This is a genomic window from Methylobacterium sp. WL120 (assembly GCF_008039465.1).
Taxonomy (GTDB): Bacteria; Pseudomonadota; Alphaproteobacteria; order Rhizobiales; family Beijerinckiaceae; genus Methylobacterium; species Methylobacterium cerastii.
This window is the reverse complement of the sequence record NZ_VRUT01000019.1, coordinates 1-45,938: the sequence shown is the minus strand read 5'-3', so window position 1 is coordinate 45,938 and position 45,938 is coordinate 1. Positions and strand designations below refer to the sequence as shown.

The 45,938-nt window shown below is 68.8% G+C and carries 44 protein-coding genes, 1 tRNA gene and 1 pseudogene; 19 read left to right on the top strand and 27 right to left on the bottom strand.

Features of this window, described 5'->3' with window-relative positions:
• Both FV229_RS06240 and FV229_RS06235 read right to left on the bottom strand, forming a co-directional pair.
• Positions 1-437: pseudogene (locus FV229_RS06240) on the bottom strand (hypothetical protein); the annotation flags it as partial.
• Between the two features lie 225 nt (positions 438-662).
• The gene (locus FV229_RS06235) at positions 663-1,430 is read right to left on the bottom strand and encodes a lytic transglycosylase domain-containing protein (RefSeq protein ID WP_238271984.1); all 768 of its coding nucleotides are present in this window, start codon (positions 1,428-1,430) and stop codon (positions 663-665) included.
• 177 nt (positions 1,431-1,607) lie between these two features.
• On the opposite strand from FV229_RS06235, the gene FV229_RS06230 reads away from it, so the two are divergent.
• The gene (locus FV229_RS06230) at positions 1,608-1,895 is read left to right on the top strand and encodes an MTH1187 family thiamine-binding protein (RefSeq protein ID WP_147751128.1); all 288 of its coding nucleotides are present in this window, start codon (positions 1,608-1,610) and stop codon (positions 1,893-1,895) included.
• A gap of 20 nt (positions 1,896-1,915) precedes the next feature.
• Here the strand turns inward: FV229_RS06230 and FV229_RS06225 are convergent, their stop codons facing one another.
• Positions 1,916-2,119, bottom strand: a complete 204-nt coding sequence (locus FV229_RS06225) for a hypothetical protein (RefSeq protein ID WP_147751127.1) — start codon at positions 2,117-2,119, stop codon at positions 1,916-1,918.
• A gap of 171 nt (positions 2,120-2,290) precedes the next feature.
• Positions 2,291-2,743, bottom strand: a complete 453-nt coding sequence (locus tag FV229_RS06220) for a hypothetical protein (protein ID WP_238271959.1) — start codon at positions 2,741-2,743, stop codon at positions 2,291-2,293.
• Between the two features lie 331 nt (positions 2,744-3,074).
• Here FV229_RS06220 and FV229_RS06215 point away from each other — a divergent pair, with 331 nt between their 5' ends.
• A complete protein-coding gene (locus tag FV229_RS06215) occupies positions 3,075-4,451 on the top strand; it encodes a hypothetical protein (RefSeq protein WP_147751126.1) in 1,377 nt (458 codons plus the stop codon).
• Between the two features lie 206 nt (positions 4,452-4,657).
• Complete coding sequence (locus FV229_RS06210; protein ID WP_147751125.1) at positions 4,658-4,867, top strand: hypothetical protein; 210 nt, start codon at positions 4,658-4,660, stop codon at positions 4,865-4,867.
• 559 nt (positions 4,868-5,426) lie between these two features.
• Here FV229_RS06210 and FV229_RS06205 read toward each other — a convergent pair.
• Entirely contained in the window at positions 5,427-6,404 is a 978-nt protein-coding gene (locus FV229_RS06205; protein WP_210246588.1) for a restriction endonuclease, read from the bottom strand.
• 241 nt (positions 6,405-6,645) lie between these two features.
• On the bottom strand, positions 6,646-7,125 hold the full coding sequence (locus FV229_RS06200) for a hypothetical protein (RefSeq protein ID WP_147751124.1): 480 nt from the start codon (positions 7,123-7,125) through the stop codon (positions 6,646-6,648).
• Between the two features lie 132 nt (positions 7,126-7,257).
• Between FV229_RS06200 and FV229_RS06195 the strand changes: the two genes are divergently transcribed.
• The 6 genes from FV229_RS06195 (at position 7,258) to rnhA (ending at position 12,026) form a co-directional block, all read left to right on the top strand.
• On the top strand, positions 7,258-7,944 hold the full coding sequence (locus FV229_RS06195; RefSeq protein ID WP_147751123.1) for a recombinase family protein: 687 nt from the start codon (positions 7,258-7,260) through the stop codon (positions 7,942-7,944).
• A complete protein-coding gene (locus FV229_RS06190; protein WP_147751122.1) occupies positions 7,941-8,438 on the top strand; it encodes a hypothetical protein in 498 nt (165 codons plus the stop codon). The genes FV229_RS06195 and FV229_RS06190 overlap by 4 nt, the downstream gene beginning before the upstream one ends.
• A gap of 37 nt (positions 8,439-8,475) precedes the next feature.
• Positions 8,476-8,895 carry a Rha family transcriptional regulator gene (locus tag FV229_RS28550; protein ID WP_147751121.1) on the top strand — a complete coding sequence of 140 codons (420 nt, stop codon included), beginning with the start codon at positions 8,476-8,478 and terminating at the stop codon, positions 8,893-8,895.
• A 551-nt stretch (positions 8,896-9,446) separates the two neighbouring features.
• On the top strand, positions 9,447-9,950 hold the full coding sequence (locus FV229_RS06180; protein WP_246688072.1) for a hypothetical protein: 504 nt from the start codon (positions 9,447-9,449) through the stop codon (positions 9,948-9,950).
• Between the two features lie 73 nt (positions 9,951-10,023).
• Positions 10,024-10,728, top strand: coding sequence for a hypothetical protein (locus tag FV229_RS06175; protein WP_147751119.1), 705 nt, complete (start codon positions 10,024-10,026; stop codon positions 10,726-10,728).
• Between the two features lie 830 nt (positions 10,729-11,558).
• Complete coding sequence (rnhA, locus tag FV229_RS06170) at positions 11,559-12,026, top strand: ribonuclease HI (protein ID WP_147751118.1); 468 nt, start codon at positions 11,559-11,561, stop codon at positions 12,024-12,026.
• 1,183 nt (positions 12,027-13,209) lie between these two features.
• Here rnhA and FV229_RS06165 read toward each other — a convergent pair.
• From FV229_RS06165 to FV229_RS06125, 9 genes are all read right to left on the bottom strand, one after another.
• Positions 13,210-13,299, bottom strand: a tRNA-Ser gene (locus tag FV229_RS06165).
• Positions 13,300-13,409: 110 nt separating this feature from the next.
• On the bottom strand, positions 13,410-13,754 hold the full coding sequence (locus tag FV229_RS06160) for a hypothetical protein (protein ID WP_147751117.1): 345 nt from the start codon (positions 13,752-13,754) through the stop codon (positions 13,410-13,412).
• 84 nt (positions 13,755-13,838) lie between these two features.
• The gene (locus tag FV229_RS06155) at positions 13,839-14,717 is read right to left on the bottom strand and encodes a MipA/OmpV family protein (protein WP_147751116.1); all 879 of its coding nucleotides are present in this window, start codon (positions 14,715-14,717) and stop codon (positions 13,839-13,841) included.
• Positions 14,718-14,864: 147 nt separating this feature from the next.
• On the bottom strand, positions 14,865-16,319 hold the full coding sequence (locus tag FV229_RS06150) for an amidase (RefSeq protein WP_147751115.1): 1,455 nt from the start codon (positions 16,317-16,319) through the stop codon (positions 14,865-14,867).
• Positions 16,320-16,368: 49 nt separating this feature from the next.
• Complete coding sequence (locus FV229_RS06145; RefSeq protein WP_147751114.1) at positions 16,369-17,361, bottom strand: oligopeptide/dipeptide ABC transporter ATP-binding protein; 993 nt, start codon at positions 17,359-17,361, stop codon at positions 16,369-16,371.
• Positions 17,358-18,338: an ABC transporter ATP-binding protein gene (locus FV229_RS06140; RefSeq protein WP_147751113.1), complete on the bottom strand. Its 981-nt coding sequence runs from the start codon at positions 18,336-18,338 to the stop codon at positions 17,358-17,360. Before FV229_RS06140 ends, FV229_RS06145 begins: the two co-directional genes overlap by 4 nt.
• A complete protein-coding gene (locus tag FV229_RS06135; RefSeq protein ID WP_147751112.1) occupies positions 18,335-19,270 on the bottom strand; it encodes an ABC transporter permease in 936 nt (311 codons plus the stop codon). Before FV229_RS06135 ends, FV229_RS06140 begins: the two co-directional genes overlap by 4 nt.
• Positions 19,267-20,244: an ABC transporter permease gene (locus FV229_RS06130; protein ID WP_147751111.1), complete on the bottom strand. Its 978-nt coding sequence runs from the start codon at positions 20,242-20,244 to the stop codon at positions 19,267-19,269. Before FV229_RS06130 ends, FV229_RS06135 begins: the two co-directional genes overlap by 4 nt.
• A 24-nt stretch (positions 20,245-20,268) precedes the next feature.
• Complete coding sequence (locus FV229_RS06125) at positions 20,269-21,807, bottom strand: ABC transporter substrate-binding protein (protein WP_147751131.1); 1,539 nt, start codon at positions 21,805-21,807, stop codon at positions 20,269-20,271.
• A gap of 360 nt (positions 21,808-22,167) precedes the next feature.
• On the opposite strand from FV229_RS06125, the gene FV229_RS06120 reads away from it, so the two are divergent.
• The gene (locus FV229_RS06120; protein WP_147751110.1) at positions 22,168-22,674 is read left to right on the top strand and encodes a hypothetical protein; all 507 of its coding nucleotides are present in this window, start codon (positions 22,168-22,170) and stop codon (positions 22,672-22,674) included.
• A gap of 42 nt (positions 22,675-22,716) precedes the next feature.
• Here FV229_RS06120 and FV229_RS06115 read toward each other — a convergent pair whose 3' ends face one another.
• From FV229_RS06115 to FV229_RS06100, 4 genes are all read right to left on the bottom strand, one after another.
• Complete coding sequence (locus FV229_RS06115) at positions 22,717-23,130, bottom strand: hypothetical protein (RefSeq protein WP_147751109.1); 414 nt, start codon at positions 23,128-23,130, stop codon at positions 22,717-22,719.
• Positions 23,131-23,185: 55 nt separating this feature from the next.
• Positions 23,186-23,779 (bottom strand): MarR family winged helix-turn-helix transcriptional regulator, encoded by a 594-nt coding sequence (locus tag FV229_RS06110; protein ID WP_246688074.1) that lies wholly within the window; start codon positions 23,777-23,779, stop codon positions 23,186-23,188.
• A 272-nt stretch (positions 23,780-24,051) separates the two neighbouring features.
• Entirely contained in the window at positions 24,052-24,450 is a 399-nt protein-coding gene (locus FV229_RS06105) for a response regulator (RefSeq protein ID WP_147751108.1), read from the bottom strand.
• 121 nt (positions 24,451-24,571) lie between these two features.
• Complete coding sequence (locus tag FV229_RS06100; protein ID WP_147751107.1) at positions 24,572-25,840, bottom strand: adenosylmethionine--8-amino-7-oxononanoate transaminase; 1,269 nt, start codon at positions 25,838-25,840, stop codon at positions 24,572-24,574.
• Between the two features lie 86 nt (positions 25,841-25,926).
• Between FV229_RS06100 and FV229_RS06095 the strand changes: the two genes are divergently transcribed.
• Positions 25,927-27,048, top strand: coding sequence for an aminotransferase class I/II-fold pyridoxal phosphate-dependent enzyme (locus FV229_RS06095; protein WP_147751106.1), 1,122 nt, complete (start codon positions 25,927-25,929; stop codon positions 27,046-27,048).
• Between the two features lie 56 nt (positions 27,049-27,104).
• Here the strand turns inward: FV229_RS06095 and FV229_RS06090 are convergent, their stop codons facing one another.
• From FV229_RS06090 to FV229_RS06070, 5 genes are all read right to left on the bottom strand, one after another.
• Positions 27,105-27,551, bottom strand: a complete 447-nt coding sequence (locus FV229_RS06090; protein ID WP_147751105.1) for a hypothetical protein — start codon at positions 27,549-27,551, stop codon at positions 27,105-27,107.
• A gap of 174 nt (positions 27,552-27,725) precedes the next feature.
• Positions 27,726-28,595 (bottom strand): tetratricopeptide repeat protein, encoded by an 870-nt coding sequence (locus FV229_RS06085; RefSeq protein ID WP_147751104.1) that lies wholly within the window; start codon positions 28,593-28,595, stop codon positions 27,726-27,728.
• Between the two features lie 275 nt (positions 28,596-28,870).
• On the bottom strand, positions 28,871-29,971 hold the full coding sequence (locus tag FV229_RS06080) for a 5-(carboxyamino)imidazole ribonucleotide synthase (RefSeq protein WP_147751103.1): 1,101 nt from the start codon (positions 29,969-29,971) through the stop codon (positions 28,871-28,873).
• Positions 29,968-30,465 (bottom strand): 5-(carboxyamino)imidazole ribonucleotide mutase, encoded by a 498-nt coding sequence (gene purE, locus FV229_RS06075; RefSeq protein WP_147751102.1) that lies wholly within the window; start codon positions 30,463-30,465, stop codon positions 29,968-29,970. Before purE ends, FV229_RS06080 begins: the two co-directional genes overlap by 4 nt.
• Before the next feature lie 122 nt (positions 30,466-30,587).
• The gene (locus FV229_RS06070; RefSeq protein WP_147751101.1) at positions 30,588-30,806 is read right to left on the bottom strand and encodes a DUF465 domain-containing protein; all 219 of its coding nucleotides are present in this window, start codon (positions 30,804-30,806) and stop codon (positions 30,588-30,590) included.
• A 157-nt stretch (positions 30,807-30,963) separates the two neighbouring features.
• On the opposite strand from FV229_RS06070, the gene FV229_RS06065 reads away from it, so the two are divergent.
• The 7 genes from FV229_RS06065 to FV229_RS06035 all read left to right on the top strand — a co-directional run bounded on the left by FV229_RS06065 (position 30,964) and on the right by FV229_RS06035 (position 38,710).
• Positions 30,964-31,146 carry a DUF465 domain-containing protein gene (locus tag FV229_RS06065; protein WP_147751100.1) on the top strand — a complete coding sequence of 61 codons (183 nt, stop codon included), beginning with the start codon at positions 30,964-30,966 and terminating at the stop codon, positions 31,144-31,146.
• Between the two features lie 156 nt (positions 31,147-31,302).
• Complete coding sequence (locus tag FV229_RS06060; RefSeq protein WP_147751099.1) at positions 31,303-33,234, top strand: propionyl-CoA synthetase; 1,932 nt, start codon at positions 31,303-31,305, stop codon at positions 33,232-33,234.
• Positions 33,235-33,364: 130 nt separating this feature from the next.
• Entirely contained in the window at positions 33,365-34,483 is a 1,119-nt protein-coding gene (locus tag FV229_RS06055; protein WP_147751098.1) for an NADH:flavin oxidoreductase/NADH oxidase, read from the top strand.
• Between the two features lie 133 nt (positions 34,484-34,616).
• The gene (locus FV229_RS06050) at positions 34,617-35,492 is read left to right on the top strand and encodes a glycosyltransferase family 2 protein (RefSeq protein ID WP_246688071.1); all 876 of its coding nucleotides are present in this window, start codon (positions 34,617-34,619) and stop codon (positions 35,490-35,492) included.
• Entirely contained in the window at positions 35,489-36,448 is a 960-nt protein-coding gene (locus FV229_RS06045; protein WP_147751096.1) for a glycosyltransferase family 2 protein, read from the top strand. Before FV229_RS06050 ends, FV229_RS06045 begins: the two co-directional genes overlap by 4 nt.
• 46 nt (positions 36,449-36,494) lie before the next feature.
• Positions 36,495-37,280, top strand: a complete 786-nt coding sequence (locus FV229_RS06040) for a glycosyltransferase family 2 protein (RefSeq protein WP_147751095.1) — start codon at positions 36,495-36,497, stop codon at positions 37,278-37,280.
• The gene (locus tag FV229_RS06035) at positions 37,277-38,710 is read left to right on the top strand and encodes a DUF2142 domain-containing protein (RefSeq protein WP_147751094.1); all 1,434 of its coding nucleotides are present in this window, start codon (positions 37,277-37,279) and stop codon (positions 38,708-38,710) included. Before FV229_RS06040 ends, FV229_RS06035 begins: the two co-directional genes overlap by 4 nt.
• 33 nt (positions 38,711-38,743) lie before the next feature.
• Here FV229_RS06035 and glgA read toward each other — a convergent pair whose 3' ends face one another.
• Together glgA and FV229_RS06025 are read right to left on the bottom strand one after the other, a co-directional pair.
• Positions 38,744-40,279, bottom strand: coding sequence for a glycogen synthase GlgA (gene glgA, locus FV229_RS06030; RefSeq protein WP_147751093.1), 1,536 nt, complete (start codon positions 40,277-40,279; stop codon positions 38,744-38,746).
• 175 nt (positions 40,280-40,454) lie between these two features.
• Positions 40,455-42,041, bottom strand: a complete 1,587-nt coding sequence (locus FV229_RS06025; protein ID WP_147751092.1) for an alpha-amylase family glycosyl hydrolase — start codon at positions 42,039-42,041, stop codon at positions 40,455-40,457.
• A 322-nt stretch (positions 42,042-42,363) separates the two neighbouring features.
• On the opposite strand from FV229_RS06025, the gene FV229_RS06020 reads away from it, so the two are divergent.
• Positions 42,364-44,910, top strand: coding sequence for a glycogen/starch/alpha-glucan phosphorylase (locus tag FV229_RS06020; protein ID WP_147751091.1), 2,547 nt, complete (start codon positions 42,364-42,366; stop codon positions 44,908-44,910).
• Between the two features lie 265 nt (positions 44,911-45,175).
• On the opposite strand, the gene FV229_RS27290 is transcribed toward FV229_RS06020, so the two are convergent.
• Positions 45,176-45,938 (bottom strand): ferredoxin--NAD(+) reductase (locus FV229_RS27290; protein WP_187275072.1); only part of this gene is annotated, 763 nt, incomplete at its 5' end.

The following is a 45,938-nucleotide window of genomic DNA, read 5'->3' as shown; positions in this document are numbered from 1 at the left end:
GGCACCATCTGAGCCGGAAGGCCGGGCGTCGCTGGGGACGGGTCCTGCTGGGCCGGCTCCTGCTGCGCGAACGGGGTGGGGGACGCCTGCTCGGGCGATGTTTGCTCGGACGGGGCCTGCGGCTGCCCGGCGGACCAGTCGGGGAAGGCTTCGAGCAGCGCTTCGCGCCAGCGCTGCCGGGCCTCCGCGCCGAGCGTCGGAGCCGGCTCCCCCGCCGCTTCGCTCGTTACCGGATCCGTCGAGGCGACCAGCGCCTCGGTGATTGTCGGCCCGCGCGGCAGGCCGCCGAGGACGACGCTCCCGGAGACCAGGGCGGCGATCGCCGCGACCGATGCCGCCCTCAGGGCGAGGCGCCGAAGGCCGGCGTTCGAACGATGGCGTTGCGCCGGGAACAGCTCTTGGGCGGAAGGGGCTTCTGCGAGGGGGTCTCGAACCATGAGGACGGCGCCCGTTTCGATACGGATGCCGTCGATCCCGAGCCGCTGTCGCCGGACGCGTCCGTGCGTGCGGTCGGACCGGCACCCTCCCGGCCCGATCGGCCGAAAGGGCAAAAGGCCCAGCCTGCCCGGCTTTTCCGGGGCGGGATTATGGTTGACCGAGGATGAATCGTGGCGGTTCTCGGCCCTGATTCATCGCCGCGGCGGTGCGAACAGGCGCTGGTGCTATTCGCCGTCGATCTGCCGGCCCATCTGGGCGATGGCGCGCTGGTACACCGTGGCGGCGTTCCAGCCCTGGAGCGCGGCGAAGTTCGGCTCGCCGGGCTGGTAGCCGGCGCCGGCCTGCCAGCCGTGGCCCTTCAGGAAGTTCGCGGTGGAGCTGAGCGCCGCGCCGACGTTGTTGAGGTCGCCGGTGCCGTAGGTCAGGACGTTCTTCGGCAGGAACTGGGTGTGCCCGACCTCGCCATGCGCCGCGCCGCGGGTGCTGGACGAGAGCATGCCGCGATCGACGAGGGTAAGCGCCGCATAGAGCTGGTCGGTGAAGTAGGCGGACCGACGGCAATCGTAGGCCAGCGTCGCCACCGCCGACAGCGTGTTGACGTTGCCACGCACGGCGCCGAACCCGGTCTCCATGCCCCAGATCGCCAGGAGCGGCCCCGGGGGGACGCCGTAGCGCTGCTCGATCTGCGCGAACAGGGCCGCGTTCTGGCGCTTCAGCGCCCGCCCGCGGGAGACGATCGTGGTCGCGCCGCGCTTCGCCAGGAACTGGTCGAGCGAGAGCTTGAAGCTCTTCTGGCCGCGATCGGCCGAGATGGTGGCCGTGGAATAGTTGGTCTCGCGGAGCGCCGCGAGGCTCGCGGCGCTGGCGCGGCCCTGGGCCTCCTGGGCGAACTGAGACTTCCAGGCCTCGAAGCCGGCGGCCGAGTTGCCGCATTGGGCTGCCTCGGCGCCTCCGGCGAGACAGGCGAGCGCCACCGCGGCGACGGCCGCCAGTGTGCTGCGGCGCTTGGTGTCGGTCACGGAGATCTCCATCGCAAAGGCGGGGTCGGGCTGGGAAACGCGGCACGGTTCGGCCAGAACGGCACCGGGCCGGCTTCCCGGATTGTGGCTCGCTATGTAGCGGGCGACGCCGCCGGACATAACCCCAGGTTCGCCACCGAGGACAAGTTCATGAAGGTTGTTGCAGATCTGTGCATCGTGCCGATGGGCGTCGGCCCCTCGGTGTCGTCCTACGTCCGCGAGATCAAGGCGATCCTGGAGACGAGCGGGCTGAACGCCGAGATGCACGCCAACGGCACCAACATCGAGGGCGAGCTCGCCGACATCTGCCGCCTGATCGAGATGTGCGAGGCGCGCCTGACCGAGCTCGGCGTGCAGCGCGTGTTCTTCACGATGGCGTTCTCGTCGCGCCGGGACAAGGCGCAGACGATGGCCGACAAGCTCACCGCGGTGTCGTAGCCCGGCCCAGAGTTCCTCGCTCAGAGGTAGTGGCGGAACACCGTCTGGCCCACCGTGGTCTCGTGCTCCGCCGACATCAGGTCGGCGAGGCAGCGATAGGCCAGGAGCAGCCCGGCGGCGAAGGCGGCGAGCGCCAGGAGGAGAGGGCTCGCCAGGGGCGTCGCGGCGAAGGCGAGGGCCACGAGGACGACGGGAAGGTGCAGGAGCCGGGTTGCGGTCGTCATGTGTGCTGCCTCGCCGTCGTCAGGTCACCGATCGCACCGACGGTTAAGCACCGCGGATTGCACGAATGTTTCCTGCGCCCGACACGGCCGCGGCGTGGTGCTCCAGCGCACCTGGCCCTCCGCGATCGGCACTTTCCTGCCGATCGCGGAACGCCGACGGCGTTGCGATCCCTACTCGTCGTCGTCCGGCTCGCCGCGATAGCGCCGGCGCGGCGCGTCGTATTCCTCCGATCGACGCGTCGGACGGTCGTAGTCGCGGTCGCGCCCGCGGTAGCCCGAGCGGTCGTCCGCGCCATAGCCGCCGTATCCCCCGGAATTGCCGCGGCGGTTGTCCACGAGCTTCGGCGCATACCAGCAGCTCTTGCGCTGGCCGGGCGCCGGATCGCCGAAGGTCTGGGTGTTGCAGGCGATGACGCCGCCCTGCGGGAACGGGCGGCCGTTGGTCTTGCCCGGCACGCCGTAATACACGTTCGTCGGATGCGGCATCCGGCAGACGCCGCCCTCCTGCGCACAGGGAATCGTGTTCACGGTATCCAGCTGCGCCTGCGCCGGGGAGACGCCGGCCGCGAGGAGCCACACGGCTCCCACTACGATGCCCGCCGGAGCGGTGTTTGCCTTGCGCACGCTATGTCCTCCCTCTTCGGTCGACGGACCTGCCGGTGCCGAGTCGGCGGCCTGCCTACCACACCGCGCTGCCGACGCGCACAGGCCGACGAGAGGCGTGCGCCGACGGAAGCGGACGGCGGATCCGACGCGATCGATGGAAGCTGGGTTGAAAGTCGAGTGCCGAGCGAACGCGAGACGATCAGCGGTTCGTGGCGGAGGGAGCGGGACCATCCGCCTGAGGCGACCTAAGTCCTTGAACCACGGAGATCGTTGGGCTTTTCAGGCTTGATTTGGGGGACACATTGGGGGATTTGCTGGGGGACACCTTCCTCGTAACCCCCTTCCGGTCATGGCCTCGAACAAGCTCGGGATGCACCTCGAACGTCACGGCAACCGCATACGAGTCGTGATCCGCGTGCCACCTTCAATGGTCGCGAAAGTCGGCCGAACGAAGCTCAAGGAGGTGCTGAACACCACTGACCCGTTAGAGGCGGAGCGGGAGAAGGTGGACGTGATCCGGCGCCTTCGAGCGTCCCTTACGGGGAACAAGGCAAGCATCGTTAAGGCGGACCTTGTCGCTGAGGCGATGGAGGTGAAGCGCCTTCGCGACACGGGTGCGCTCCGAATGGACACCACCGGCCCTGAGGATGACGGATACGATCCTGAGGAAGATGCCTTCACCGAGACGGTGGACGCTATCGAGCGCCAACACGGTTACGAAGCAGCGCAGACCTTCGCCGCTGTCGCGCTTGGGGAGCACACTCCGCTTACCTCGCTGCTCGACCGCTGGTTTACGGAGAAGGCTTTATCGATCGGCTACAAGGACGACATCCGCCGGGCGCTCAATCGCCTTGAGGCATGGTGCGACCGGACGCGGACCAGCAAGGCGGTGGAGGCAATCACCCAACGGGTGGCGGGTCGGTACATCCACGACCAGTTCATCAGCCAAGGCGTGGACGTAACGACCGCGAACAAAGACCTCTCATGCCTCCGGTCCTATTGGCGGTGGCTGAGAAAGCGCCACGGCACCACCGAGAACCCATGGCTTGAGCAGTCCCTGGAGAAGCCGAAGCGGCGGCACGAAGGCGGGAACGGGAAGAAGCGACCATTCACAGACGCGGAGGTGTCTCGCCTCCTTGCGGGCATCCGAACGCAACGGGAGCGAGACTTTTCCCTGATGAGCGCCTTGAGCGGCTTCCGCCTTGAGGAGGTTGCGGGCCTAAGGGTTCGGGATTGCGCAGATGGATGCCTTCGGGTGACTGACGCGAAGACGGAGGCGGGCCTGCGGACCATCCCCGCCCATCCTGGCCTCACCGACCTGATCAACGCCCGGTGCCACGGAAAGGCGCCCGATGCCTTCCTGTTCGACGACCTCTCAGAGCAGCGTGAGGGATCGAAGCGCGACCGTTCAGCGCCTGTCAGCCAAGCCTTCACGCGCGAGAGAAGGCGCCTCAAAGTGGACGAACGCGCGTCTGAGGCCCAGCGGCAATCCAACGTGGATTTTCACTCATGGCGCCGCTGGTTCGTGCGGAAGGCTGTTGAAGGCATCGAGCGCGGCGTGAAGGGCTACACGCCTTGGACGATCGCGAACGTCGTCGGGCACAAGGCCGAGGATGGGACGCTCGACGGCGTTGCACTTCCCCTCGGCATGACGATGGGGCGTTACGCGGGCGCCACGTCCACCGAAGCGATGCGCGCCTGTGTCGAGGCCGTGAAGCTGCCTTAGCGACGTGGCGTTGCAAATTAGTTGCTTCTCACGGGTGCATAGATCGGAGCCAATCGAAGCAATGACTTAGCGCGCCACCACGTGTGGTGATCAGCGGCGACGCAGTAGACTTCTAGTCGCCCGCAGGAATACGCCCTTGATCAGCATGGGACCTCCCACGACAAGCACAACCGCTCGCGCAACGAAGCGAGCTTGGGGACTGCAACGTGATCAAGCTGTTCGGACTTGAAATCGAGTGTGATGGGCGGTTCTTCTTCGCGAGCCTAAGCGGCGTGGGGGAGGTGTGGTTCGAAAGACGGTCACGTCGCCGGGGCCGGCAATGGGCTGACTACGAGCGCGACCCTGGCACGCTGAGTGTCTACCTCGGCAGCACGTACCTCGTGTTTTGCTCCCCGTCAGCGGGCGCCATGGCCTGAGAACTACCTGACTGCCCGAAAGGCGCTCGCGGGCTTCCACGGCGATACCGTCGTAGCGGAAACGCTATCCACGTTATGAACAAGGCGCCGAAGTCGAAGGAAACATCCAAGTTGATTGGATTGGTCCGACTCGGGCAGAGTGAACGTAGAGGGGAGACGGGTTTGGAAGCCGCCTCCGGGCCGGTTTGGACCCGACCTTATCCTCTCGCTCGCGTCTACGCTGTGGATTGGACCCGCGACGTACACACGGTTGGGCGGGGAGGCGGTTGCCTTAGCGGGACCGGCCGCTTCCCCCTCGCGTGTTTAGACAACCTACTCCTTAGACCCGAACCGGTTAACCGACGTTAACCCTTGGTCCCCATGATCCACATCATTCGTGGCTTCCAGTTCTGTTCCACGTTCGTTCCGGCCACGCGCACCGTCAGATCACCGGAGCCCGCCTAGCGGCGCTAGAGGAGCAGCTCAAGGCGTTCCAACGGCGAGAAGCTCTCATCACCAAGCTCATTGACCACTCCAAGGAGGAGCTGGTCGAGATGTTCGCTGATGCTATGTAGACGAGTTAGGCCGCCCAACCCTCGAAGAAGTCCTCATCGAGCTTCTTGATGACCACCGTCCGGTCCTCCTGAACACTCACGTTGAAGCGCACCATTAACTCAGCGAGCTTCTCACCATCAATTAGGGCAATCTGCTTTTGGCTCGCCCTACCTGATCGTTGAGCCGCTTCGCTGAACCTTGCCGTGGTGATGAACACGCCACGCGTTGCACCCTTATCGTCCAGGGCGCCTTTGAAGGCTTGGATTTTCTCTGGGCCGATCCCGCTATCGCGGTCGTAGCATTTGGCCTGGACGTAGACTGGGTCTAGGCCAAGGGCATCCTGATGGATCACCCCATCAACACCGCCATCACCCCGGCCACCTGTATGGAAGGCTGCTTCGTCCCGCCCCCCGCCGTAGCCCATTGCCACAAGTAGACGGATGACAAGCTGCTCGAAGAAGCGCGCTCTGGTGGCTATGGGCTCAATGGCGAAGATACGGTCAAGGAGGTCGCCACGAAGTTCGGCCTCCAGTTCCTTAGCGGCACCGGTAATCCGCTCGTCTGGTGGAGCAATAGCTACTGCGCTGTCGAGCTTGAGCACCTCCGCTACGGGCATCGTGATTGAAGCCGTAGGTGCATCACCTGACGCGCGGAGCTTGGTCTTTGCGAATGAACGAAACTCCTCGAAGTCAGCCAACACGGCGTTATCGATCCGCTTCAACCCGCGCTTCAGCACCTCAAGGCCGCGTCCGCTCGCACGAAAGACGCCCCTTCGTGGCTGGTCCAACAGCCCCGCCTTCGCGAGGTAAGTCTTGGCCCAGTGCGCCCGGTTGTTGATGAGACGGATGCCGCGCCCGCTCGGCAACAACTCGGCCATCTGATCAGGGGAAAGGGAGAACTCGATTGCGATGCGTTCGACAACCTTCGGAATGGTCGTCTCGCCTTCGGCTGCGATCTTCAAGACCGGCAACATGAGGGTTTGATAGTCTGGGAGCGCGGGCAAGGCGATGTCCGGTCTGGCGCGAACTGGAAGGCTGGCAACAGCCCACAATCTGATGACGTATCAGGATACGGCCGGCACGAAATGACTCACCGTAAAAATGTGAAACGGCATCGACAGTTTGCTGCGTGGCAAAGTCCCCCTCGGCGCCTCGCGAAACGCCCGTGGTATCGCGCGCTGTATCACGCCCAGGCGCACGAGAGGGGCACGCGCGAGCGCCCGGAGGATGCAGCCCAGCGCCCGCCTACCCGACCCGATCAGCAACCCGGTAGAGCCCGTCCAGCACACCGAACGCTAGCGGTATGGAAGGCACGACACCGGCCGCGTCCAGCCGTCCCGTCATGTCATTCACGAAACAGGCGTAGGTGGCTCGCTGTCGCCCGAAGAAGCCTTTGCCAGCATCGGTCTTCACTATGAGTAGGCTGGCCTCCAAGTCCCATGCCGTGACGAAGGTCAGACCCTGAGGGGCCATGCCTTGCACGAAGCCAAGGTAGTCCTCGCGGGTAGCGTGCTCGAACTGCGGGTCGAGCGGCATCGGAGTGATCCGCCTTCCGAGCTTCACCCTCGCGATGAAGCTGTCGCGCAGAGCACGGTGGTCGTCATCGTCCAGCGGCAATCGAGCATACGCCCTCAGCACCTCGTCCAGTGTCGTGGAAGGCTCCTGCAATCGACGTTGCGCAGCACTGGGGCAGATCGCGTCTAACTCATCCTGTGCGTAGCTCACGACATGCTCCGGGCTCTCTGCGACCAAGCTCGGCTGTCTCGGGCCGTGAGGCAAGGCCAGACACCTACTTGACGACCGTTCGATCAAGCCATAACAATCTGGTCAACGTTCGTTGACTGGAATGTGACGGTCATGGCTCAGGGTGCTTTTGTCGCCTACTACCGCGTTAGCACGGCTCGTCAGGGTGCATCGGGGCTTGGCCTCGAAGCTCAGAAGGATGCGGTCACACGTTACCTCAACGGCGGGGACTGGAGCATCCGGGCCGAGTTCGTCGAGGTGGAGAGCGGACGCAAGAGCGACCGGCCGGAGCTGGAGCGCGCCTTGGCGACCGCTCGCCTTCACCGCATCCCGCTCATCGTAGCGAACGTCTCGCGCCTCACGCGCTCGTCTGCGTTCCTCCACCGGCTCCTAGAGGCGGGCGTCGAGGTGCGCTTCTGTGACCTCCCGGAGATTGAAGGGCCGACCGGGCGGTTCCTGCTTCAACAGATGGCATCAGTTGCCGAGCTTGAAGCGGGCATGATCGCGAGCCGCACGAAGGCGGCGCTCCAGATGGCGAAGGCGCGCGGCAAGAAGCTCGGGGGTGACCGGGGCGTGGTCATGTCCGATGCCACTCGCAAGGCCGGTAGAGCCACTAGGACGGCCAAGGCGGGTGCCCGTGCTACCGACCTAGCCCCTCACATCGCTCGCCTACAGGCAGCGGGTGCGACCTCTCTTGGAGCCCTGGCAAGGGCGCTAAATGAGGAGGGCATCCCGACCGCACGGGGCGGTGAGTGGTCGCCCATGCAGGTGTCACGGGTGCTGGCGAAACTGGCAGCATGATTGAGGCCACCTTGCAGAACCTTGGTGTGCCCGATAGCTCTCACTGGCCTATCGAGCCGAGCATTGGAGATCGTTTGACCAACGAGCCCAACACACAACGCAGCCTCGCGGTTGTGATTGCAAGCAATTCTAGCCCAACCGAGCGCACCGCTCTCACGGCTTGGGCCGAAGGTTTGCTCGCGATACGGGCCGAAGACATCCCCGCAATTCAGAAGGCCAAGCGGGCACTCGCTCTCACTCTCTCCAGCAAGACCGTCTGGCCAGTCGTCAAGGTCATTGGTCGGCAGACGAAACGCCTCGCGTGGGATGACCGGAGCACCTCAGCCCGCCTTGGACTTGGCGGTGCCTTGACGGGTGCCGTTCTATTTGGCGGACAAAGCGCCGGCATCGCGGCCCTCGGGACGGCAGTGGGCGTGCCCTTATGGGTAGTGCTTGGCGCGGGTGCCACTTTCATGAACGTCCTGCGAGAGGAGCTTTTGCGGAGGAGGGATTGAGGATCGGCTCACCACTCTGCCGCAGGGCGCGCAGACGATGAGCAGCCTGGAAATCGCGGAGCGCACTGGGAAGGAACACGCCCACGTCATGCGCGACATCCGCTCCACGTTGCGGGCGCTCAAGCTGCTCAACAAGGCTTCGGAGGTAGCAAGCAGTTTTGCTGGCTACTACGTGGCCTCGAACGGGAAGCGGAACCCCTGCTTCAACCTCCCCAAGCGCGAGTGCCTTATCCTCGTCTCGGGCTACTCTGTCGAGCTGCGGGCCGCGATCATCGACCGTTGGGCCGAGCTGGAGGCGCAACAGGCTCCCCGCATCCCTACGCACGTCGAGGCACTCCGGTTGGCCGCTGAAGCCATCGAGCGGGCGCAACAGGAGGAAGGCCAGAAGCTGATCGCCCAGGCGCGTGTGGCCGAGCTGGAGCCGGTGGCTGCGGTGGCCCTTCCGAACTTCCGGTGAGCCAATTAGGGCCACCACTCGGTAGAGCCGACAGCACTACCTATCGCACCCTCCCACATCTTGTGTCCGACGCAGCGACGGGCGTGACGCGAACGCCCCACCATTGTGACGCCCTGGAGCACGTGCGGGCCGAGGGAACGAAAACCACGTAGGGTCGGAGGGTTTGCCTGCCGCGCCCTCTCGTGGGCCGTCTGAGGCCCGGCAAACGGCCATGCAATTAGCCCGACCAGTAGGGAAGGCATGTAACTTCGGCGGCGGAGTTGTGCCGCCGGGCGTCCGACCCACTACATCTAGTAGACCGTCTGTCTCGCGGGGGACGGATGCTGCATGTCACCCGCATCCCAGCGCGCCGCTCCGCGCCACCTCACTCCCACAGGATCATCACCATGGCAGTACGAACTTGCCGTGCGTCCGGCTGCGACGCGCGAACGACCCGTTACGGACACTTCTGTCCGACCCATAAGTCCCGCCTCCGCAGGCACGGGCATCCTGATCAGAACGCGATCACCAAGGCAGGCTTGCAACCCTTCGTGAAGCTCGTGCGAGCGCGCATGGCGAAGAACGAAGCGAACCCGCTGTGGCACCAGTGCGAGGCCCGGTGGGCGGCCATCATCGATCACGCACGCCATGTCATTGCAGCTTCGTCTGGAGGGAGGGCCGGCTACCGATGCGAGCGAGTGGCGGCACAGGAGGTGGTCAAGCTCGCTGATCATGTTGCCCCCTCCGATGTGGTGGTGACGACCCTCGCGGCCTTCGTCCTGATCGACCACCAACCTCGACTGTTCCGGTCTGATGCCTCGTTCAAGACGCAGCTCGTACGTCGGGTCCGTGGATTGACGGAGGTGAACGCCGGTTCGTGGTTCAACGCGCACACCGGGAAGACCAAGCGGGCCTATCGAGAGCTGACGCCTCGCGCCGTGATGGTGCTGGCAGGTTGGCTCTCCGATGCTCTCGGGGCTGTGGGTCTCACCCTCGCGGACATGGAACGCCGTGAGCACGACCACCGACAACGAGAACGGCAGGCGATGGCCGAAGCTCTCGGATCGCTCACCTAACGGACACCGCCTCCTCCGGGGGGGGGGAGGGAACGAGATACATTACCGAAGCTCACAACACGCTCAGAAACGCATGGAATACATCGAACAGGTTCTAGACCGATCAACGGGGGACATGATCACCCGCAGCAAAGGAGATTGGATCACCATCACGGAACTCGGCGCGCTCCACCATGTCGGTCAACGCACCGTGAGGACCATCCTGAGGAAGATGGACTTCCTCTACGTCCCAGGATGCAGGCCACACAGCCGTCATCGCCTTGCCGAGTGGGTCGTTGCACGCGGCTACGGCAAACACATCCCCGGCAATCCTGCCAGACACCAACGCCCCTTCGATGTCGTCAGCCCCGATGGTCAAGCCTGGATCAAGGAGCGGTGGTCGAACGCTGTCGAGGCGCTTGCCGCTGATGCAGCCACGGGCACGATCAAACAAGCAGGGGAGGCTCTACAGGCGTTCAAGGATGTCCGTGGTCGTCATGGCCTCACAGTGCAGGAAAGCGTTTCATGGCTCTGTGACCACTTCCCCGACCTGTCACATACGGAAGTCGGTCGCATCCTCGACGTGACCCAACAGATCGTCACCCGCTACATCAACACCCGCTACATCAACACCCGCGCACAACAAGCTGACGCAGCAAGGTGGAGGCGGGACAAGCTGCTAGACGACACCACGAAGGTTCGCCTGTCGATGGCACCTTACGAGGACGTGATAGCCTCCGGCGGCACAAGATACATTACCGAAGCCCACAACACATCGGAAAACGTACTGCCGGCCTAGTTGGTCGATGGCAACGCCGACCTGATCACCGTCCGTCCAATCACCCGCAGCCCTGGCAACCGCCGGGGCTTTTGTCATTCAATCCTAAGGCACACCATGAACGATCGCGTCCCTTACCAGGGCGAGAGCGAAGGCACGTCCGTGTACGCTCCTCAGCCCACGTCCACGAACACCGTCACGCGGCTCCGTAGCGAGCCACCTACGCCCGTTGAGGCCGTGGTGGCACATCGCAGCCTGCTTCAGCCGCCGCCCCTCTAGCGCCTCCCCTGACGCCACAAACCGCCCCCGTTACGCCGGCTCATAAGCCCACCTCTCCGCTCACCGAACCGCCCATGCCTCAGCCACGTCTCGCGGTCGATACGATGCCCCCGATGGTGCGCCCAGTCGCGGTGCCTGTCACCGGCACCGCATGGGGGGTGACATCTAAGCCTCGTCCCCCTCGACGGGCGTCTCCGCTGCCCTGATGCGCAAAATCGCGGTCCAGAAGCCGGGGAGCTACAGTCCATCAGCGACACGGCGGAGAGGCTTCGCAAGAGGCTTCTCCGCCTCGCTCTTGGCGCCCTCGTCGCGATCACGAATGACGTAGATCACGCCGGCACAGGCGAGAGCCGCCACGCTACCTATGACGGGTATGCCGAGCAGTACGGCCCAGCCCCCGAAGGGTGCCAGAACGAGGGTCGAGAAGCCCGCGCCAAGCAGGGCCGCCACCATAATTGCAACCATGAAATCACCAACGCAACCGAGAGTAGCGTTGGATCAGGCTGTGCGGGGCTGAACAGTTCCGCCTTATCGTGCCCGCACAGGCACTTCACACAGAAACGAGGTTACCAATGTCTGACGAGACCACTACCGAAGAGCCTCGACACATCACAATCGCCTTCGACGGCGCGTGCCTCGGCAACCCTGGCCCAGGTGGCTACGGCGCCATACTCATCAACGACCGGACGGGCTCGGAGAAAATCGTGAAGGGGCGTGACGCCGCGACCACGAACAACAAGATGGAGCTTTCCGCCGCCATCGCTGGGCTTAACGCCCTACGCCCCGGCGCCTTCGTCAACATGCTCGGGGACAGTCAGTATGTGATCAAGGGCTTCACGGAGTGGCTGCCGAACTGGAAGCTCCGGGGGTGGAAGGCAGCGGGCGGGAAGCCCGTGGCGAACGTCGAGTTCTGGCGTCTGCTGGAGATGGCTGTGGCACGGCACGAGAGCGTGATGTGGACGTGGGTCAAGGGCCACGCTGGTCATGAGCTGAACGAGCGCGTGGACGGAATCGCGAGCGGGGAGGCGGCACGGGCGTGATGCAGCGGAAGCGCAAGGATCACGACACCATCACCGAGGGGGACGCTATCCGCGTCCTTCTCTCGAACCATCCCGCCAGCGTTTGGGTCCACCGAGAGGACTACGCGCGGATCGTTGCCGAGCACGGACAGCGGGCTTGGACGTGGATCGCACGGGACCGCTACGCCATGCTGATGCAGGCGTGCCGGAAGCCGGTGGCGATTGCCCGGTTGGTCCTACAGAGCGACGGAACGGGGATCGTTAGGTACCCGGACGGTGATTGGTTGAATCTGCGGAGGAGGAACGTGCGGGTCGACGCTTCGACGCCGAGGCGAAGGGAGAAAAAACTCGCCGCCCCTGTGGATGCAAAAATTTTCCGAGCAAAATCTAGTAAAGCAAATCAGCACTTATGCCCGCACGCGAGTTGTCCACAGGATTGCCCGCAAGACCACAACATCTAGCGTGGGACCGGCGAACAGAACACCACTTGTTGACCTGAGGGCGGGCCGGCACCACAATGCATTTGCCTGTCCGAATCACTCGGTGGGTCGAGCTGCAAGCAGAGCTCGCTAATCGTGGAAAGGTGTTACCCGCACCGATACTGGCAGGCATTGGATCGACGGAGAGAACCCTCGTAATCTCTTGGAAGGCGCCCGGTATCGACCGGCAATCACGAGAGCTTCGGCACGGTGCCGGAGCGGGCAAAGCCCGTAGTCTCGGAGTTGAACGATGCGCGTTTTCTGTACGTACCCGGTGCCTGTTAGCGTCATCAATTACTGGCGCTACCGGTTCGGAAAGTGGGAGCATGTTTGCTCGCACTGCCGCAGCCTGCCCAGGGGGTAACCCAGGCAGGACTGCCAGCCAGTCCGTGAGGTGAAGGTTTAGCGGCCGATCCTCACTGACGAGAACTAAGGGGGTGGCTTCGTGCTGCCCCCTTTTTTATGTCGCTGACGACACCCGAGGCGGAAGCGCATCTCTCGGGGCGCCTGTCAAGCCGAAGCTGACCAGTATCCTGATCATCGAAAGTGAGTCTGACAAGCGCAATCGAGCGGAATTTCGTGGTCCACCCGACTTATCGTTAACGGATTGGAATGTTTGTCCCGATGCTCTTGGGGGACACTTGAAGGGCCAATCTGGGGGACAACTTAGTTGCGATCGCTCGTAACTCGCTGCGAACAAAGGTTATTTTGCTATCAGAAGAAGCTGGCGGAGGGAGCGGGATTCGAACCCGCGATACCGTTTCCGGTATACACACTTTCCAGGCGTGCGCCTTCAACCACTCGGCCACCCCTCCGGACCCGGTGGAGGGCCGCGCCCCGCTTTAGGCGGGCGGCGGACGGTTCGACCGGGTGGCGTGCTGTACCCGCCGCGTCGCCCGCGTGCAAGCGGCTTGACCGTTCGGGCTCACGAGCGCGTGCGGCGGGCGGCGATCGAGGTCGCGGCGAGAGCGAGGACGGTGCCGAGCATCGCCGCGCCGCCCTTCACCAGGAAGTCGGAAAGGCGGCCGTGGCGGGTCAGGGTCAGGCCCTGCCCGAGTTCGAGGATCGCGGCGAGGGCGACGACGCCGGCGAGGATCACCGGCCAGCGGCGCGGGTAGGCGAGGACGAACAGCATCCCGAGCGCGCCGTAGGCCAGCGCCCGCTCGACGTTGGCGGGTGCCACGGAGGGCCGCAGACCGATCGGCGACAGGGTGACGAAGACGAGCGCGGCCACCACGAGCCAAGCCGTGACGCGAAAGAACGGTTGCATCGGTCCCTGTCGCCCGAGACCGGCACACTGGTCAATCATGCCGGTCGATGCAGGCGCGGAACCTTCAGCCGGTCGCCTCCGGCGTCAGAACCAGGATCGCGTGGTGAAGGAGTAGTCGACCTTCAGGCCGAACAGGAACTGGTTCGGGTCGCCGAACGGGCGCCGCACCAGGGGGCTGTCGCCTGAGGAGCCGAGGATGCGGGTGTAGCCGGCGTAGCCGGTATAGGCCCACGTCGCGTCCTGGGTGTAGGTGACGGCGCCGAGCACGCCCGCCGAGAAGAAGCTGCCGGGATCGTAGGCGGTGACCCGGCCGTTCGCGATGGCTTCGTCGGCGGTGACGCCGAAGTATTTGCGCGCGTATGACGCGTCGCCGATGTTCAGGCGCGGCCCGATCGAGAACTGGAACTGGTCGACCGGCAGGATGTAGTCCGCCCCGACCGAGCCGACGGTGCCGTGGTGCCCGTACACGCCCTGCCGCACTTCGACCCGGGTGCGGATCGACGGAATCGGAAAGAACTCGATGAACAGGCCGGGCTCGACGGCGAAGCGCGCGTCGCGGAAGCCGAAGAGGTGGCGGCGGTCGTCGCCGTAGTAGCGGCCGGGGACGAAGCGCGCGGTCGGGCCGATGCGGAACACGGCGTTGTCGTAGAGCGAGAAGCTGAATCCGTCGTCCGGCGCGGCGAAGCGGCGGGGCTCGCCGGCCCGGCGCACGTCGATCGCCGGGTAGCCGATGACCGTGTAGTCCTCGGAGCCGGGATAGCGCGGCGTGAACTGCAGGTTGCCCGTCAGCGTGACGACCCAGGTGTCCGGGTCGACCTGCGAGAAGCTCGGCACCGCTCGCGGCATGATCGCCCCGAGGTCGGCGGCGAGCGCCGTCCCACCGAGCAGCACGGCCAACAGGCCGGCAGAAATGCCGAGGGAGGCCGCATGCGGCGTCGAGGAAGGGCGAACCGCATTGCTCATGACCGATCTTATAGACATGCCGGCCCCTGCTTCGCCCGCGTTTCATCCTCTCGCGACCGCAAAAAAACGGATTGTGTCCGCGCCGCAACGAACCGGCCCAGCTTGCGTGAAAAGCGTCCGCAGCGTCCCGGTCCCGGGCCGTTGCGATCAGGCCGCGAGCAAGGGCGGCGGCCGTCGCGAGACCCAGTTGGTGGCCGCGTCGTAGGCCGCGCCGAGACGCAGGCAGTCCAATTCGCCGTGGTTGCGGCCGACGACCTGGATGCCGGTCGGCAGGCCGCCGGGGCCGAAGCCGGCCGGGACGTTGAGGGCCGGCAGGCCGCTCATGGTCGCCGGGATCACCACCTGCATCCAGCGGTGGTAGGTGTCCATCGCGCGCCCGCCGACCTGCTTCGGCCAGTCGGCTTCGATCGCGAAGGGGAAGACCTGCGCGCTCGGCATCACCAGAAAGTCGAAGCGCTCCATGAAGAGGCGCAAGGTCTCGTACCAGGCGGTGCGGGTCTCCTGCGCCATCCGTACCGCGTCGGCGGTAAGCGCCATGCCCTGCTCCACCTCCCAGACGGCCTCCGGCTTGAGCAGGGCCCGGTGCGCCGGGTCCTCGTAGAGCGGATGCAGGGTCGCCGCGTTGGCGCAGGCGCGCAGCAGCACGTAGGCGCGCCACAGCCGCTCCATGTCGAAGGCCGGGACGGCGTGTTCGACGCGGCAGCCGACCGCCTCGAAGGCGGACAGCGCGGCGACGCCGAGGTCGAGCACGCCGGGCTCGAAGGGAATCTGGCCGCCGAAATCGCCGAGCCACGCGATCCGGGTGCCGGAGACGTCGCGCTTCAGGTCCTCGGCGAAGATGCCTGGGTCCTGGGGAATCGAGTACGGCACGCGCGGGTCGGCGCCGGCCTGCACCGACAGCATCAGGCCGATGTCGGCCGGCGAGCGGCCGATCGCGCCGGAGACGCCGAAGCCCGGCGCGAACACGTCCGGCGTCGCGATCGGGATGCGGCCGTAGCAGGTGCGCAGGCCGAACAGGTTGTTGAAGGCCGGCGGGTTGCGCAGGCTGCCGGCGTCGTCGCTGCCGTCGGCCACCGGTTGCATCCGCAGCGCCACCGACACCGCGGCGCCCCCGCTCGAACCGCCGGCGGACTTGCGTTGATCGTAGGCGTTCGCGGTGGCGCCGTGGACCGGGTTGTAGGTGTGCGAGCCGAGGCCGAATTCCGGGATGTTGGTCTTGCCGGTGAAGACCGCGCCGCCGCGGCGAAGCCGTCCGGCCATGATCGAGTCGGCTGGCGCGATCCGGTCGCGGAAGATCGGCGACCCTTGCGAGAACGGCAGGCCGCGGACCGGATCGAAGTCCTTCACCGCCAGCGGAAATCCGTGGAGCGGGCCGGCGCTCTCGCCGCGGGCGAGGCGCGCGTCGCGCTCGGCGGCTTCCGCGAGGAGCTGGCCCGGGTCCTGAAGCGCGACGATCGCGTTCACCGCCGGGTTGTACCGCGCGATCTGCGCGAGGGTGGCGCGCATGACCTCGACGCAGGACACCGTCCTGGCATGGATCGCGGCCGAGAGCGCAACGGCGCTCATCTCCAGGATGTCGGAGGGGAGGGCTGACGCGGTCATGCGGTCTCCAGCAGGCGGGACGGCAAGAGGCAGCACGGCATGCGCGCGATCAGGTCAGCCGGCCTTCCTGGTAGGCGTGGCAGGCGACGCCGTCCATCAGCGCCGGCACCTCGGCGCGGCAACGGTCGTTGGCGAAGGGGCAGCGCGGGTTGAAGCTGCAACCCGGCGGCGGGTCGATCGGGTTGGGGATCTCGCCGGAGACCGGTGTGCGCTGCCGCCCGGTGAGGCCGATATCGGGCACCGCGTCGAGCAGCATCCGCGTGTAGGGGTGCTTGGGGTGCGTGAACAGCTCGCGCCCGCCGCCGATCTCGACCACGCGGCCGAGATACATCACGCCGATGCGCGTCGCCATGTGGCGCACCACGGCGAGGTTGTGGCTGATGAACAGGTAGGTCAGCCCGAGCCGGTCCTGCAGGTCGCGCATCAGGTTCAGGATCTGCGCCTGCACCGAGACGTCGAGGGCCGAGGTCGGCTCGTCGCCGACGAGGAACTCGGCCTCCGAGGCGAGCGCGCGGGCGATGGCGACGCGCTGGCGTTGGCCGCCGGAGAATTCGTGCGGGTACTTCACCCGGTCGTCGGGATGCAGGCCGACGAGGGTGAGCAATTCGCCGACGCGGGCGGCGATGGCCGCATCGCCTTGGATCAGGTCGAAGGCGCGGATCGGCTCGGCGACGATCTTGCCCACCCGCCAGCGCGGGTTCATCGAGGCGTAGGGGTCCTGGAACACCATCTGGATGCGCCGTCGCAGCTGGCGGCGGGCCGCGCCTTGCGCCGGATCGGTCATCGAGACGCCGGTGATGCGCACGTCGCCCGCGCTCGGCGGCAGCAGCCCGACCACCATCCGCGCCACGGTCGACTTGCCGGAGCCGGATTCGCCGACGAGGGCGAAGGTCTCGCCGCGTTGGATCGTGAAGCCGACGCCGTCGACCGCCTTCAGCCACTGCTTCGGCTTCCGTTCGATCATCCGGTTGAGCCACGGCTTCGACACGTCGAACAGCCGCCGCAGGCCCTCGACCTCGACGTAAGGGGTGGGCCCGCTCATGCCGCCACCTCGGCGCGGTCGTAGAGATGGCAGGCGACGCGGTGCTCGCCGACCGGGATCGGGTTGGGCCGCTCCACGCGGCAGCGGTCGAAGACCTTCGGGCAGCGCGGGTTAAAGGCGCAGCCGGGGGGAATCGCCGTCAGGCGCGGCATCGCGCCCGGGATCTGGGTGAGGCGCCCGGTGTCCTGGGTCAGCGTCGGGATCGCGCCCATCAGGCCCTTGGCATAGGGGTGGAGCGGGTCGCCGACGACGGCGCGGACCGGGCCGATCTCGGCGACGCGACCCGAATACATCACCGCGACGCGGTCGGCAGCCTCCGCGATCACGCCCATGTCGTGGGTCACCAGCATCACCGCGGTGCCGTGGTCGCGGCCGAGGCGCTTGAGCAGGGTGATGATCTGCGCCTGCACCGAGACGTCGAGCGCCGTCGTGGGCTCGTCGGCGATGATCAGTTCGGGCTCGGCCGCGAGCGCGAGCGCGATCACCACGCGCTGGCGCATGCCGCCGGAGAACTCGTGCGGGTAGCCGTCGATCCGCCGCTCGGGCGCCGGGATGCCGACCTCGGCGAGGAGGTCGATCGCCCGCGTCCGCGCGGCCTTGGCCGAGAGGTCGGTATGGGTCTGCACGGTCTCGATGATCTGGCGGCCGATGCGGTAGAGCGGGTTGAGGCTCGTCAGCGGGTCCTGGAAGATCATGCCGATGCGCCGGCCGCGGATGCGCCGCATCTTTTCCGGCGGCAGGTTGTCGATGCGCTCGCTCCCGAGCCGGATCTCGCCGCCGGCGATCCGGCCGGGCGGGTCGATCAACCCGATCACCGCCGCGCCGGTGACGGATTTCCCGGCGCCGGACTCGCCGACGACGCCGAGGATTTCGCCCCGCGCGATGTCGAAGGACACGCCGTCGATCGCCTTGAGGACGCCGCGGCGCGTCGCGAACTCGACGCGCAGGTCGCGCACGGAGAGGGCTGGCTCTGTCATTGCAGCTTCGGGTTCAGCGCGTCGCGGAGCCAGTCGCCGAGCAGGTTGATCGCCAGCACCAGCCCGGCGAGCGCCAGGCCGGGGAAGGCGACGATCCACCACTCGCCGGAGAACAGGAAGCGGTTGCCGGTGCGGATCAGGGTGCCGAGCGACGGCATGGTCTCAGGGAGGCCGGTGCCGAGGAACGACAGGGTCGCCTCGGTGATGATCGCCAGCGCGAGGTTGATCGTGGCGATGACGAAGACCGGCCCGAGCACGTTCGGCAGGACGTGGCGGACCATGATCACCGGCGAGGACAGGCCGATCAGGCGCCCGGCCTGGACGTAGTCCTTGTTCTTCTCGACCAACACCGAGGAGCGCACGGTGCGGGCGTACTGGACCCAGAACGACAGTCCGATCGAGACCACGATCAGCCCGATCGTCGCGTTGGTGTCGAGCCCGCCGCCGGCCGCGGCCTTGGCGACGCCGTCGACGACGAGGGCGATCAGGATTGCCGGGAAGGTGAGCTGCACGTCGGCGACGCGCATGATGAGCGTGTCGACGAATCCGCCGAAATAGCCCGCGATCAGCCCGAGCGCGACGCCGAGGGTGCCCGAGACGAGGACGCCGAGCAGGCCGACGACGAGCGAGAGGCGCAAGCCGTAGAACACCGCCGAGAGCACGTCGCGCCCCTGGTCGTCGGTGCCCACGAGGAACGGGGATTGGCCGTCGGGACTCCAGATCGGCGGAAGGTTGGAGTTGATCAGGTCGAGTTGCGCCGGATCGTAGGGGTTCTGCGGCGAGATCCACGGGGCGGCGATGGCGAGCGCGAAGAACAGCACCGTGACGGCGAGCGCCGCCATCGCGAGCTTCGAGCGGCGGAAGCTCGCGAACACGTCGGAATCGAGGAGCTTGGCCCAGCGCGAGGGCGGCGTCGCGGAAGCGAGGCTCATGCGGTGCGCCCCGCAAGTCGCAGGCGCGGGTCGACAATGGTGTAGAGCACGTCGACGGCGAGGTTGATCGCCACGAAGATCGCCGCAACGAGCAGCAGGTAGGCGGCCATGATCGGGATGTCGACGTTCTGCACCGCCTGCACGAACAGCAGCCCCATGCCCGGCCACTGGAACACCGTCTCGGTGATGATCGAGAAGGCGATCACCGAACCGAGCTGCAGCCCGGCGATGGTGATGACCGGGACCAGCGTGTTCTTCAGCGCGTGCCCGAAATGGATCGCGCGGGTGGTGAGGCCGCGGGCGCGGGCGAAGCGGATGTAGTCGGCGCGCAGCACCTCAAGCATCTCGGCGCGGACGAGGCGCATGATCAGGGTCATCTGGAACAGCCCCAGGGTGATCGCGGGCAGGATCAGGGCGCGAAGCCCCGAGACCGTCAGGAAGCCGGTGGTCCACCAGCCGAGCCGCACCGTGTCGCCGCGACCGAAGGAGGGGAGCCAGCCGAGCGTCACCGAGAACAGGAAGATCAGCAGGATGCCGATCAGGAAGGTCGGCAGGCTGACGCCCGCGAGCGAGACCGCGAGGAACAGCTTGGCCAGCACCGTCTCGCGGTGGAGCGCGCAGTAGACGCCCATGAGGATGCCGACGACGAGCGCGAAGACCGTCGCGCACAAAGCCAGCTCGAGGGTCGCGGGCATCCGCTCCGCCAGCAGGTGCGAGACCGGCTGGCGGAACTGGTACGAGATCCCGAAATCGCCCCGCAGCACGTTGGCGGCGTAGCGGGCCGCCTGCACCGCCGTGGAATCGTCGAGGCCGAGGCTCTTGCGAATCTCGGTGCGCTCGGAGACCGGCGTGTCGACGCCGACGATCTGGTTCACGGGGTCGCCCGCGAACCGGAACATCGAGAAGGCGATCAGCCCGACGACGGCGAGCACCACGACCGATTGCAGAAGGCGGCGGAGGATGAAGGCTAGCATGGGTTCAACCCTCCACGCCCCGCCTCACGGCTGCTTCGATACCCAGTAGAGCAGCAGCAGGTTGTCGGGCCGCTGGGTCAGCGTCACCTTCTTCGAGACGCCCCAGGCCAAGGCCTGCTGGTGCAGCGGGATCACGGCCCAATCCTTCTGCAGGATCTCGAAGCCGTCCTTGATCTCCTGGTCGCGCTTGGCCGTGTCGGTCTCGCCCTCGACCTGGTCGGCGATGGCGTCGAGCTTGGTGTTGCAGTAGCCGCCGAGGTTCCAGCCGCCGCGGCTCGACTTCGGATCGGTACGGCAGCCGACCATCTCGTAGAGGATGTTGTGGCTGTCCTGCGAGGAGGGCGTCCAGCCCAGCAGGTAGAACGAGGTGTCGTAGTTCGGCGCCAACACCTTGGCGAAGTACTTGGCCTTCGGCTGGGCGTTGAGGTTCACCTTGACGCCGACGCGGGCGAGCATCGAGACCACCGCCTGGCAGATCGCCTCGTCGTTGACGTAGCGGTCGTTCGGGCAATCCATCGGCACGGTGAAGCCGTCCGGGTAGCCCGCCTCGGCGAGCAGCGCCTTGGCCTTCTTGGCGTCGGTCGCCGGGCGCTTGAACTCGGCCGAGCGGGCGTAGAGCGAGGGCGCGATCATCAGCGCGCTCGGCGTCGCCTGCCCGCGCATGACGCGCTTGGCGATCGTGTCCTCGTCGATGGCGAGGTACATCGCCTCGCGCACGCGCACGTCCTTGAACGGGTTCTTGCCCTTGACGCTCGAATCCTTGAGCTCGTCTCGGACTTGATCCATCCCGAGGAAGATCGTGCGCAGCTCTGGCCCGGTCATCACCGTGGCGGTGCCGCTGGCGTTGACGCGCTGCTGGTCCTGCAGCGGCACCGGGTCGATCCAGTCGACCTCGCCGCCGATCAGTGCCGCGACGCGGGTCGCGTCGTTCGAGATGGTCGTGAACACCGCCTCGTCGAGGTTCGACTCGACCTTGCCCCAGTAGCCGGGGAACTTCTTGAACACCGTGCGGACGCCGGGCTGATGCTCGGTGATCACGAACGGGCCGGTGCCGTTCTCGTGCAGGGTCGCATAGCTCGGGGCCGACGCGCTGACGGGGGAGGGCGCGACGGCGCCGTTCTTCTCCGCCCAAGCCTTCGACATGATGTACCAGGTCGAGAACTGGTACAGCGCGATCGGGTTCGGCTTCGACAGCACCATGTCGACGGTGTGGTCGTCGACCTTCACGAACTTGGCGTCCGAGGGGATGTTGGTGGTGAAGCTCGATCCCGAAGCGCGCACCCGGTCGGCGGAGAACAGCACGTCGTCGGCGGTGAAGGGCGAGCCGTCGTGGAATTTCACGTTCTTGCGCAGGTGGAAGCGCCAGCGCGTCGGCTCCGGCGTCTCCCAGGATTCGGCTAGGCCGGGGGCGAGGTTCAGGTCTTTGTCGCGGGTGATCAGCGCGTCGTAGACCGCGGCGTGCATGCCGATCGTGAAGCTTTCCTTCAGCGAATACGGGTCCAAGGACTTGATGTCGCCTTGGAAGGCGAAGCGGAAGACGTTCGCGGCCTGAGCCGGCGCCATCCCGAGCGCGATGGCGAGGCTGGTGGCCGCCGCCAACGTCCGGATCCGTGAAATCGACAAACGCAACTCCCTCAAGCGATGGGCATCGGCAGGATCGACCCACTCTGGATGCCTAGGAAAATAGAGCCGGGTCAACCGTCCGTCGTATCATTCCGGGTGATCCGTCATCCGCGCGCCGTCGTCGACGGCGTATGCAGGGATCGCAACCCCCTATGCGGGACTCGTGCCACCGGGTGCGCCGATTCCGTGACGGCGCGAGCGCACGATCCGTGCATGACCTCGGAACCGGTCTCGACTCCTCGCGCGACGTCGGTCAGGGCTGTATTCCGAGCGCCGTCTTCGGCGACGGTGGAGGTTGTCTTGAAGAACATCGTTTTGATGACGGCGGTCGTCGCCGGTCTGTTGGTCGGCACAACATCGGGTGCGCTCGCCAAGCCGTTCGAGCTACCTGATGCCAAGCCGATCGTGACCATCGACCTGCCGAATGCGTGGTCACCTGAGGAGATCGACAAGGGCGCCCAGGCGACGTCGCCGGATGCTTCGATCTACGTCGCCTTCGAGGTCCAGAACCTGAAGAACCTCGAGAACGCCATCGTCGAGGGAGTGAAGTTCTTCGCCGAGAGCGGCGTGAAGATCGATCCGAAGTCGCAGAAGAAGACCGAGGCCAAGGTCAACGGCTTCGACGTGGTCGACCTCGGCTGGGACGGCGTCGACAAGGACGGCCCGACCAAGGTGAGCCTGTCGATCATCATCCTGTCCGAGACCAAGGTCGGCATGCTGTCGTATTGGGGCTCGCCCGCCGGCGAGAAGAAGTACGCCTTGCAGCTCAAGGCGATCGCCGAGAGCATCCAGTCGCTCGGCCGTTAGGTCGACAGCGCCCGACCGGACAAGCCTTCGCGGCTGGTTCGGTCAGGCGCCGCCGCAGAGGTGCTGTGAATCGGCGAGCGTCCAGGATTCCTGCGTGCGCAGGTTGGTCGTCGTGTAGACCTTTCCTCGGTCGTCGCCCTTGGGGCATCCCTTCGGAACCGAGACCAGGCAGGTCCTGACCGGGTCGCCGACGCGGGCGTTGGCGACCTCGGGGACGAATCGATAGGACACGCCGTAGACGCCGTTCTTGAGCACCACGCCGGTGCCGTCGTCGGCGTCCTTGCTCTTCGGCCGCACGAGCGTGTCGCCGAAGCGCGTCCCGATCGCGGTGATGACCGTCGTGGCGCACGCGCCGACCCGCTTCGGCATGGTATCGGCGACCGGAGTCGTCTCGGCGATGCCGGGTCCGGCGAGCAGTGCCGCGGTTGCGAGGCCGATGGCGAGGGGCGTGCGCATTCCGGCAGCGTACCGGCCGCGCTCCCGTCGTCCAACGGTCTCAAAATTCTCGGCGTCAGTGCGCGGGCGCGACGACCAGGGGCTCGGTCTCGTCCTCGTCGGCCTCGATTTCGGCATCCGCCTCGGTCTCGTGCCCGGTGAGGCCGCCGGCCTCGGCGAGGCCCTTGGCGGCCTTGCGCAACAGCTTGCGCAGGCGGCGGCGCTCCTTGCCGTCGAAGCCGGAGAGCAATTCCGCCTCGACGGCGTCCCAGATGCCCTCGATCGCCTCGGCCTTGGCCAGCCCTGCCTCGGTGAGGCGCACGCGAACGATGCGCCCGTCTCCGGCTTCCGCCCGGCGCTCCACGAAGCCGAGGGCGGCCAGCCGCGAGATCGTCTTCGATGCGGTCGGCGGACGCACGCGCAACGTGGCCGCGAGGTCGCCCATCGTCATGGTGCCCGACGCCGCCAGCACCTGCACCACCTGCTCCTGGCCGGCGAAGAGATCGAGGGTCGCGAGCCGGTCGCCGATGCGAGCCCGATGCAGCCGCGCGGCCTGGACAAGCGCCCACCCGACGCTCTTGGCGCCCGGCGGCTTGGCTCCGACGCGCTTGGTCTCCGCAGGTTTCGCGCTCGGCGCATCGACGGCGGAAGCCTCGACGATGGGCGCCACCTCGCTGGGGCGGCCCTTCCGCTTGGCTCGCGGCGCGTCGGCGGCGTGCCGCTCGTCCTTCCGGTTCTTCGCCTTGCCGTTCACGGGCAGTCCCGGGTTGTCGATGACCGGCGCGGCTGCCGGTATCTCATCCGCCGCTGACATCCCATACCCCGCACAACACGACCGAACACGCCGAAAGTCCGGCCCCGCGCGGGGGCCGACATCGTTCTCGGTCGGCTGTGCCTCGGGCGTGTGAAGCTGGGATGACGGTGGCGGCGGCGATCCCCCGCTCAGCAGGGCATCAGGCGGCGGAGCTGGTCGAGGATGTCCTCGCCGCTGCACGGGCGGGCGATGAAGTGCGCGCCCTCCGGCATCCGCGCCGGGTCCGGCGCGGCGCGGCCCGAGACGATGAGGATCGGCAGCTTGGGCCGCGCCTCGGCGACCGAGCTGGCGAGGTCGAAGCCGTTGGCCTTGCCGGACAGCTCCACGTCGGTGACGAGGCCGCAGATGTCCGGCCGCGCTTGCAGGATGCTCATCGCCCGCTCGGCCGAGGCGCATTGCACCGTCTCGTAGCCGCCCCCCTCGAGCACGTCGCCGAGGTCCATGATGGTCAGCGCCTCGTCCTCGACGAGCAGGATCACGGGCCGGTCTTCCTGGGGACTCGTCTGCTCGCTCGTCACGATGTGCATCTCCAGCGTTTCGGTCCGGAGGCGCGGCCGGGATGCGCCCCCCGCCGCACCGTCGTTCTCGATGTCCAACGGCAGAGGGGCGTTCCGGTTGCAGTGCGAATCGGGGGTTGCCGACAGGTCGTCAGCCGGCCGTCGTCCCAACCGATCCGGCGACCGCGACCACGGCCTCGATCAGCTGGTCGAGGTCGCCGCGTTCGATGGTCAGGGCCGGCGTCAAGTAGACGATGTCGCCGAACGGGCGGACCCAGACGCCGCGCTCCACGAAGCGCGTCTTAAGGGCGGCGAGTTCCGGCGGCCGGGTGAACTGGACGGCGCCGATCGCGCCGAGCGTGCGTACCTCGGCGATGCCCGGCCGCCCGCGCAACGCTTCGAGGCCGTCGGCGAGGCGGGCGCCGATCGCGCGAGCCTGCTCCAGCCGCGGCTCGCTGGCGAACAGGTCGAGGCTGGCGTTGGCGGCCGCGCAGGCCAGCGGGTTGGCCATGAAGGTCGGTCCGTGCATCAGCGCGGCGCTCGCGTCGTCCGACCAGAACCCGGAGAACACCGCGTGCGTCGCGACCGTGGCGGCGAGCGCCATCGTCCCACCGGTCAGCGCCTTCGACAGGCACAGGATGTCGGGCACGATGCCGGCCTGCTCGCAGGCGAACAGCGTGCCGGTGCGGCCGAAACCGGTGAAGATCTCGTCGAGGATCAGCGGCAGGCCGTGCCGGCGCGCGAGGCGCGCGATCGTCGCCAGCACCTCGGGCGGATGCATCCGCATGCCGCCGGCACCCTGCACCAGCGGCTCGACGATCACCGCGGCGAGCTCGGTGCGGTGGCGCGCCAGGACGCCGTCGAGGGCGGCCGTCTCCGCTTCGGTCCGCGGCAGGTCACAGAAGACCTGGCTCGGCAGGAAGGCGCCGAAGCGGCGATGCATGCCCTCCTCGGGGTCGCAGACCGACATCGCGCCCATGGTGTCGCCGTGGTAGCCGCCGCGGAACGCGAGGATGCGGGTGCGCCCGGCCTCGCCGCGGTTCAGCCAGAGCTGCACCGCCATCTTCAACGCCACCTCGACCGCGACCGAACCGGAATCGGTGAAGAACACGTGGTTCAAATCGCCGGGCAGGAGGGCGGCGAGCCGGCTCGCCAGCCGCTCGGCCGGAGCGTGCGTCAGGCCGCCGAACATCACGTGCGGCATGGTGCCGAGCTGTCCAGCCACCGCGGCGGCGATGTGGGAATGATTGTAGCCGTGCACCGCCGTCCACCATGAGGCGATGCCGTCGACGAGCTCGCGCCCGTTTGCGAGCACGATGCGCGACCCGTGCGTGCGCACCGCCTCCAGCGGCGGCGCCGCTTGCTTCATCTGGGTGTAGGGCCGCCACAGGTGGGCGGCGCTCGGATCGTCCGTCGCCATGCGCCGATCGATGCTGGCCCGCGGCGCGCCGGTCAACCTCCGCGCGCGACTTGACTCACGGCGGCCCCGCGGCGCTTTGAGGCCGCATGTCGAGCCTCGAATCCTTCGCCCGCGACAAGCTCTCCGGCCTGGACGCTGCCGCGCTGCGCCGCCGCCTCGTGCCGACGACCCGCGCCGTCGACGCGATGGCGGAACGCGGCGCGCGCCGCCTGGTCTCGTTCTCGTGCAACGACTACCTCGGCCTGAGCCACGACCCGCGGGTGGTCGCGGCGGCGCAGCAGGCCGTCGCCGCCTACGGCGCCGGCGCCGGCGGATCGCGCCTGGTGACCGGCAACCATCCGCTGCTGATCGCCATCGAGGCCCGGCTCGCCGCGCACAAGGGCACCGAGGCCGCCCTGGTTTTCGGCAGCGGCTACCTCGCCAACCTTGGCATCACCCCGGCGCTGGTCGGCGCGGGCGACCTCATCCTCGTCGACGCGCTCGCCCACGCGTGCATGTGGGGCGGCGCGCGGATCTCGGGCGCGACGACCCTGACGTTCCGCCACAACGACGTCGCCGACCTCGGCCGGCTGCTCGCCGAGCATCGCGCGCGCCATCGCCGGGCGATGATCCTCACCGAGCGGGTGTTCAGCATGGACGGCGACCGTGCGCCGCTCGGCGACATCCTGGGGGTGGCCGAGGCTCATGACGCCTGGACCCTGGTGGACGACGCGCACGGGCTCGGCGTGGTCGAGGGCGGTCCGCGAGCGCCCTTGGAGATGGGCACCCTGTCGAAGTCGCTCGGCTCCTACGGCGGCTATCTCTGCGCCTCGCAGGCCGTGGTCGACCTGCTGACGAGCCGCGCCCGCAGCTTCGTCTACACCACCGGCCTACCGCCGGCCTCCGCGGCGGCCGCCCTCGAAGCCCTGGCGATCCTCGAGGTGGAGCCCGAGCGCGGCGCGAAACCCCTGGCGCTCGCCCGCCGCTTCACCGCACGCCTCGGGCTGCCGGAGGCCGAGAGCGCGGTGGTGCCGGTGATGGTCGGCGCGGCGCAGGATGCGCTGGCGCTCTCCGCGGCGCTCGAAGCGCGCGGTTTCCTCGTCGTGGCGATCCGGCCGCCGACCGTGCCCGACGGCACCGCGCGGCTGCGGGTGGCGTTCTCGGCGGCGCATGACGCGGCGCAGGTCGACGCGCTGGCCGACGCCATCCTCGCCCTGCGGTCGGCCTGACCGGAGCGAGAGCATTTTCGAGCGAGGTGGATGCCGGCTCGCGTGAAGAACATGCACTAGGACGCGAGGGCGACCTGTCGCGGCGGGGCGCCCCACGGGTCGTCTGCGGCGCTGGCGCGCGAGCGCGCCACGATCTGGCGCGACATCCTGATCGTCTCCCCGAGGCGGTCGATCGATTCGGAGACCGCGGCCTTCAGGAGCGTCGCCCGCAGCATCTCGGCGCGCTGCCCCGCCTGAGAGACGGGAGGGCGGTACCGGCCGTTGCGCGGAGCCTTGTTCAGCATCTCCCGGAACGGCACGTCCATCAGCAGCGCGCCGCCCGCGTCCACGATCTCGAACGCGTAGGGCATCGGGTCGTAGCCGGAGCGTGCGAGGTCCGCCGAGATGTCGAGGATGGCGCGGCAGACGTCGAGGTAGACCGCATCGAGGCCGCTGAACTCCAGTCCGATCTCGTCGCGCTCGAAACCGCCCGGTCCATGAAGATGGCAGTAAAAGTACGGCATTGGCGAAAGTGTGACAGATTTCGCGCCCCAGCGCATCCGGTTTGTTTTCGCAGCCGCTAACACAGGTGGTTTGCGCGCACGTGCATAAAGAATACGATGCGCGCCGTCGCGGCCTTGAAACGAAAAACGCCGCGCTCTCGCGCGGCGCCGATCGCAGGAACGTGCGGCGGAAGCTCAGTTGAACAGCGAGCCGACGCCGCCCTGCACGCGGCCGAGGCCCTGGCGCGCGATCGTGTTGTTCGGGTCGATGGTCGAGGCGCGCTGGTAGTTCTCCATCGCCTCCTTCTTCCGGTTCGACTTCTCGTAGGCGAGGCCGCGATAGGCCCAGGAGGTCGCGTCCTTGTTGTCGACGTTGAGCGCGGCGTTGTAGTCCTCGATCGCCTTGTCGTATTTGTTCGTGGCGATCAGGCTCTGGCCGCGGGCGGCGTAGGGCGCGCTGACGAAGGGGTTGCGGTCGATCGCGGCGTCGAAGTCGCCGATGGCGGCGATGTCCTGGCCCTGCTTCTGCCGGACCAGGCCGCGGGCGTGATACGCCTCGGCCGATTCCGGCATCAGGCGGATCGCGACGTTGAGGTCGCGCATCGCGCCTTCGAGGTCGCCCTGGGCGCGCAGCACGTTGGCGCGGCCGATATAGGCCGGGCCGTAATTCGGGTCGGAGGCGATCGCCTTGGTGAAGTCCTGCAGCGCGGCGTCGTTGCGGCCGGTCTGGCGATAGGCCAGCGCGCGGTTGTTGTAGGCCGAGCCCGAATTCGGGTCGATCTGCACCGCCTTGGTGAAGTCGCCGATCGCGTCGTTGAACTGGCCGGCGCGGGCGTAGGCCGCGCCACGGGTGTTGTAGGCGGCGGCGTCGTTGGGGTTACGCTGCACCACCTCGGTCAGCGAAGCGATGTTGACGTTGGTCGCGCCCGTGGTGTCCGCCTCCAGCACGGCGAATTGCCGCGAGCCGGCAGCGCTTCCCACGGTCTCGCAGCCGGCGAGCCCCACGCTCGCGAGCGCCGCGAGGCCGAGCAGAGCCCGTTGTAACCGCACGCTGTCTGACGTCATCGCCCCATTCCCCTCGGCACGGTGCTCAAGCCTTCAGCACGCCCGAATCCCTGATCCACGCACCCCGAGCGGCGCGGCCGGCGCGCGGCCGGTCCGATCCGGTTGCGTTGGCCCCAGCACGTTCGCGCATCGCGGTGAACGCCCGATTAAGCGCGGGCGACGATCCCGTTGATGCGGGCCGATGTGGCGAACGTATGGCTCGACGCGAAAAGTCGTCGCGAACGTCGAAGCGGGGGGCACGCGAGTCATCCGCTGTGGTGCAGATGCATCGGAGTTCAGGGCTTGAGGCGGGTGACGTGGCCCATCTTGCGGCCGGGCCGGGCCTCGCCCTTGCCGTAGAGGTGGAGGTGCGCGCCGGGCTCGGCCAGCACCGATCGCCAGCCTTCCACCTCGTCGCCGATGAGGTTGCGCATCTCGGCCTTCAATCCGCCCGGGCGGGACGGATCGCCCAGCGGCCAGCCGCAGACCGCGCGCACGTGCTGGGCGAACTGCGAGGTGGTCGTGCCCTCGATCGTCCAGTGCCCGGAATTGTGCACCCGCGGCGCGATCTCGTTCACGACGAGGCGCTCGGCGCCGTCGGCCTCGCGCACCAGGAACATCTCGACGGCGAGCACCCCGACGTAGTCGAGGGCGTCGGCGATCGTCCGGGCGATGCCGAGGGCGGCCTGCGCAGTCTCGGGTGCGATGCCCGGCGCTGGCACGCGGGTGACGGCGAGGATGTGGTCGCGGTGCTCGTTCTCGCACAGGTCGAAGGCGGCGAAGCTCCCGTCGCCGGACCGCGCCGCGACCACCGAGACTTCCCGCTCGAACGCGACGAAGCCTTCGAGGATCAAAGCCGCGCCGCCGAACTCGGCGAAGATCGCGTTGCGGTCCGATTCGGCCTCCGTCCGGATGATGCGCTGGCCCTTGCCGTCGTAGCCGAACCGGCGGGTCTTCAGCACGGCCGGGCGGCCGATCGCGTCGAGGGCGCGGGCGAAGTCGTCGGGCGTGTCGACGGCGCGGAACGGCGCCGTCGGGATGCCGAGGCGGTTGATGAAGTCCTTCTCCGACAGCCTGTCCTGCGTCGTCGCCAGCGCCGAGGCGCTGGGATGCAGGGCGGCGTGGGCCGCGAGCAGGTCGGCGGTCTCGCGCGGGATGTTCTCGAACTCGTAGGTCACCACGTCGACGCTTTGCGCGAATCGCGTCAGCGCCTCCGCGTCGTCGTAGGCGGCGCAGGTGGTCTTAGCCGCCACGTCGAAGGCCGGGCTGTCGGCATCGGGGCAGTAGATGTGGGCCTTGAGGCCCATGTTGGCCGCGGCCAGCGCGATCATGCGGCCGAGCTGGCCGCCGCCGACGATGCCGAGGGTGCCGCCGGGCGCGATGGTCTTTGGGGTCACGGGGTCTCGGTCTCCGGCCGTTCGGCGACGGATGCGGTCTGGGCCGCGCGCCAGGCGTCCAGGCGCTGGGCCAACGCGTCGTCGGACAGGGCGAGCACGGCGGCGGCGAGCAGCGCGGCGTTCACCGCGCCGGCCCGGCCGATCGCCAGGGTGCCGACGGGGATGCCGGCCGGCATCTGCACGATCGAGAGCAGGCTGTCCTGTCCCGACAACGCCTTCGATTCCACCGGCACGCCGAAGACCGGGAGGCTCGTCATCGCGGCGGCCATGCCCGGCAGGTGCGCCGCGCCGCCCGCGCCCGCGATCACGACCTTGAAGCCGGCAGCCTTGGCGCCCTTGGCGAAGGCCACCAGCCGGTCCGGCGTGCGATGAGCCGAGACGATGCGCGCGTCGTAGGCGACGCCGAGCGCGTCGAGGGTGTCGGCGGCGTTCCGCATGGTCGCCCAGTCGGACTGGCTGCCCATGATGATCGCGACCGCAGGCGACGGCACCATCCGCGTCAAACCCATTTCCTTCGCGATGCGGGCCGGTCGGCCCGTCCTCGCCGCTGGCAAGCTCGCCGCTTACAGGCGCCGACCCGGCGCGGCAAGGCGAGGCGCACCGGCATCCACCGGCATCAGGCGATGATGTCGGGGGTGATCTGGTCCTCGACGAAGGCGATCCTGTCGCGCAGCGTCAGCTTGCGCTTCTTCAGGCGCTGGATCTGCAGCTGGTCGCCGGCGACGTTGCGCTCGAGGGCATCGATCGCGTCGTCGAGGTCGCGATGCTCCTGTTTCAGCCGCGCCAGCTCGACGTCCAGTTCGGATTGCGCATCCGGGACCAACTCAACCGCCATCGCCGCCTTCGAAAACCAACCTGTGCCGGAATCGAGCATGCGTCAGGCACGCCCGAGCGGCAAGCATTCGTGAGGCATAGGCTGAGGATTGCCTTCGACAGCCGGCTCGACATGTGCCAGATTCCCCGCGTCGGAACGATGACAGGAGACACGACTCATGTCGCTGCAGACGCATCTGAGCCAGCTCACCCGGAAGCACGAAGCCCTCGAACGCGAAATCCACCAGGCGACGCTGAGGCCGTCCGAGGACGACCTGCACATCGCCGAGTTGAAGCGGCGCAAACTTCTCCTGAAGGACGAGATCAACCGGCTGCAGGCGGGCGTCGACACGCTGCACTGACGGACCTGTTTCGAAGCACGACACCGAGATCCGCCGCGCCGTCCCCCACGGCGCGGCTTTTTTATGCAGCCGCTCGATCCTGCGCGGCCCGCAATCCTGCTAGCTTCGCTGCCAGGAGGCGACCCCCGAAGAGGCCGCCCCGTCCGAGGAGCCGCCATGCCGACCGCCGACCCCTCCCCAGACCAGCCGTCGCGCTACGCCGCGGTGCATGAGCGCGCGATGCGCGACCCCGAGGGGTTCTGGCTCGACGCGGCGCGGGCGATCGATTGGACGACGGAGCCGACCCGGGCCTTCGAGCCCAAGTCCGGCCCCTACGGTCGCTGGTTCCCCGACGGGGCGCTGAACGCCTGCTGGAACGCCGTCGATCGGCACGTCGCCGGCGGCCGCGCGGAGCAGGTCGCGATCCGCTACGATTCGCCGGTCACGGGCACCAAGCGCGCCATCACCTATGCGGACCTCCTGCGCGAGGTCTCGGCCCTGGCCGCCGTGCTCGCCGACCTCGGCGTCGGCCGGGGCGACCGGGTGATCCTCTACATGCCGATGGTGCCTGAAGCCCTGTTCGGCATGCTCGCCTGCGCCCGCATCGGCGCGGTGCACTCGGTGGTGTTCGGCGGGTTCGCCGCCAACGAGCTGAGCGTCCGGATCGAGGACGCGGCGCCGAAGGTGGTGCTCGCCGCCTCCTGCGGCATCGAGCCGAGCCGGGTGGTCGCCTACAAGCCGCTGCTGGACGCCGCCCTCGCCACGGCCCGGCACAAGCCCGCCGCCTGCCTCATCCTTCAGCGCCCGCAAGCCCTCGCGAGCCTCGTCGAGGGCCGCGACCGGGATTGGGCCGAGGCGGTCGCGGCGGCCGAGGGGCGGGCGCCGGACTGCGTGCCGATGGCCGCGACCGACCCGCTCTACGTGCTCTACACCTCCGGCACCACCGGCAAGCCCAAGGGCGTGGTGCGCGACACCGGCGGCTACCTCGTCGCGCTCAGCTGGTCGATGTCCAACCTCTACGGCGTGCAGCCCGGCGAGACCTACTTCTGCGCTTCCGACATCGGCTGGGTGGTCGGCCATTCCTACATCGTCTACGCGCCGCTGCTGCACGGCTGCACCACGGTCCTGTACGAGGGCAAGCCGGTCGGCACCCCCGATCCCGGCGCGTTCTGGCGGGTCGTCGCCGAGACCGGCACGGTCTGCCTGTTCACGGCGCCGACGGCGCTTCGCGCCATCAAGAAGGAGGATTCGAAAGGCAGCCATGTGGCCGGCCACGACCTCTCGCGCTTCCGCACCCTGTTCCTGGCCGGCGAGCGCGCGGACCCGGATTCGGTCGCCTGGGCCGAGCGCGTGCTCGACCGGCCGGTGGTCGACCATTGGTGGCAGACCGAGACCGGCTGGCCGATCGCCGGCAACCCGGTCGGCCTGGGGCTGCTCCCGGTCAAGCACGGCAGCACCTGCGTGCCGATGCCGGGCTACGACGTGCAGGTGCTCGACGAGGGCGGCAAGCCGGTGCCCGCCGGCACGATGGGCACCATCGCGATCCGCCTGCCGCTGCCGCCGGGATGCCTGCCGACCCTGTGGGGCTCCGATACCCGGATGCGCACGAGCTATCTCGAGACCTTTCCCGGCTGGTACGACACATCGGATGCGGGCGTGATCGACGCCGACGGCTACATCACCGTGCTCGGGCGGACGGACGACATCATCAACGTCGCCGGCCACCGGCTTTCCACCGGCGGGATGGAGGCGGTGCTGTCGTCCCACCCCGACGTCGCCGAATGCGCGGTCATCGGCATCCGCGACGCGCTGAAGGGCGAGGCGCCCTGCGGTTTCGTCGTGCTCAAGGCGCAGGTCGCGCGCGACCCGACCGAGATCGAGCGTGAACTGGTCGCCAAGATCCGCGACGAGATCGGCCCCGTGGCCGCCTTCAAGCTCGCGCTTACGGTGCAGCGGCTGCCGAAGACCCGCTCGGGCAAGATCCTGCGCGCCACGATGAAGCGCATCGCCGACCACGAGCCCTGGACCATGCCGGCGACCATCGACGACGCGGGCGTCCTGGACGAGATCGGCGAAAGCCTGAAGGCGCGGGGGATCGGGGAGGGGTAGGGCGCGACCAGCCGCGTCGCGAAGGCAAGCCGAGGGCAGGGCCCGGCGGAGGACTGGCATGAGGCGGCGAACTGGCGTCCGCCCCGAGAGTGCGGCACACAGCGCGGGCCCCCGCAACCCGGAGTTGCCGATGACCGCCCGCCTGTTCGAACCGCTCAAGCTCGACGACCTGACGCTGGAGAACCGCATCCTGATCGCGCCGATGTGCCAGTACTCGGCGCGCGACGGCGAGGCGACCGACTGGCACATGATGCATCTCGGGCAGCTCGCGATGTCGGGCGCCGGGCTGCTGACGCTGGAGGCGACGGCGGTGTCGCCCGAGGCGCGCATCACGGCGTGGGACCTCGGGCTCTATTCCGACGGCTGCGAGCGGGCCTTGGGCCGGGTTCTGTCGGCGATCCGCGACTACGCGCCGATCCCGGTCTGCATCCAGATCGCCCATGCCGGCCGCAAGGCGTCGAGCCAGGCGCCGTGGGACGGCGGCCAGCAGATCGCGCCGGAGCATCCCTACGGATGGCGCACCGAGGCGCCGTCGGCGCTGGCGCACGGCGACGGCGAGGTGGCGCCCCACGCCCTCGACGCGGCGGACCTCAAACGCATCCGCGACGACTTCGTCGCGACCGCCAAGCGCGCGGTGCGCCTTGGGATCGAGGCGTTCGAGTTGCACGGCGCCCACGGCTACCTGCTCCACCAGTTCCTCTCGCCGCTCGCCAACCAGCGCACCGACGCCTACGGCGGCAGCCTGGAAAACCGGATGCGGTTCCCGCTGGAGGTGTTCGAGGCCGTGCGCGCGGTGGTGCCCGCGGGCCATCCGGTGTGGATGCGGGTCTCGGCCACCGACTGGGTCGAGGACGGCTGGGACCTGGAGGAGACCGTCGAACTCGCCCAGCGCCTGAAGCGGGCCGGCTCGCCGGCGATCCACGTCTCCACCGGCGGCGTCTCGCCGAAGCAGGCGATCAAGCTCGGGCCGGGCTACCAGGTGCCCTACGCCGAGCGGATCAAGGCCGAGACCGGGCTCGCGACCATGGCCGTCGGGCTGATCACCGAGCCGGCCGAGGCCGAGGCGATCCTGGCCGAGGGCCGGGCGGACGCGATCTCGCTCGCCCGCGCCATGCTCTATGATCCGCGCTGGCCCTGGCACGCGGCGGCCGAGCTCGGCGCGACCGTGCGGGCGCCCAAGCAGTACTGGCGCTCGCAGCCGCGGGCCTACAAGGACCTGTTCAAGGACCCGACCTTCGGACAGCGCTGATCGCGCTGAGCACCGAGCCTCGATCGCCCGGGCCTCGCCTCGGGCGCGCGATTCCGGTATCGGCTCGGGCCGCAGGCCGGCCGCGGCCTGTCCTGCGCAGCCCGTCCTGCGCGGCCAGTCTTGGATGTGCGAGATGCTGGCCATCGGCCTGACCCTGTTCCACCCGAGCCGCGACCAGGTCGACGACATCGTCCGGCGCTACGCCGGAAGCGCGCATCCGGTCCTCGCCTTCGACAACGGCGGCCTCGGACCGGTGGATCGCATGAAGCTCGAGGCGGCCGGCGTGCGCCTGCTGTCGGCCGAGACCAATGTCGGCGTCGCCGCCGCGCTCAACGCCGTCGTCGAGGCGGCGGCGCGCGGCGGCGCGGACGCCGTGCTCCTGCTGGACCAGGACGCGCAGGTCGGCTCGGACATGGTCGCCGCCCTGGCCGGGGCCCGCGACCGCCTGCTGGCCGAGAACCGTCCTTGCGCGGTGGTCGGCCCGGTGCCGGGGCGGGCGAACGACGCCGCCAAGCCCCCGCGGTTCCGGCAACGCCCCGGCCGCGAAGCGGTCGGCACGCTGCTGCCGGTGGAATTCCTGGCCACCTCCGGTTCGCTCATCGACGTGGCGGCGTTCCGCGCGGTCGGGCCGTTCCGAGCGGACTACTTCATCGACGGCGTCGAGCTCGAATGGTGCTTTCGCGCCTGGAGCGCCGGCTATGGGTGCTGGATGACGCGGGAGGCCACGATCGGCCACCGCGTCGGCGGCGGCACGATCCGCGCGTTCGGCATCGAGATGCCGCGCCAGCCGCTGTTCCGCATGGCGACGTACCTGCGCAACTCCGTCTACGGCTGGCGCCTGCGCCACATCCCGCTGCCGTGGAAGCTGCGCCAGCTCGCCTACCTCCCGCTTCAGGTCGCGCTGTACTGGCGCGACGGCGGCTACCGGCCGGCGGTGCTGCGGCGGCTCGCGCAAGCGGTGCTCGACGGCTTCCGTGGCCGGCTCGGGCGCCCGGCCGACGCGCCATGACGGCGCCCCTCGCCCAAGGGCCGGCCGAGATCGACGTCGTGATCGTCAACTGGAACGGCGGCGCCCTGGTGCGCGCCTGCCTCGCGAGCCTGGCTGCCGCCGGCGAAGACCCCGCAAAGGCGGTGGTCGTCGTCGACAACGCCTCCGTCGACGGCTCCGCCGACGGGCTGGAGCGGCCGGACCTCCGGCTCACCGTGCTGCGCAACCCCGACAACGCCGGGTTCGGCCGCGCCTGCAACCAGGGTGCCGCGCTCGGCCGGGCGCCGGCGATCCTGTTCCTGAACCCCGACACCGAGGCCGGGCCGGACGCCCTGCGGCTGGCGCTGGCCGCGCTTGCGCAAGACCCGACCGTCGGCGTCGTCGGCGCGCAGCTGGTCGACGGCGCGGGTCAAGTGCAGCGGATGTGTGCGCGGCGTCCGAGCGCGAAAAGCTTGATCGGACAGGAACTCCACCTCGACCGGCTGCTGCCGGGGCGGGTGCCGACGCACTTCATGACGGAGTGGGACCACGCCGCGTCAGGGCCGGTCGATCAGGTGATGGGCGCGTTCCTGATGATCCGGCGCTCGCTGTTCGAACGGCTCGGCGGCTTCGACGAGCGCTTCCACGTCTATTACGAGGACGTCGACCTCTGCGCCCGCGTCTGGGATGCGGGCTTCACGGTCCGCCACCTCGCCGAGGTGACGGTCCGGCACGACGGGCAGGGGACGACCCGGCAGGTGAAGGCGCGGCGCCTGTTCTATATCCAGCGCAGCCGCATCCTCTACGCGGCCAAGCACCATGGCTTTGCGACGGCGCTGACGCTCGCGGGGGCGACCTTCGCGTTCCACCTTCCGCTACGGCTCGGGTTGGCGCTGCTGCGGCGCTCGCCGCGGGAGGCGGGGCAGGTCGTCCACGCCGCCCTGCTGCTCGCCGGCGCGATGCCGGGCCTCCTCGTGCGGCTTCGCCGCGCGCCCTGAATTCGAAGGCGGCCCACGCCGCGCGCGCCGATCGCAGAAGGATCTCATGCTTCACGGACAGAAGATCGCCGTCGTCCTCCCGGCCTACAACGCCGAGGCGACCCTGCGGCGGACGTTCGACGACATCCCCAAGGACATCGTCGACGACATCATCCTGATCGACGACGCGAGCCGTGACCGGACGGCGGCGCTCGCCGAAAGCCTCGGCATCCACACCATCCGGCACGAACGCAACCGCGGCTACGGCGGCAACCAGAAGACCTGCTACCGGGCGGCGCTGGCGCGGGGCGCCGACATCGTCGTCATGCTCCACCCGGACTACCAGTACGCGCCGCGCCTCGTCACCGCGATGGCCTCGATGATCGTGTCCGGCGAGTACGATGCCGTCCTCGCCTCGCGCATCCTCGGCAAGGGCGCGCTGGCAGGCGGGATGCCGCGCTACAAGTACGTGGCGAACCGCGTGCTGACGCTGCTGCAGAACATCCTGATGGGCCAGAAGCTGTCGGAATATCATTCCGGCTATCGCGCCTGGAGCCGCCAGGTGATCGAGACGATCCCCCTCGACCGCTGCTCGGACGACTTCGTGTTCGACAACCAGATGCTCGCCCTGGCGATGCACGCCGACCACCGCATCGGCGAAATCTCGTGCCCGACGCGGTACTTTGCCGAAGCCTCGTCGATCAACTTCCGGCGCAGCGTCGTCTACGGGTTCGGTGTGCTGGGCACCGCCTTCGCTTACCGTCTGCACCGCCTCGGATTGCGGCAGGACCCGCTCTTCGCGCCCGCCGAGGGGACGCGCGTGCGACCGGTGGCCGAGACGCCGCGGCGATGAGAGTCCCGGACGGCCTGATAGGCGCCGCCGACCTGCGTCTCTGGCTCGGCGCGTTCCTGCTCCTGGCGATGCCGCTCTGCCTCGTGCTCGCGCTCGCCGTCCCCCTCGGCGAGGTCGCGGACGAACCGTCTCACCTCATGCGCGCGGCGAGCCTCGCCCAAGGCCAGCTCGTCGGGCATCGCGAGACGATCACCCGGCCCGACGGGCGGGCGGCAATCGCGGCGGGCGTGCGCGTCGACCGGGTCTGGGAGGCGCTCGCCCGCACGCGGGAGCCGGCCGACGCCCGGATCGCGGCGGCGCCGGTCGATCCGGCGGTCGGCACCGGTCCCTGGGGCGGTGCCGGCGCCTTCGCGCCGCTCTACACGATCGCCACCTACGTCCCCGTCTTCTACGGGCCGGCGGCCGCGGGTCTCGGGCTCGGCCACGCCCTCGATCTGTCGGCCCGCGCCTCCGCCCGGCTCGGACGCCTGTTCAACGTCGCGGCCTACGGGCTGGTCGGCGCCTGCGCCCTCGTGCTGGCGCGGCGCGGGCGGGCCTGGCTCTTCGCCGTGCTCGCCCTGCCGATGGCGCTGTCGCTCGCCGCCTCGTTCAACCAGGACGGCCTGATCGTCGCCACCGCGATCCTCGCCGCCGCACTCCTGACCGTCGAGACGGATGCGCCGCCGGGCAGACGGCGCTACGCCGCAGCGGCCGTGCTCGTCGCCCTGATCCTGCTGGCGAAGCCGCCCTACGCGCCGATCGCGCTGATGCTGCTTCTGCCGCTCCCAAGTGGGACCTGGCGGCAGGTCGGCGCCGGGCTGCTGCCACGCCTGGCATTAGTCGCGGCGGTCGTGCTGCCGGCTGCGCTCTGGACCGTGTACGCCACGGCGACCATCGCAACGCCGGTGCCACGCGCGGCCTACGAGGCGGGTCCGCTCTGGCAGGGCGAGCGTCCGGCGACGTTCCTCGGCACCGATCCGGCAGCACAGCTCCGCGTGCTGACGGCGGATCCGGTCCGCTTCGTCACCGTGCCGGCGCGCTTCCTCCTTTCGGTGAAGCACCTGGTGATGCTGTCCGAGGGCACGGTCGGCATCCTCGGCTGGCACGATCGCCACCTGCCCAAAATCGTCGTCTGGCTATGGATCGCCGCGCTCGCCACGGCCGCCGCCGGCTCCGGAGGACGACGCGAGGGCGGGGCGTCGCTCGCGCTGATGGTCTTCGCGGCGGGGCTCGCCTTCTGGCTCGTCCTGCTGTCGCAGTATCTCAGCTGGACGAATGTCGGCGATCCCCGCGTCGACGGTCCGCAGGGGCGCTACCTGCTGCCGATCCTGCCGCTGTTCGCGCTCACAATGGCGAACGCCGCGACCGGATCAAGGCGCCGCGTTCTCCGGTTCGCGCCGATCGCGCTCGCGGCCATCGGGCTCGCCGTTGTGCCGTTCGCGACCCTGTGACGGGCGCGACCTGATGACGTGGTGCCCGGTGCCTCAGGCGGCGCGCCAGCGTAGGGCGGCACCGTTGCCGAAGGCGCGGCCGTAGAGGTCGCCGTAGTTGGCGGCGGCCTCGTCCCAGCCGAAGGTGCGCGACATCGCCGTCCGGCGCATGGCGTTGAGCCGCTTCTTCTGGGCGAAGGTGTCGAGCGCCCGGCGCACGGCGCCGGTGAAGCCCCGCGGCGACGGGTCGGCGAAGGTGAAGCCGGTGACGCCGTCCTCGACCGTGTCGGCCAGGCCCCCGGTGCGTCGCACGATCGGCAGCGAGCCGAAGCGCTGGGCGTACATCTGCGCAAGGCCGCAGGGCTCGAAGCGCGACGGCATCAGCAGGAAGTCGCTGCCGGCGAACATCCGGCGGGCGTCCCGCTCCTCGAACCCGACGTGGACGCCGACCGAATCCGGGTGGCGGCGGGCGAGGCCGCGCAGCGCATCCTCGAACCGGGCCTCGCCCTGGCCGATCGCCACGAGCTGGCCGCCCTCGGCGACGATGGTCTCCGCGGCCTGGATCGAGAGGTCGATGCCCTTCTGGTGCACGAGGCGCGAGACGATGGCGAAGAGCGGCCCGCGCGAGACCGCGAGCCCGAACTGGCGCCGCACCGATTCGGCGTTGGCGCGCTTGCCCTTCCAGTCGTCGGCCTCGAAGCGGGTGGCGAGGTGCGGATCGGTGCGCGGGTCCCAGCTCTCGTCGATGCCGTTGAGGATGCCGGCGAGCCGGCCTTGCGCCGCCCGCGTCCGCAGCAGGCCGTCGAGGCCGCAGCCGGAATCCGGCGTCAGGATCTCGCGGGCGTAGGTCTCGCTCACCGTGGTGACGTGGGTGGCGTAGTACAGGCCCGCCTTCAGGAACGAGAGCTGCCCGTAGAACTCGACGCCGTTCATGTCGAAGGCGTCCTCGGGCATGCCGAGGCGGGCCATGGTCTCACGCGGAAACAAGCCCTGGTAGGCGAGGTTATGGATCGTCAGCACGCTCGGCACGCGGATGCGGCGCCAGGCGAGGTAGGCCGGGGCCAGCGCCGACTGCCAGTCGTTGAGGTGGAGCAGGTCGGCGGCCCAGGCGGGGTCGGCACCCTGCGCGATCTCTGCGGCCGCGAGGCTCAGCCGTGCGAAGCGCAGGTCGTTGTCGGAGAAGTCGCCTTCGGCGTTGCCGTAGGGCGTGCCGTCGCGCTCGTACAGGTCGGGGCTGAGCAGGACGTAGATGCGAAGGCCGTCGCCGGTCTCGACGAGGCCGAGATCGCAGGGCGGGACGCCGGCGAACCCGTCGAGCCGCGCCACCACGGGCATGGACGGGAACGCCTCCACCACCTGCCGGTAGCCGGGGATCAGGACGCGGACGTCGTACTGCTTGCGCAGCGCCCGCGGCAGCGCGCCAGCCACCTCGCCGAGACCGCCGGTCTTGACGAAGTCGGCCATCTCCGGCGTGGCGTAGAGGATGCGGGGCTGCAGTGCGGTGCGAAGGTCGGGCAGGGCGTTCGACGGCGTCGGGATCGGCCGGAGGGCGTTCGCAGAAGCGGAATGGAACGCTTGGGGCTCGACCATCAACGGGATTCCGCGTCGTGCGGAACGGTCCTGGCGCACCGCTTCATCCGCAACCGATCTCGACATTGCCAACGCCCTCGTGCCCCGCCGGTTTCCGCTGCGACGCACAATCTAGGCCAGCAGACCGTTAATGGGCGGTTCATCGCATTGCACTGCGGCATAAGCGTTCGCACGCCTAGATCCTGCGCAGGATCAGCCCCTCGTTCAGCCCGAGTTCGACCGTTGCGGCGGTGCGCTCCCCGCCGCGATGGCCCCGGGTCGACAGCACCACCGTCCAGGTTTCGTCGCCCTTCAGGTCGAGGGCGTGCGCCGCCTCGCCGAAATTGAGCAGGATGCGGAACACGCCGTCCGCGGAAAAGCGCTCGTAGGCGAACACGTCCGCGGCGCTGGCCGCGACGCCGCGATAGGCGCCCACCGACAGGGCCGCGTGCTCGCGGCGTAGGGCGAGGAGCCGACGATAGAGCGTGAGGATCGAGGTCGGGTCGTCGCGCAGGGCGTCGACGTTCCGGGTCGCCGCATCCGGCGAGAGCGGCAGCCAGGGCTCTGCGGTGGAGAAGCCGGCATGGGCCTCGCCGTCCCACTGCATCGGCGTCCGCTCGGGGTCGCGGCCGTGGCCGGGCTCGTTGCGTTCCCACGGGTCGCGGACCCGGTCCGGCGGGATCGGCACGTGGGCGAGCCCGATCTCGTCGCCGTAGTACAGCGTCGGCGTGCCGCGCAGCGTCAGCAGCAGCATCGCCGCGATCCGCGCCTGATCCGGTCCGACGCGCGCGGCGATGCGCGGCTGGTCGTGGTTGCCGAGCACCCAGTTCGGCCAGCCGCCCTCGGGCAGGGCCGCCTCGTAGTTCGCGACGAGGTCGGACACCGCCTCGGCGGTCCACGGCGTCTGGATCAACTGGAAGTTGAACGGCATGTCGGCGCCGCTCAGATCAGGGCCGTAATAGGCCATCAGCCGCTCCATCGGCAGGTAGATCTCGCCGATCAGCACCCGCTCGCCGTAGGGGCGCAGCACCGCGCGCATCTCGGCGATGACGTCGAGGACCTCCGGGCGGTCGGCCGAGTAGACCTGGGCGAAGCGGTTGATCTCCGCCTGCTCGGGCGAGAAGTCCGGGTTCTCCGGGTTGTCGCGAAATCCGGCGTCCTTCATCAGGTGCCAGATCACGTCGACGCGGAAGCCGTCGACGCCGCGGTCGAGCCAGAATCGCAGGGCGTCGTGCATGGCGGCGCGGACCTCCGGGTTGCGCCAGTTCAGGTCGGGCTGCTCGCGCAGGAAGGCGTGGTAGTAGTATTGCCCGGTCGCCGGATCGAGCGTCCAGGCCGGGCCGCCGAAGTTGCTGAGCCAGTTGTTGGGCGGGCCGCCATCCGGCGCCGGATCGCGCCAGATGTACCAGTCCCGCCGCGGGTCCGTTCGCGAGGCGCGGCTTTCGGCAAACCACGGATGCGTGATCGCGCTGTGATTCGGTACGAAGTCGAGAATCACCTTCAGTCGCCGCCGGCGGGCTTCTGCAACGAGGTCGTCGAAGTCTGCCAGCGTGCCGAAGAGCGGGTCGATTCCACAGTAATCCGCCACGTCGTAGCCATAATCGGCCATCGGCGAGGGATAGATCGGCGAGATCCAGACCGCGTCGACGCCGAGCCAGGCGAGGTGTTCGAGCCGCGCCGTGATCCCGCGCAGGTCGCCGATCCCGTCGCCGTCCGTGTCCTGGAACGAGCGCGGGTAGACCTGGTAGACGGTGCCGCGCTTCCACCAGACGGTATCGGCCATGGACGATATCCCCGAAGTTGACAGGCCCCGGCTTTAGCGTCTCCGCAGGCAGGGCGCGATGGGACCAGGGTTCACCCAGAGTTCAACACCGGCGTGACAAAGTCCTGTCGGGTTTGGGTGCGACGGTGCTTGTGTCTGAAAGGACACAAAGGCGGACAAGATCGCCGCCGCCGACATGGTCGGACTCCGGCGACGCCTCGACAAGACCGGTGAGCGACCGCAGGATCGTCGATCCTCAGGTGGCGAGGTCGAGAACCGCCGAAGGACGCAAGTGGCGCTCGAGACGCGAAGACGCGCCGGCGCGGACGATGGGGGATTGCACGTGCTGAAAGACGCTATCCTGGCACCCGCACCCGGTGAAGACCGGTCCGATGCACCGGAGCGGACGACCCATGCGACGTTCCGCGAGCCCGCCGTCTGGGACAAGCCGGCTCAGCCCGCCTCCGGCGACGCCGTCGCCGACCTTCGCGAGGCGATCCGCGGCAAGCTCGCCTACGCCATCGGCAAGACCCCCGAGACGGCGCGCGAGCGCGACTGGTTCGCCGCCACCGCGCTTGCGCTGCGCGACCGGATCGTCGACGCCTGCCAGGCGACGGACGCGTCGGTGCCGAACAAGCGCGTCTACTACCTCTCCCTCGAATTCCTGATCGGTCGGCTTTTGTCCGATGCGATGAACAACCTCGGCCTCGTCGAGACCACCCGCGCCGCGTTGCAGAGCCTCGGCGTCGACCTCGGCACCGTGGAGGGCGCGGAGCCCGACGCGGCGCTCGGCAACGGCGGCCTCGGGCGGCTGGCGGCCTGCTTCATGGAGAGCATGGCGAGCATCGGCATCCCGGCGATGGGCTACGGCATCCGCTACGATCACGGCCTGTTCCGGCAGACCTTCGAGGACGGCTGGCAGCGCGAGGCGCCCGAGACCTGGCTCGCGGAAGGCAACCCGTGGGAGTTCGCGCGGCCGGACGCGACCTACACGATCGGCTTCGGCGGCCACGTCACCATGGCCGCGGTGTCGGACGGCGTGATCCGCCGGCACTGGTATCCCGCCGAGACCGTGCTGGCCGTGGCGCACGACGTGCCGGTGGTCGGCTGGAAGGGCAAGACCGTCAACACGCTGCGGCTCTGGAAGGCCGAGAGCGAGGCGCCGGTGGAGCTGGCGCAGTTCAACGGCGGCGACCACGTCGGCGCGGTCTCCGCCCGGATGCGGGCCGAGGCGATCTCGCGGGTGCTGTATCCGAGCGATTCCTCCACCGCCGGCCAGGAGCTGCGCCTGCGCCAGGAATACTTCTTCACCTCCGCCTCGCTGCAGGACCTCGTCCGGCGGCACGTGGCCGAGCGCGGCGACGTCCGCTCGCTGCACGACCACGCCGCGATCCAGCTCAACGACACGCATCCGGCGATCGCGGTGCCGGAGCTGATGCGCATCCTGCTGGAGGATCACGGCCTGCAGTGGGAGGACGCCTGGCACGTCACCACCAACACGCTGCACTACACCAACCACACCCTGCTTCCGGAAGCCCTCGAGACCTGGCCGGTGGAGCTGATGGAACGGCTGCTGCCGCGCCACATGCAGATCATCTACCTGATCAACTGGATGCACCTCGAAGAGCAGGGCCGCCACGGCCGGCAGGGCGAGACGAACTTCGCCGCCCACCTCGCCTCGGTCTCGCTCATCGACGAATCGCAGGGGCGTCGCGTGCGGATGGGGCACCTCGCCTTCCACGGCGCCCGCCGGGTGAACGGCGTCTCCGCGCTCCACACCGACCTGATGCGCTCGACGGTGTTCCGCGACCTGCACGCCCTCGACGGCGACAAGATCGTCAACAAGACCAACGGCATCACCTTCCGCCGCTGGCTCCACAACGCCAACCCCGGCCTGACCCGGCTCGCGGTCGAGGCCGTCGGCCCCGGCGTCCTCGACGACCCGGGCCTGCTGCGCGGCCTCGATGCCTTCGCCGAGGATCCGGCCTTCGTGAAGCGCTACGCGGCGGCCCGCTTCAGCCGCAAGCAGGCGCTCGCCGAAATCATTGCCGAGCGCACCGGGATCGAGGTCGACCCTTCGGCCCTGTTCGACGTGCAGATCAAGCGCATCCACGAATACAAGCGCCAGCTGCTCAACGTCATCGAGACGGTGGCGCTCTACCAGGCGATCAAGGCCGAGCCGCACAAGGATTGGACGCCCCGCGTCAAGATCTTCGGCGGCAAGGCGGCGCCGAGCTACAGCCAGGCCAAGCTGATCATCAAGCTGGCGTTGGACGTCGCCAAGACCGTCAACGACGACCCCGAGGTCGCCGACCGGCTGAAGGTGGTGTTCCTGCCGAACTACTCGGTGAGCCTCGCCGAGGCGATCATCCCGGCCGCCGACCTGTCCGAGCAGATCTCGACCGCCGGCATGGAGGCGTCGGGCACCGGCAACATGAAGCTCGCGCTGAACGGCGCGCTCACCGTCGGCACGCTCGACGGCGCCAACATCGAGATCCGCGACCACGTCGGCGCGGACAACATCTTCATCTTCGGCCTCGACGCCGCCGGCGTGCAGGCGCGCATCACCGAGACCAACTACGCCCAGAAGGCGATCCAGGCCTCGCCGCGCCTGGCCGCCGCCCTCGACATGATCGCCTCGGGCCGGTTCTCGCCCGACGAGCCGAACCGCTTCCGGCCGCTCACCGACGACCTGCGCCACCGCGACCAGTACCTGCTCACCGTCGACTTCGACGATTACTGGCGGGCCCAGCGCGAGATCGACGCCGCCTGGAAGGACCAGGCGCGCTGGTGGGCCATGGCGATCCGCAACACCGCGCGCATGGCGTGGTTCTCCTCCGACCGCTCGATGCGGGAATACGCCGAGGAGATCTGGCGGGTGCAGGTCTAAGCGCGGCTTCGCCGGTTTCGATCCTGGGTCGGGGCGGACGGCCTCCTCAACCGTGCAGGTCGCACGCGGGTCCCCTCTCCCGAGCGGGAGAGGGGCAGGGTGAGGGACGAGAACCGTCCGGAGAGGTCACGACCCTCACCCCAAGCCTCTCCCCATGGGAGAGGGGGCCGCGCGGTGCTTCGAGCGATCCATCCGGGACCGTCGCGCGGCGATGCGTGAAACACCGCGGCCCGAAAGCGTCAAACAAGGCGGCGCGGCGCGCGGTCTACGCGTCGACCAGAACCGGGTAGCAGCGCGCGCCGACGGCGGCGGCCAGCACCTGCACGGCGCCGACGGTCGAGCTGTCGCCGGCCACGTGCACCACGTCGGTGGCTCGGAGCGCCGGAAGGTGGGCGGTGAGCGGGCCCGGCCGCACGTCCGGCGGTCGCTGGCGGCTCCGGTCGGCGCTGAGCACGATGCGCCCGACGCCGGTGGCCCGCAGCCATTCCAGGCTCTCACGCATGTAGAGGTCGAGAGGATCGCGCGCGCCGACGACGACGCACATGTCGCGGGTCGGCTCGATGTAGCGCGCCGCCCGGGCGATCGACCAGATCTGGCCGAAACCGCAGCCGGCGGAGACGAGGACGAGGCGCCCGCCGCCGGGGCGGTACTGAGCCCGACCGACCGGTCCGCGGACCTTCACGTCGGCGTGCAGCGGCAGCGAGTCGGCGAGCGACCAGCCGTCCTCGTCCCGCGCGAGGTGGAACACGAGCTCGTTCAGCTCCGCCGAGCCGTCGACCCGCAGGGTCGGGCACAGGGTGCGCAGGCCGACGCCGTCCAGCGCGAGGGCGACCTGGGCGCCGGGGCCGAGCGGCAGGTCCTTGTTCAAGGTGACGACCAGCTCGATTACGTGTGCGGTCAGTGCGCGGACGTCGGTGACCGTGCCCGTGCGCATCGCGACGGCGGGCGCCGGCTCCTCGGCCTGCGCGAGGATCGCGGGGCCGGCGGGCAGGGCCAGCCGGATCGGGTCGGTGCGCTCGCGCCGGCCC

Excerpts from the sequence above, each read along its gene's own strand:
- FV229_RS06055 (WP_147751098.1), top strand. The coding sequence starts at position 33,365 with ATGACCGCCCGCCTGTTCGAACCGCTCAAGCTCGACGACCTGACGCTG.
- FV229_RS06130 (WP_147751111.1), bottom strand. The coding sequence starts at position 20,244 with ATGCTAGCCTTCATCCTCCGCCGCCTTCTGCAATCGGTCGTGGTGCTC.
- FV229_RS06150 (WP_147751115.1), bottom strand. The coding sequence starts at position 16,319 with ATGACCGCGTCAGCCCTCCCCTCCGACATCCTGGAGATGAGCGCCGTT.
- rnhA (WP_147751118.1), top strand. The coding sequence starts at position 11,559 with ATGTCTGACGAGACCACTACCGAAGAGCCTCGACACATCACAATCGCC.
- FV229_RS28550 (WP_147751121.1), top strand. The coding sequence starts at position 8,476 with ATGAGCAGCCTGGAAATCGCGGAGCGCACTGGGAAGGAACACGCCCAC.
- FV229_RS06040 (WP_147751095.1), top strand. The coding sequence starts at position 36,495 with ATGCTTCACGGACAGAAGATCGCCGTCGTCCTCCCGGCCTACAACGCC.
- FV229_RS06195 (WP_147751123.1), top strand. The coding sequence starts at position 7,258 with ATGGCTCAGGGTGCTTTTGTCGCCTACTACCGCGTTAGCACGGCTCGT.
- FV229_RS06070 (WP_147751101.1), bottom strand. The coding sequence starts at position 30,806 with ATGGCGGTTGAGTTGGTCCCGGATGCGCAATCCGAACTGGACGTCGAG.
- purE (WP_147751102.1), bottom strand. The coding sequence starts at position 30,465 with ATGGTGCCGTCGCCTGCGGTCGCGATCATCATGGGCAGCCAGTCCGAC.
- FV229_RS06060 (WP_147751099.1), top strand. The coding sequence starts at position 31,303 with ATGCCGACCGCCGACCCCTCCCCAGACCAGCCGTCGCGCTACGCCGCG.
- FV229_RS06155 (WP_147751116.1), bottom strand. The coding sequence starts at position 14,717 with ATGAGCAATGCGGTTCGCCCTTCCTCGACGCCGCATGCGGCCTCCCTC.
- FV229_RS06135 (WP_147751112.1), bottom strand. The coding sequence starts at position 19,270 with ATGAGCCTCGCTTCCGCGACGCCGCCCTCGCGCTGGGCCAAGCTCCTC.
- FV229_RS06085 (WP_147751104.1), bottom strand. The coding sequence starts at position 28,595 with ATGACGTCAGACAGCGTGCGGTTACAACGGGCTCTGCTCGGCCTCGCG.
- FV229_RS06190 (WP_147751122.1), top strand. The coding sequence starts at position 7,941 with ATGATTGAGGCCACCTTGCAGAACCTTGGTGTGCCCGATAGCTCTCAC.
- FV229_RS06090 (WP_147751105.1), bottom strand. The coding sequence starts at position 27,551 with ATGCCGTACTTTTACTGCCATCTTCATGGACCGGGCGGTTTCGAGCGC.
- FV229_RS06095 (WP_147751106.1), top strand. The coding sequence starts at position 25,927 with ATGTCGAGCCTCGAATCCTTCGCCCGCGACAAGCTCTCCGGCCTGGAC.
- FV229_RS06140 (WP_147751113.1), bottom strand. The coding sequence starts at position 18,338 with ATGACAGAGCCAGCCCTCTCCGTGCGCGACCTGCGCGTCGAGTTCGCG.
- FV229_RS06215 (WP_147751126.1), top strand. The coding sequence starts at position 3,075 with ATGGCCTCGAACAAGCTCGGGATGCACCTCGAACGTCACGGCAACCGC.
- FV229_RS06045 (WP_147751096.1), top strand. The coding sequence starts at position 35,489 with ATGACGGCGCCCCTCGCCCAAGGGCCGGCCGAGATCGACGTCGTGATC.
- FV229_RS06230 (WP_147751128.1), top strand. The coding sequence starts at position 1,608 with ATGAAGGTTGTTGCAGATCTGTGCATCGTGCCGATGGGCGTCGGCCCC.
- FV229_RS06225 (WP_147751127.1), bottom strand. The coding sequence starts at position 2,119 with ATGACGACCGCAACCCGGCTCCTGCACCTTCCCGTCGTCCTCGTGGCC.
- FV229_RS06105 (WP_147751108.1), bottom strand. The coding sequence starts at position 24,450 with ATGCACATCGTGACGAGCGAGCAGACGAGTCCCCAGGAAGACCGGCCC.
- FV229_RS06180 (WP_246688072.1), top strand. The coding sequence starts at position 9,447 with ATGGCGAAGAACGAAGCGAACCCGCTGTGGCACCAGTGCGAGGCCCGG.
- FV229_RS06035 (WP_147751094.1), top strand. The coding sequence starts at position 37,277 with ATGAGAGTCCCGGACGGCCTGATAGGCGCCGCCGACCTGCGTCTCTGG.
- glgA (WP_147751093.1), bottom strand. The coding sequence starts at position 40,279 with ATGGTCGAGCCCCAAGCGTTCCATTCCGCTTCTGCGAACGCCCTCCGG.
- FV229_RS06175 (WP_147751119.1), top strand. The coding sequence starts at position 10,024 with ATGGAATACATCGAACAGGTTCTAGACCGATCAACGGGGGACATGATC.
- FV229_RS06145 (WP_147751114.1), bottom strand. The coding sequence starts at position 17,361 with ATGAGCGGGCCCACCCCTTACGTCGAGGTCGAGGGCCTGCGGCGGCTG.
- FV229_RS06125 (WP_147751131.1), bottom strand. The coding sequence starts at position 21,807 with ATGGCGCCGGCTCAGGCCGCGAACGTCTTCCGCTTCGCCTTCCAAGGC.
- FV229_RS06100 (WP_147751107.1), bottom strand. The coding sequence starts at position 25,840 with ATGGCGACGGACGATCCGAGCGCCGCCCACCTGTGGCGGCCCTACACC.
- FV229_RS06065 (WP_147751100.1), top strand. The coding sequence starts at position 30,964 with ATGTCGCTGCAGACGCATCTGAGCCAGCTCACCCGGAAGCACGAAGCC.
- FV229_RS06025 (WP_147751092.1), bottom strand. The coding sequence starts at position 42,041 with ATGGCCGATACCGTCTGGTGGAAGCGCGGCACCGTCTACCAGGTCTAC.
- FV229_RS06050 (WP_246688071.1), top strand. The coding sequence starts at position 34,617 with ATGCTGGCCATCGGCCTGACCCTGTTCCACCCGAGCCGCGACCAGGTC.
- FV229_RS06115 (WP_147751109.1), bottom strand. The coding sequence starts at position 23,130 with ATGCGCACGCCCCTCGCCATCGGCCTCGCAACCGCGGCACTGCTCGCC.
- FV229_RS06160 (WP_147751117.1), bottom strand. The coding sequence starts at position 13,754 with ATGCAACCGTTCTTTCGCGTCACGGCTTGGCTCGTGGTGGCCGCGCTC.